The sequence below is a fragment of the Mesorhizobium sp. M0998 genome (genome assembly GCF_040318885.1).
Classification (GTDB): Bacteria; Pseudomonadota; Alphaproteobacteria; order Rhizobiales; family Rhizobiaceae; genus Mesorhizobium.
In genome coordinates, this window is the sequence record NZ_JAMYND010000005.1 from 1 (window position 1) to 53,340 (window position 53,340).

Here is a 53,340-nt window from a genome sequence, read left to right on the forward strand (position 1 = left end):
ACGGACGGCTCCCTTGTTTGAGATCTCAACGAACTCATTCTGGCACATCCGATGCCGTCGGGCGCCGTCCACCCCATCATGCCGTGATAGTGATGCAGTGCGCCGGCGGTGCAGAACCGAACGCTCATCATCCCGTTCTGGGTAACGGGGCTATCCCGATCGGTGGTAGATCACACTAATCCTGATCCGCCGTGCCCTTCGGCAGAGGTAACGGCATGGATCCTAGGGTACTCCGCGACGTCGCTTCGCGACTGCTACGCCCTAGGATGACGAAGGACGAGCGCTTCAGCGAACCTCCCTACCAGTCGCTGAGCTTGGTGTCGGGGCCGTATTCCTGGCCCTCGATGTCCTTCACCACGGCCTGGCCGCAGCGCATGGTCTTGGCTTCCTGGTCATAGGCATAGGTCGGCGAGCCGAACAGGTGCCAGCCCTTGTTCAACGCCGCCGTCACCTTGTGGCAGAAGCTGGAATCGTCCGGACCGGACAGAAAACGGTAGAGTTTCATTCTTCAATCCTGTCGTCAGTTGCGTTAGTCATGCGCGAACAGCGGCGGCCTTCGCCAGCAGTTTTTCGGCCTGCGCCAGATGCAGCCGCTCGACCATCTTGCCGTTCAGCGCAACTACCGCCTTACCGGTATTTTGGGCGAGCGCGAAGGCATCCTTGACCGCGCGCGCTTCGGCTATTGCTTCGGGCGACGGTGCAAAGGCGCGGTTCGCGGCTTCGATCTGAGCCGGATGGATCAGCGACTTGCCGTCAAAACCCATGGCGGCCGCTTCCGTGCACTCGCGCGCAAACCCGTCCATATCGCGAAAATCATTGAAGACGCCATCGAGCAGGTCGAGGCCGCCGGCACGCGCCGCGAGCACCATCTGCATCAGCCATGGAACGAGATAGCGCCGGTCGGGCGTGGAGAGAATTCCGGTGTCCTTGACCAGGTCATTCGTTCCGGCAGCGAAACAAGCCAGTCGAGAGGCCGGATCGCGGCCGAGCTCAGCGATCGGCCCGATATTGAGCAGCGCCCTGGGCGTCTCGATCATCGCCCATAGCTTGACTTCGTCGGCGATAAAATTGTCGTCGAGCACGTCGCCGGCCTCGAGAATGTCGCGCGGCGTGTCGACCTTGGGCAGCAGGATGGCGTCGGGCGAGCATTTTGCCGCGGCCAGCAGGTCGGCGCCGCCCCACTCGCTCGACAGCGCATTGATGCGCACGACCATCTCGCAGCGCCGGTTGGAACGGCCGGCGAAAATCGCCGCCAGCTTTTCGCGCGCGGAAGGCTTGTCGGCCGGGGCGACGGCGTCCTCGAGATCGATGACGACGGTATCGCAGGCCAGCGATTGGATCTTGGCCAGCGCCTTGTCGTTCGAAGCCGGGACGTAAAGCACCGAGCGGCGCGGGCGGTAGCTTTCGGTGGTCATCTCCGATCTATGCCGTCTGCAGCCGGCCGAGGCAAGCCGTGCATAAAAACTGCACGCAACTTCGGAAAATCTCCTCGTCTCCGCCCCGCTTGCCACCCGACCGGATGCGACAAGGGCGGCATGCAAGAGCAAACGAACTCCCGTTGGTCCCTGCCGTACCGGCTTCGCCGCGAAAGCTGGTGGCTCGTCGATCCGCCCCGGACTTCGGTAAACCTCCTCCCTTTCGTCCGGAAATCCTCGCCCACCGGCCGCATCAAAGCCGCCGAGAAAGCCCGATCATGATAGTATTCCTCCCGGCGGCGCCGAGCTATTGCTACCGCTTCGGCGTTGCCGTCCTGCTCGTCGCACTGGCCGATTTTTTCTTCTATGGCCAACCGGCGGGCATCACGCTTTTCCTGTTCGGCGTTGCGATTGCAGCGGCGAGCATGGCTCTCCATCCTCTCGGCGCCTTCAACGACGGCAGGTTCTGGTTCAAGCCGGTTGCGCTGTTCATGGCGCTGCTGCCGCTTGTGGAAAATGTCAGCGCACTGTCCGTCTCGATCGCGCTGGCGACGACGGCCATCTTCGCGCTTTCACTGGCCGGACGGTTGCGGCTCGGCCTTGCCCGCATTGCCGGCCAACTCTCGCTGTTCCTGCTTGCAACGCCATTTCGGCTCGTCCTTGATTTCTTCCGCTGGCGCATGGCGGCGCGGCGGCTTGGCCGGCGGCGCGTGCGCCTTGCGGCGATCGCCGTCTGGGTCATGCCGCTGGGCCTCGGCGCAGTGTTCCTCGCGCTGTTCGGCGCCGCCAATCCCGTCATCGAATACTGGTTTTCGCTGATTGATCTCTTCGCCCTGCTCAACCTCATGCAGTTGCCGCGTCTTGCCTTCTGGCTATTCGCGCTCGCCGGCGTATGGGCCTTTCTGCGGCCGCGCCTGCCGCGGCTTCTCCGGCATATTCCTCGGTTGGGAACGCCTGCCAGCACACCGACGAGGCCAGCCATAAGTCCCACGATCGAAGACATCGTCTTCGGCAAGGCCGCTATCCTCCGCGCGCTCGTCGTCTTCAACATCCTGTTCGCGGTGCAGAGCGCACTCGACGCCACCTATCTGTGGGGCGGCATCGCGCTTCCCGACGGGCTGACCTATGCCGCCTACGCGCATCGCGGCGCCTATCCGCTGATCGTCACGGCGCTGCTGGCCGCCGGCTTCGTGCTGGCGGCGCTGCGGCCGGGAAGCGCGACCTCCGGCGATCCGCTCATCCGCCGGCTGGTTTATGCCTGGGTGGCGCAGAACATCCTCCTGGTGATCTCGTCGATCCTGCGGCTCGATCTCTATATCGGTATCTATGCGCTGACCTATTGGCGTGTCGCTGCGTTCGTCTGGATGGGGCTGGTGGCGGCGGGCCTTGTCCTGATCATGGCCCGCATCGCGCGCGAAAAGTCCAACGAATGGCTGCTTGCCGCCAATCTTCTGACGCTATCGGCGACGCTCTATGCCTGCTCGTTCATCAACTTTGCCGCGCTGATCGCCAACTACAATGTCGACCATTGCTTCGAAATGACCGGCCAAGGCACCCAGCTCGACGTCTGGTACCTGCGCTCGCTCGGGCCCGGCGCCTTGCCGGCGCTCGATCGCTTCGTCCAGCACCAGAGCAGGACGGTTTCCGCGGAGGATGCCTCCATCCGCGAACTCGCCGGCTGGTATGCACAGGACGAAGCACGCTTCCGCGCCGGCCAGGAGAACTGGCGGGGCTGGAGCTTTCGTGACTGGCGGCTCAACCGCGCCCTCGACAGGCGTGGCCCGTTCGTGGTTCCTCCGATGTCCGAACCCTTCATGCCGGGCCGCTGATTTGATGCCGCACCACATACTGGTCGCCGACGACGACCCGCACATTCGCGAAATCATCTGCTTCGCGCTGGAAAAGGCCGGCATGAAAACGCTGGCGGTGCCGGACGGCGCGGCTGCCTTGCAGGCGATAGAGCGCCATGCGCCCGATCTCGTCGTGCTCGACATCGGCATGCCGGAAATGGACGGGCTGGAAGTGTGCCGGCGGCTGCGCCACACATCCGACCTGCCGGTGCTGTTCCTGTCCGCGCGGGATGAAGAGATCGACCGCGTCCTCGGGCTGGAGATGGGCGGCGATGATTATGTCATCAAGCCGTTCAGCCCGCGCGAGCTGGTCGCCCGCGTCAACGTCATTCTGCGCCGCGCTCGGTCCACGCCGGAACCAGCCGACGACCGGCAATTCTCGCATGGCAGACTGTTGCTGGTGCCGGCAAGCCATACAGCCAGCTTCGACGGCAAGCCGCTGGCGCTGACGTCGATCGAATTCGCGATCCTGAAAGGCTTTTTGGCGCGGCCGGCGTATGTGCTTGGCCGCGACATGGTGATGGCCAACGCCTATGTGGCCAATATCCATGTCGCAGACCGCACCGTCGACAGCCATATCCGCAATATCCGCGCCAAGCTGGCGGCCGTCGGCTGCGTCGATGCGATCGAGACCGTGCACGGCGTCGGTTTTCGGCTGGGTAAATGCGGGAGTTGAGCGCCCAAAAATGGGTTGGCAGCAAATGGCGGCCTCGCCTCGCCACGGTCGTCATCGCCATCCTGATCATGGTGATGGCGCTGCCGCTGGCCGGCCTGTTTTTCTTCCGGCTCTACGAGAACCAGCTGATCAGGCAGACCGAGGCCGAGCTGATCGCCCAAGGCGCCGCCCTTGGCGCGATCTATGCGCAAGAGGTCCGTGAGGCCGGCCTTGCCCCGGAAAAGCTCGGCGCACCCGTGCCTTCACCCAACACCAGCGATCGGGCTTCTCCCTACCAGCCGATGGAACCGCGCCTCGATCTTGCGTCCGACAGGATCCTGCCGACCCGGCCCGCGGCCACCGCGGCCAGCGCCGATCCCGCCTTCGCTGCAATCGGCGCACGCCTGTCGGACATTCTTGCCGAGACGCAGAAGACCACGCTCGCCGGCTTCCGGCTGCTCGATCCCAGAGGCGTGGTCATCGCCGGCCGTGAGGAGGCCGGCCTGTCGCTCGCGGCTGTCGACGAGGTTCGCGCAGCGCTTGCCGGCCGCTACGCCAGCGCGCTCAGGCTGCGGGTTCCCGACCAGCCGTCGCCGCCGCTCTATTCGGTCAGCCGCGGCACCAAGGTTCGCGTCTTCGTCGCCATGCCGGTTGCGGTCTCCGGCAAGGTCGCCGGCGTCGTCTATCTGTCGCGGACGCCGAACAACATCGTCAAGCATCTCTATGGCGAGCGCGGCAAGGTGGCGCTGGCAGCAATCGCCATCCTCGGCGGCGCGCTGCTGATCGGGCTGGTCTTCCTGCGGGCCGTCAGCCGTCCGATCTATGCGCTGATGGAACGCACGAAACGCATCGCCGCCGGCGACCGCGCGGCGATCAGGCCGCTCGATCACCACGGCACGCGCGAAATGGGTGAACTCTCTGCTGCTTTCCTCGACATGGCCGAAAAGCTGCACGCACGCTCCGACGGCATCCAGACCTTTGCCACCCACGTCTCGCACGAGCTCAAATCGCCGCTGACGGCGATCCAGGGGGCCGCCGAACTGCTGCGCGATTCGGGCAGCGCGATGGACGAGGCCGAGCGGCGGCGTTTTTCGGACAATATCGTCACCGATGCCGGCCGGCTCAACCTTCTGGTGCGCCGCCTGCTCGACCTGGCGCGCGCCGAAAATCTCGAACCGAGCGGCGAAAACACGTCGCTCACTGCTGCACTGGCGCTGCTGCCGGCCGACGACAGGCTGGCGCTGCGCCTCGAGGCGGGCGCCCAGATCGGTCTGCGCATATCGGCCGAAAACGCGGCGATCGTGCTGGCCAATCTCATCGACAATTCGGCGCGGCACGGCGCAACGCTGGTTTCGATCACGGCCGCAAGCGCGGACGGCAAGGCCACCATTGTGGTGGACGACGACGGCGCCGGCATTTCGCCCAGCAACCGAGGCCGCATCTTCGAGCCGTTCTTCACCACGCGCCGCGATTCCGGCGGCACCGGCATGGGCCTCGGCATCGTGCTGGCCCTCCTGAAAGCGCATGATGGCACGATCCGGCTGGTTGACTCGGCGAGCGGCACGCGCTTCGAGATCATCCTGCCGGCGGCGTGACTCGGCGATTCAGACCGGAAGGGCGAAAAGGTGCATTACGACATCGTCATCATCGGCGGAGCCATCGTCGGCTCGTCGGTTGCCTATTACCTGCGCAAGGAAGGGTTTTCGGGCTCGATCGCGCTTGTCGAGCGCGACCCGCAATTTTCTCATGCGGCGACCACACTGTCCTGCGCCTCCATCCGCCAGCAGTTTTCGATCCCGGAAAACATCCGTCTGTCGCAATTCACGCTGAAACTGTTCCGGCGGCTCAGGGAAGAGTTTGGCGCGGACGCCGATATCGGCTTTCGCGAAGGCGGTTATCTCATCCTTGCCGGCGAAAACGGGCTGCCTATCCTGCGGGCCAACCACGAAGCGCAGATGGCCGAGGGCGCCGACATCCTGCTCGAGGATGCAGAGGCGCTCGTCCGCCGCTTTCCGTGGCTGTCGGTCGAGGGCATTTCCGCCGGCGCCTATGGCCGCAGCGGCGAAGGCTGGTTCGACGCGCACGCGATGCTGATGCTGTTCCGCAAGGCACTGCGAAGCAAGAACATTGATTTCATCACAGCGTCGGTGACCGGTATCGAGCGGCAGGGGAAGCGCGTCGCCGGTGTGACCCTCGACAATGGCGAGCGGCTCGAGGCCGGCACCGTCGTTAACGCCGCCGGGCCGAATGCCGGCAAGGTGGCAGCAATGGCCGGGCTGGCGCTGCCGGTGGAGCCGCGCAAGCGCAATGTCTTCGTCTTCGAGGCGCGCGAAAAATATGACGACATGCCGCTGCTGGTCGACCCGAGCGGCATCTATGTCCGGCCGGAGGGCTCGGTCTACATCACCGGCGGCGCCGAGCCGGAAGAGGGCGAAGGACCGGCCGACCCCGCCGACTTCGACCCCGACTGGCCGCTGTTCGAAGAGGTGATCTGGCCAGTGCTGGCGACCCGCATTCCGGCCTTCGAGGCGATCAAGCCGACGCGCGCCTGGGTCGGCCATTACGACTACAATACGCTCGACCAGAACGCGGTGATCGGCCCGCACCCGGAGGTCGGCAATTTCCTCTTCGCCAACGGGTTTTCCGGTCACGGCTTGCAGCAGGCTCCGGCGGTCGGCAAGGCGCTGGCCGAACTGATAGTGCATGGCGGCTATCGCACGGTGGATTGCTCGGCGTTCGGGTACAGCCGGATTGCCGACGGGCGGCCGTTTCGGGAATTGAATGTAATTTAACGCTGGCGCGAAGGGATGCTACCGTTGCTTGGTGGATTAAGCCGCCGCCAAGCCGCCCGTACCAAGATACGCCTGAAGCCAGCCCAGCACCCGGGCCCAGCCTTCGGCATGCTTCGTTGCGGCAGCAGCGATGCCGGCGAAGCCGCCATGGCAGATGGTGACGCGTGTGCCGCCGGCGATCGGCTCCAGCAGCCAGGCGACTTTGGTTTCGCGGCGGCCAAGCGTCGGATGGTCCCAGTCGTATCTCCGCGTCTGCACGATCCGGCGCGGCTCTTCGATCTCCAGGAATTCGCCGCTGGCGGGCAGGTGTCTGCCGGCCGCCGTCTCGACGGTGACGCTCCAGCGGCCGCCGACGCGGAGGTCGGCCGCCCATCCGGTCATCCTGTAGGTCTTGGCGGACCCCCACCAGCGCTCGACGTCGCGTGTAACGAGGGCGTCAAATATCCGCTCGGGCGGCGCGCGAACATCGGCGCTCGCCATAACGGTCTCGCCATTGGTCATGCTGTGCACCGCGGAACTGTACATCGCCCTGCCTCCAGAAACGTTTCGCTATCGAAACAACCTCAAGCCTTCGACGCCGGGCGCGACAGGCCTTTGCCGGTTTCGAGCAGGCTCTTCAGGCTGGACAGGATGAGCGGCCAGCCGTTCGCCACATGGCCAAGCAGCTTGTGCGGTCCATCGGCTTCGTGTGTGATGGCGAGCTTCATCATCTCGCCCTCCTGCTCGAGGGCGAAGGTGCAGCGTGTGTAGCCGTCCGCCTTGACCTCGGGCATGAACTCGTTGCGCCATTTGAGCACGATGCGCTTGGGTGGATCGATCTCGAGGACCTCGCCGCTGTCGGTGACGCGGCCGTCGGTGTAAACCATCTTCCACGCCGAACCTTGTTTCCAGTCGCTTAGCATTTGAGCGCCGAGGAAATATTGCCGCTGGAACTCCGGCTCGGTCAGTGCTTGCCAGAGTTTTTCGGGCGAAGTGCGGATGTAGGTGACATAAACGAAAATGTTGCTCATCAGTCTTCCCTTTCGAGGCGTTTCTTCAAATCGCCGAGGGCGCCCAGTCGCCCCCGCTCGAATTTGCCGATCCAGCGTTCGGCGATCTCGTTGATGGGAACGGGATTCAGATAATGTTGCTTCTCGCGTCCCTTGCGGATGGTGGCGACGAGGTTTGCTTCTTCCAGGATCGCCAGATGCTTGGTCACCGCCTGGCGCGTCATGTCCATCTCACCGCACAGCGCGTTCAGCGTCTGTCCGTTCCTGGCATGAAGGCTGTCCAGCAATCGCCGGCGTGTCGGGTCGGCCAAGGCCCGAAAGACATAATCCATGCTCATGACCCTAATATGCAACTATTTGGTTGCATGTCAAGAGGCAGAATCTTGGCCAAGGATGCGCGGGTTGAGGTCGCTGGGAGTGGATTTCATTGCTTGCGGCCGAACCAGAATGCGTTGGGCATGCGCTCCATGCCGATACGCTCATAGAAGCCGACGACGTCGGGCATGGAGATCAGGCTGATGGCAACGGAAGGTCCGAGTTGCCGGCGTGCCTCATCCATCAGACCCTTGCCGATACCCAGCCCTTGCGCCGATGCAGAAACAGCGAGCTCGGAGATATAGCAGACCCAGGAAAAGTCGGTGATGCCGCGAGCGACACCAACCAGCGGCTTGCCCGGTGCATCGATGCGCGCGGTGAGCACTAGGTCGGCACTCGTGAGCATCGCCTTCAAACGGGCATGATCATCGACGGGCCGTGTCTCGCCGAGGCCGGATTCCACCAGAACGCGGTGGAACTCGGCGATGCCGAGGCCCGGTTCGCTGGCGTAAAGGATCGTGGATCGCGTTGTCATGTCGACAAAAGTGCACCATGGGCCGGCGGTTTTGAAGCTGTTTGTACCGATTTTGTGTTTCGATCGACGACGGAAGTCCAAAAACAGCCGTCTTTTATTTGCCCGCGGCATTGTGTAAACCGAGCGCCAGCAATTCCCCGCAACGAGAAGAAGACGGGCAAGAACCATGGAAAAATTCACCAAGCTCACCGGTGTCGCCGCGCCGATGCCGATCGTCAATGTCGACACCGACATGATCATCCCCAAGGATTATCTCAAGACGATCAAGCGCACCGGGCTCGGCACCGGCCTGTTCGCCGAAATGCGTTACAAGGACGACGGCTCGGAAAACCCGGACTTCGTGCTCAACAAGCGGGCCTACCGCAAGGCGCAGATCCTGGTCGCCGGCGACAATTTCGGCTGCGGCTCGAGCCGGGAACATGCGCCGTGGGCGCTGCTCGATTTCGGCATCCGCTGCGTCATCTCGACCTCGTTCGCCGACATTTTCTACAATAATTGCTTCAAGAACGGCATCTTGCCGATCACCGTCAGCCCGGAAGACCTGGAGAAGCTGATGGACGATGCCTCGCGCGGTTCCAACGCGACGCTGTCGGTCGATCTCGAAGCCAAGGAAATCCGCGGGCCGGACGGCGGCGTGGTCAAGTTCGACCTCGACGAATTCAAGCGCCACTGCCTCTTGAACGGCCTCGACGATATCGGCCTGACCATGGAGAAGGCCGGCGCCATCGCTTCGTTCGAGAAGAAGAACGCCGAGCTGCGGCCCTGGGCATAGGCTCTAAAGCCGCGCCGACGGTCAGCCTCTACGCCAAGTGTCCGGGGAGGGATGTGATGACACGCTTGCTTGTTGCCGCTGCCTGCGGACTGCCGCTGATGCTGCTGCCCCCGGCGAGCGTCTATGCCCAGACGCAGACGCCCGCCACGGAAGCGCCAGCGGCAGATCAAGGCGCCAGCGACACAGCCGCCGCCGACGATGACAAGCAGGCGCCGATCCCGTTCGAGGGCGGCCAGCTGACCATCACCCAGGAGGAAGAATACGGGGAACGGGTACTCGCCTTCGACGGCAAGGAACTGGCGCGCAATTACGACGTCTTCTTCGACAAGATCGTCGAGGTCGGCGGCGTCAAGGTGGCGCTGGTCGATGTCGGCGACGGCGGCAACCAGTGCGGCCCAGCCAAGGTGATCGTTTGGAAGCCGGAAGGCGGCACGATCCAGACGGTCACGGTCGAGCAGGATGAATGCGGCGCGCCGCCGGCCGCGATCTCCGACAGCGCCGTCTATTTCGTGCCCTATCTGCTGCCGGGTGATTCCAAGCCGGCGCTGCAATGGTCGCCGACGGCCGGACTGACGACGTCCGGCAATCTGACCTACATGCCGGAGCCGGGCACCGACTGGAAGGACGTCGATCCGTCGAAATACGACAACATCATTGATGCCTTCCACAACGAGGCCGTCTACAAGCAAGCTGAGACGCTGCTTGGCAAGGACATGCCCGACATGGCGACCAGCCTACTGGTCGGCGGCGGCACGGAAAAAACCGCGTCGGGTGCCTTCTTTGCCAGCGGCTGCGTGCCGCATGATTGCGGTGGCAATGACGGCTTCATGGCGGTCGACCCGGTCAAGCACAAGCTGTATTTCGCCCGCCGCGGCGACAAGCCCGAGCCGGACGCGTGGCCGGCGGTGAGTACATGGCCGGCCGACGTCAAGGAAGCGCTGGACAAGGCGCTGGGGTCGCCGAATTAGAAATCGTTTTGCCGCGATCCTTCGCGCGCCCCTCTGTCCTGCCGGACATCTCCCCCACTTGGGGGGAGATCGGCCGTCACCGCCGCTTTCGCCAAACCGCCTACGCTGCAAAAAAGGAGGACACCATGCGAAAACTGATCTCCACCGGTTCGCCCTTCGAGAAGACCGCCGGCTATTCGCGCGCCGTGGTGCAGGGCGACTGGTGTTTCGTGTCCGGAACGACCGGCTACGATTATGCGACCATGTCGATGCCGGAGACCGTGGAGGCACAAACGCGCAATTGCCTGACGACGATCGCCAAGGCGCTCGGGGACGGCGGCTTCGAGACGGCCGATGTGGTGCGGGCGCATTACTATATCACCGATGCGGCTTTCGTGGATGTGGTGTTCCCGATCCTCGGCGAGGCCTTTGGCGAGATCAGGCCGGCGGCAACGATGATCGTGTGCCAGCTCAACAAGCCGGAGATGAAGATCGAGATCGAGGTGACGGCGCTGCGGCGCACAGCCTGATGCCTGTCACGGTTGCGAAAACGACACGGTCAGCACGAGGATCGGCCCATGGTGAAGGTCAGGCGCATCGTTGCAAACATAGACACGCAGGATATCGCGGCGGCAAAACCCTTCTATCAGGATGTGCTCGGCCTCGATCTCAAGATGGATATGGGCTGGATCGCTACCTACGGCTCGCAAGAGACGATGTCCGTGCAGGTCAGTTTCATGGCCGAAGGGGGATCAGGAACGCCGGTGCCGGACATCTCTATCGAAGTCGACGACGTCGATGCCGCGCTTGAAAGCATGAGGACGGCCGGCTTTGCCATCGAATACGGTCCGGCGGACGAACCCTGGGGCGTGCGGCGCTTCTTCGTACGCGACCCGTTCGGCAGGCTGGTCAATATCCTTTCGCATCTCTAGGCATTTTGTCTTGAGCATCGGATTTTCCCAAAACCGGTTTCCACTTTTGGGTCCGATGCTCTGAACCGCAGGCTTGCGCGCCGGCCGCTTGGCGTTTAGCAAGGCCGCGGCTCACGACACAATCAGGACGGTTCCCCATGGCTTCGAAAAATCTTCTCCTGCTTGCCGGCGACGGCATCGGCCCCGAGGCGATGGCCGAGGTGAAGAAGCTGATTTCCGCCATGAACGACAGGCTCGGCAGCGATTTCGTCACCGATGAGGGCCTTGTCGGCGGCTGCGCCTACGACGCGCATGGCGCGGCGATTTCCGATGCCGACATGGCCAAGGCAATGGCGTCGGACGCGGTGCTGTTCGGCGCCGTCGGCGGACCGAAATGGGATGCGGTGCCTTACGAGGTGCGCCCGGAGGCGGGTCTGCTGCGGCTGCGCAAGGACATGGAGCTGTTTGCCAATCTCAGGCCGGCAATCTGCTATCCGGCGCTGGCGGCGTCCTCCTCGCTGAAGCAGGAGGTGGTCGAGGGGCTCGATATCCTGATCGTGCGCGAGCTCACCGGCGGCGTCTATTTCGGCGAGCCTAAGCAGATCATCGACCTCGGCAACGGCCAGAAGCGCGGCATCGACACCCAAATATACGATACGTTCGAGATCGAGCGCATTTCGGGCGTTGCCTTCGAATTGGCGCGCACGCGCAAGAATCACGTCACCTCGATGGAAAAGCGCAATGTGATGAAGTCGGGCGTGCTGTGGAACGAGGTCGTCACCCAGACGCACAAGGCCAAGTATGCCGACGTCAAGCTCGATCACATGTTGGCCGATGCTGGCGGCATGCAGCTGGTGCGCTGGCCGAAGCAGTTCGACGTCATCGTCACCGACAATCTGTTCGGCGACATGCTGTCCGACATCGCCGCCATGCTGACCGGCTCGATCGGCATGCTGCCGTCGGCCTCGCTCGGCGCGCCGGATGCGAAGACAAAAAAGCGCAAGGCGCTCTACGAGCCGGTGCACGGCTCGGCGCCCGACATCGCTGGCAAGGGCATCGCCAATCCGATCGCCATGATCGCCTCCTTCGCCATGTGCATGCGCTATTCCTTCGGCATGGTTGAAGAGGCCGACCGGCTGGAAGGCGCGATCGCCGCCGTGCTCGATCAGGGCTTGCGTACCAGGGATATTCATTCGCCGGGGATGACCGAGGTCGGCACGACCGAGATGGGCGACGCGATCATCGCCAAGTTTCTGGGCTGATCCCGTGTCGGTCGACGTCCGCTGGGCGACGACCCGGGATGCGGCGGCACTCGCCGCCATGCTTTGCGAAATGGCGGCACAGGGCAATTCATGCCGAGCCCTTGCCGGATCGCGCCAGCGTGAGCGTGTCGATCCGTTTCTTCCTGCCTGAGATAAATTCGACGATGCGGTGCGTTTCGTAACTCCGCACAACGAACGAAGGCGCGGTCCAAAGGTCGTCGATCGTGATGTCATGATCGCGGAGGCGCCCCAGTGCCAGCGACACGCTGAAACTGCGGTTCTCGTTCATTCTGCGGAAGCGCATATGTACGATGTTGCGCTTTTCGGCGATCGAAAGCAGCTCGTATAGGTCGAGCGGTTCCCCCTGAGCGCTTCTGAACGCGGTGTGGGAGTTTATGACGCGCGCCTCCACGCGGCCTTTCTGCGAACGTGGGTTATCGGTGCAGCCATGTTTTGGCCAAGGCCAGCCAAGATTGTCGAAGAACACCCGGCCGCCGTGTGGGCATTGATAATAGAACACCTGCTTGCCGCAGACCGGGCAATGCGCGTTTGGGTTGACATATGAAACGACGGTGCCGAACGGTTTGATGGCCGCCGCACCTGGGCCGCTGCTGTAGCCGGAACACCAGCGGCTATCGGTATGAATCGGCGTCGGCCGGCCGCCCCTATACCGAAATTCGATTTGGCCGCCGCACGTGTGGCAAGTCGGCATGACTGCTCCCTGCGCGATCAGGCGCGCAACCTCGATATAGTCGAGTGTGAGACGTTATAGCTGCGGGCGATCTCGGTCAGCAATTCCTCACCTTTGTGCGAAATCCGTGAATTATGCACAAGCCGGCTCGATCTCAATACGATTAACCCGAACTGCTATTTGTTTCGCATACTGATTCAAACGTTTGACATTTGGTTGGCAATTACGTATATTCATCTTGTCGGATGGCTCATGACGAGCACACCGCAAATTGAAGGACGGCTAAAGTGATTAATCTGCTAAGCGAACAGTCTGAATCGGTTCGGTGGCGACTGATGGTGGGCGCGGCAAAGAAGGCGGCCGAGGCGCAGGGTTATTCCCTAGCCCGCGTGCCGGGACGGGGCCTGTCGAACATTTGGAACATCACCAAGGACGGCAAGACGACAGTGGCCGCGATCCGCACTACGCGCGACCGCTACATCGCCTTCCCTCCGTTGAAAGGGGGCACGAAGTGGAAGACGCTTGATGATGTCGAGACTGTCATCGTTGCGACGGTGGACTCGAAGGATGACCCGGAAAACGTCGAGGTCTACATTTTTCCGGCCGATGACGTGCGCAAGCGTTTCAACGCCCACTATGCCGCCCGCTCCAAGGAGGGGCAGACTATCAAGGATAATTTCGGCATGTGGGTAGGGCTCGACCGCGACAATCGCGGTATTGCCGCCAGTGTCGGGACGGGCATTCTCGATCACTACAAGCGTGTCGCGGTCTATGCGATTTCCGATCTACTCGGCGACAATCCTCACGAAGAAGCGGGCAGGGAAGAGGTAGAGCACGCGCCCGAGACGGTCGAACCTAGCTTGTCCACAATCGCCGAAGTGATGGCCTGGGCGAGAGACCGCGTGGCCCAGCTTGCAGGCGTGCAGGTGGAGGCGGTGAAGCTCGATTTGAAGATCGAGTATTGATGCCTGCGTTGACGGCCGGCTTAACCTCCTCTAATAGGATTCTTATCAATCCTATTAGAGGAGTGACGAATGCCAAATCTCGTCAAGGTGAAGCTCGACTACAGCGCCGTAGGGTCGCTTCTCGAAGACCTCCAGGTCGGCCGGCGTGACGACGTTAAATTGAGAATTCGTGCTGGGATTGTCTCGGCTCATGTGAAGCGAGCGGATGGCCGCGTTCAGTCAGCCACGACAATGCTTAACGGACAATTTCGGCAACTGACCGATTTCAATCCGTCAGGATTGACGCCAGCGGCGCGGCGAAGGATTGTCAAGAAACTCCGCAAAGATGGCCATCGTCAAACCGCAATCGCCGATCTGATCGGCGTATCGCAAGCGACCGTCTCACTCGATCTCCGGAAATAGAATGAGCGTTAAGGGTCTCGCCGGCCGCTAACAATGGCGATGATGCCCACAACGGCTGATGTCGCTTCAATGCAAATGGCGGCATCGCGGAAGCCGGCAGTGCGCTGATGTTGTAGTCGCAAGGCAAGGTCTAGCGCCGTGCGCGCATGTTTACGCACTTCCTCGGCCGCGCCGCCCCGCATCTCAACAGCGACATAGGCCTCAATCATGCGCTTATAGTCGGTAGTGCTCACGCGCACATCCGCCTCGGGTTGGATGCTTCGTAGGGTCGAAAACTTCCTGGGCAACTGAAATAAGGGCTTCCCGGCAAAGCAGACCGATCGCTTGGAACTGCTCCTCGGTCTTCGCGCGGGAGAGGCGCTCACGCGCATCTACAATAGTTCGATCGACACGAGCCCAGCCGGTAGGCGGAGTCTCTGCCACCCGGGAAGCGCGAACGCGAGAAATCAGCGGCGCAAATAGATCGGCGACATAGGCGCGCCGGGGTCCATAGCCCGCGATGTCAGCGCTCCATTTTCCATACCATTGCCAAAGGTCGCTGTAGGGCAGCGGGTTCTCAATTTCCCGGTTGCGCAGTTCGTCAGCTACCGTGCGATAATCCTCCTGGAACTCATTATTCACCTCGCCGATGCGAGCGCCACCAGTGGCAACGCTGATCATCACGGCTCGCAGCTTGTCGAGTAAGGCGAGTAGTTCCGGGTCCGTCATGGACGATTCCTCGTGCGCGCGCTAGCGTGGGTCTCCTCCATGCGCGCTGAAATACGCTGCACAACCCCCTTCGTCATTTCTAAAAACAGGTCGAGCTCCTCAGCGTTGAAGTGCCGACGGCACGGGCAGAAGGTGTTCCTTAGGCTGTCGTCTGGCGGGGCACTAGACTAAGGACGACACTAAACCCTGACACCCGCCGGCACGGGACCCCACTTGTTCTCGCGCGGCTGGGTCGGGATCAGCGCAAAGATCAGGATGATCACGGTGCCGAAGGTCGGGATCAGGAAAAGCAGAAAGAGCCATCCCGTCAGGCCGGTATCGTGCAGGCGACGCACGTTCAGCCCGAACCATGGCAGGGCTGTCGCCAGCAGGAAGAGACCGGAAAGGCCGACCGTCACTGCCGGCAATTCACTGTTGTCGAGATTGCCCATGGCGTCGTCGATAAAGACGCCGAGTCCCATGACCACGATCAGCGCGATCGTCCAGAACAGACAATAGCCCCAATACTCCTTGCGGCGGGCACGGCCGGCGAAGTTGAAGTAATTCTCGGTCAGACCCCGCCAGAAATAGTTCCACAGGCCAGCCGATTCGGCCGGACTTTGTTCAGCGGAACGGCCGAAATGTTGCGGCTGACGTGCCGCGGGCGCATTGCCGGCCTGAGTTGGGGCGGCGGTTGCAGTGGAGGCGTCGGCGGGCGCGCTGGCAGGTTGGGAGCGGATCGAAAAAACATCGCGTGCCCGTCCGCCAGCCGGCTGGAATTCGACGGTCGTACCTCCGGCAACCGATGCTTCGCGGCGCAAATCTTCGCGCGCCAAAGTGTAGCGGTTGCCGTCGGCTCCGGTGATGAAGCCGAAACCCTGGTCTTCGTCGTAATGAAGAACTTCGCCGCGCATGTCCTGCCCACCCCCATTTCCCCGCCCCAGACTGTGCAAAGTTCCGGCAGACCGCAAGGGGCGTGCGGAAATGGAGAGTGCTGGCTATTTACCCCGGCCGTTTCTTCGATTTCTTGTGTTTCGCAGGTCCGCCTTCGAACTTCGCCTTGGCCGGTTTCCCGGCCCAGGGCTTCGCCTCGAATGCCGGGCGCTGGTCGGCCGGTGCGCGCTTCTCGAATTTGGGCGTGTTCTGATCGAAGGTGCGCTTGCCGCGGTGCGGCTTCTTGTCGGGTCGTGGTTCCTGGTAGCCGGCCCGCGACAAATCCGGCGTGCCATCCAGCCGCTTGACCGCAATGTTGCCCTGCAGCTTGCGGTCGGGGCCGATCGCAGCGAGGAAACGCTCGGCCCAGTCCGCCGCGATCTGCACGAAGGTTTCCTCCGGCTGCATCTTGATGGCGCCGATCTCGCGCTTGGAAATGCCGCCTGTCCGGCACAGCATCGGGATCAGCCAGCGTGGCTCGGCATTCTGCCGGCGTCCGACCGACAGCGAGAACCAGACGCTGTCGCCGAAATCGTCGCGGCGGCTCGGTGTCTCGTCCCGCCGCGCAAATTTTTCGCCCGACGGCGTGAACGCTGCCACGTCGAGAAGATCCTCCGGCGCCGAGTGGCTGGAGCGGCACATCCGCACGAAGGCGGCGGCAACCTGTTCGGGCCCGTGCTGATCGAGAAGCGCCTCGACGAAGCCGCGCTCCTCATCCTTCATAGGCTCGCTGAAGACCGGATCAGCGAGAATGCGCTCATCGTCGCGCCGTATCACGTCGTCGGCCGACGGCGGGCTCGCCCAGGTTGCCGCAAGGCCGGCACTTTGCAGCAGCCGCTCGGTGCGCCTGCGGGCACTATTGGGCACGATCAGCGCGCTGACGCCCTTGCGTCCCGCACGACCCGTACGTCCGCTTCGGTGCAGGAGCGTTTCCGGGTTGGTCGGCAGGTCGGCATGGATCACCAGCTCGAGATTGGGCAGGTCGATGCCGCGTGCCGCGACGTCGGTGGCGATGCAGACCTTGGCGCGGCCGTCGCGCATCGCCTGCAGCGCGTGGCTGCGCTCGTTCTGGCTAAGCTCGCCGGACAGCGCCACGACGGAAAAGTTGCGATTGTTGAAGCGCGCCGTCAGATGGTTGACGGCGGCGCGGGTGTTGCAGAACACCAATGCATTCTTGGCCTCGTAGTAGCGAAGCACGTTGATGATGGCGTTTTCGCGGTCCGCCTGGGCGACGCTCAGCGCCCGGTATTCGATGTCGAGATGCTGCTTTTCCTCGCCGGAGGCCGAGATGCGCACAGCATCGCGCTGGTAGCCCTTGGCCAGCGTGGCGATGGAGCGCGGCACGGTCGCGGAAAACATCAGCGTGCGGCGATCGGCGGGTGCGGCATCGAGGATGAATTCCAGATCCTCGCGAAAGCCGAGATCGAGCATCTCGTCGGCCTCGTCGAGCACCACTGCCTTGAGCGCCGACATGTCGAGCGAATTGCGGGTGATGTGATCGCGCAGGCGGCCGGGCGTGCCCACGACGATATGGGCGCCGCGCTCCAGCACGCGCCGTTCGGTGCGCATGTCCATGCCGCCGACGCAGGACGCCACCGTGGCGCCGGTCAGTTCGTAGAGCCATTCCAGCTCGCGCGTTACCTGCAGGGCCAACTCCCGCGTCGGCGCCACGGCCAGCGCCAGGGGTGCCGCCGCGTGGGAAAACCGCTCCGCGCCATCGAGAAGGGTCGGCGCCAAAGCCAGACCGAAGGCGACGGTCTTGCCGGAGCCGGTCTGGGCCGAAACCAGCGCATCGGCCTGCCCAAGCTCGAGAACGGCGTTCTGCACCGGCGTCAGCTCGACATAGCCGCGTTTTTCCAGCGCCTTTGCCAGCGCGGGAACAATAGCTTCGAAGTTGGACATCTTGCTCTTTCGAAATTCGGATTCTGAATACCCGGCGACGGGTCAAATGTCGGCAAGCGCCAACAGACGGGCGCCACGAGCCAGACGATGCTCGTTCGTACTTGGTGCCGCCGTCATTGTACAGGGCGGGCGGGTCGGCCTGCTTGCGATTGACTCTAGACGTAAACCGCGTAAAAGCCGGCACCGAACGGGATAGTTTTCGATGCGCGGCCTTTTGATGGCGCTTTCTGCCTTCGACATCCCCGGCCCCAATGCGAACCATTGGGCCGGGCGCGTCGCTGCGTCTCCTCGTTCCAGCAAAATCACGTTCTTGCTCAAAAAAACCGGCAAAACGACCACCAAAACGGTCTGATTCCCTTGGCCTAACCACCCTCTCCCGGGTCCGGCCCGGGGGTTGAAACTCGCATCGGCCGGCGGGTTTTCTCCAGAAACCGAGCGGAGAGGGACAGGAGATTTCGATGAGTTTCAAGGTTGCGATCGTCGGCGCCACGGGCAATGTGGGCCGGGAAATGCTCAACATACTGGAGGAACGCGGCTTTCCGGTGAGCGAGGTGGTGGCGCTGGCCTCGCGGCGCAGCCAGGGCACGGAAGTGTCGTTCGGCGACCGCACGCTGAAGGTCAGGGCGCTCGACCAATATGATTTTTCCGACACCGACATCTGCATCATGTCGGCCGGCGGCAACGTCTCCAAGGAATGGTCGCCGAAGATCGGCAAGCAGGGCTGCGTCGTCATCGACAATTCGTCGGCCTTCCGCTACGACCAGGACGTGCCGCTGATCGTTCCGGAAGTGAACCCGGATGCGATCTCGCTGTTCACGCGCAAGAACATCATTGCCAACCCGAACTGCTCGACGGCGCAGCTGGTCGTGGCGCTGAAGCCGCTGCATGACGCGGCCACCATCAAGCGCGTCGTCGTCGCCACCTACCAGTCGGTCTCCGGCGCCGGCAAGGAAGGCATGGACGAATTGTTCACGCAGACGCGCGCGGTGTTTGTCGCAGACCAGGTCGACGTCAAGAAGTTCACCAAGCGTATCGCCTTCAACGTCATCCCGCATATCGACGTCTTCCTCGACGACGGCTTCACCAAGGAAGAGTGGAAGATGGTGGCCGAGACCAAGAAGATGCTCGACCCGAAGATCAAGCTGACGGCGACCTGCGTGCGCGTGCCGGTGTTCATCGGCCATTCGGAAGCGGTCAACATCGAGTTCGAGAAGCCGATCACCGCCGATGAGGCGCGCGAGATCCTGCGCGAGGCGCCGGGCTGCCAGGTCATCGACAAGCGCGAGGACGGCGGCTACATCACGCCGCTGGAATCGGCCGGCGAGGACGCCACCTTCATCTCGCGCATCCGCGAGGACTCGACCATCGACAACGGCCTGTCGATGTGGATCGTCTCCGACAATCTGCGCAAGGGCGCGGCACTCAATGCGGTGCAGATCGCCGAGCTGCTGGTCGAGCGCGGGCTGATCCAGCCGAAGAAGAAGGCGGCATAGTTCGCTCACGGCCGTATCGCCGCTAGCGCGGCTGGCCTCCGCGGGGGCGCCGGACGACCGGCGGCCCGCAGTCGCGGGCTCGGCCTTCGGCCGCGATTTTTGCTCAGCTTGCTTTTCCGCTCACGGCTGTATCGCTGCTGTCGCGGCTGGCCCTCCGCGGGGGCGCCGGAAGGCCGGCGGACCGCAGTCGCGGGCTCGGCCTTCGGCCGTTGTTTCGCTCACGGCCGTATCACCGCTAGCGCGGCTGGCCTCCGCGGGGGCGCCGGACGACCGGCGGCCTGCGGTCGCAGGCTCGGCCTTCGGCCGTTTTGCGCCCTTCTCGCCGTTCACGGGGGGAAGGTTCCGGCAGGCGTATGAGGGGCAGCGCAGGCGTCTCAAATAGGCAGCAAGGCGCCGGCGTCACAGCCGGTTCTCCTCCGCTAGGTCCAACAGCAACTCCAGCGCCTCCTCCGCCCGGTCGGCGGGCACGAACAGATGATCGTGGTAGAAGGCCGAGACCGGATTGACGCCGATGCCGGCGGTGGCCAGCCGCGCGGTGATGGCGGCGAGGAAGCCGACCGCTTCCAGCGACGAATGGATGTTCAGCGTCAGCATCCGGCAGCGGAACACGGTTTTCAGTCCAGCGGCCTTGGCATGGTCTTCAAGCACGATCAGCGTCGTGCCCTCGCGCTCGCGAAATAGCATCACCGGGTGGAGCCTGTCGGGAGCGGGCGCATCGGGTGGCAACGTGGTGAAGACATGAACGCCGGCAAGCAATTCCGGCGTCATCGCCGCCAGCAACTGTTTCAGGTCGGTCTCTCCGGCCATCGGTTGCTTTTCGTTGTGCGATCAGGCGGCGGCTGCCGTCGAGCGTCGGCAGACACCCCTACGGATTTTCAATAACGCCCTCCATCTCACCTCGCAAGGTGGACTTGACCAGGTTCGTTGCCGGCTGAACTTGTACATCCGAGGTCGCCGTCCCCCGGAGTGAAAAAGAGCTGGAGGCGTGTCGGATCGCCGTCATGGGCCGCGTCCTTGGTTCGACCTGGCGAAGGAGCCAGTGCTCACAACGACCGGAGGGAACATCAATGACCATGTCTCAGGCAGCACCCGTCTCACCGCGTGCCCTGTGGGCCGGCCGCGTGCTCAGCGCCGTCATCGTGCTGTTCATGATCTTCGACGGCGTCATCAAGCTACCGCCGCTCGAAATCGTCACCCAGACCATGGTGCAGCTCGGCTGGCCGGCCGATGCCAATGTCTCGCGCATGCTCGGCATCATTGGACTGGTCTCGACAGCGCTTTACGCGCTGCCGCGCACCTCGGTGCTCGGCGCCATCCTGCTCACCGCCTATCTCGGCGGTGCCGTCGCCACGCATGTGCGTATCGGCAGCCCTTTGTTCTCGCACATACTGTTCGGCGTCTATCTCGGCGCCATCCTCTGGGGTGGCCTGTATCTGCGCGATCCAAGGGTGCGCGCGTTATTCCCGTTCAGCCAATAGCGCGACATCGAAAGCCGCTCGATGGTGGCCAGGCCGCCAGAGCGGGCGCGGTCTGCCGCCGCCTTTCTACTCTTTGGATCAAATTGAGCGCCGCCGGGCGGCAGCCGATCTTCTTCTTTGGATCAAATCGCCTGGTTGCGAGTTAGGGGGTGCAGCGGCGAGGACGGCACCCTGTTGGAGAGGAACGACAATGAAAAAGGTGATGATCTTGATGGCCCTGCTGGTGCCGCTCGGTGCCTGCTCCCGTACTGAGCAAGGCGCGGCAGTTGGTGGCCTGGGCGGTGCGGCGGTCGGCGCTGCTGTGGCCGGCAACCCGACCAAGGGCGCGGTGATCGGCGGTGCGGCCGGCGCTTTGGCCGGTGCGCTGATCGGCCGTGCCAGCGAAAGCGGCCAATGCCGTTATCGCGATCGTAACGGTCGTGTCTACGTTGCGAGTTGTCCGGAAGGCTATTGATCGGGCCGCATCATATGGATGCAATAGCAAAACGGCGGGCAGGGCCCGCCGTTTCGTGGTTGTGGAGATGATTTATTCGGCGCTGGCGGCTTCCGACTCGGCCGGCGCGGCTGCGGCGGCGGCAACGGCCGCGGCGGCATCTTCCTGCGCCTTCTTCAGCAAGGCTGCGCGCTCCTGCGCCTTCTTGCCGGGCTCGGCCTTCTTCGGGTTGGAGCGGGCTTCGCGCTTGGCGATGCCGGCTTCATCGAGGAAGCGCAGCACGCGGTCGGTCGGCTGGGCGCCATGCGACAGCCAATGCTTGACGCGCTCGGCGTCGACCTTGACGCGTTCGCCGTCCTTGGGCAGCAGCGGATTCCACGAGCCGAGCGACTCGATGAAACGGCCGTCGCGCGGCGAACGCGCGTCGGCGACGACGACATGGTAATAGGGACGCTTCTTCGAGCCCGCACGGGCCAATCGGATTTTCAGTGGCATTTCTTTTCTCCTAAAAGCTCTGATCTGGTTGATCGGTTGGTGGCTGGTCCTCAGCCGGTTTTCGTCACGCCGTTGGATGCGGCGATCTGCTCGTGATGGCGGATCACTTCGCGGACGACGAAGTTCAGGAATTTCTCCGCGAAATCCGGGTCGAGATGGGCGTCCTTCGCCAGTTGGCGAAGACGGGCGATCTGCTCCTGCTCGCGCGCCGGGTCGGCAGGCGGCAGGCCATGTTCCGCCTTCAGCACGCCGACTGCCTTGGTGCAGCGGAAGCGCTCGGCCAGCATGTGGATCAGCGCCGCGTCGATATTGTCAATAGAGGCGCGATAATTGGCCAGCGCCGCACGCGCGTCCGCCATGTCCTTCTCTTCGTTCATGGCGCCCTCACTTCTTCTTGCCGAGGCCATTCTTGCCAAGCATTGGCAGCCCGCCACCGCCCGGCAGGCCGGGAAGTTTCATGCCGCCGGGCAGCCCAGGCAGGCCACCGCCACCGGGAAGACCACCGGGCAGGCCCTTCATGCCGCCGAGCCCGGCCGCCTGGGCCTGCTTCTGCAAGGCGTCGATCTGCTTGGGGTCCATCTTGGAGAGGTCCGGCATGCCGCCGCCCATCATGCCGCCTCCGGGACCGCCTGGGCCGCCAGGCATCATGCCGCCGAGCCCCATCTTGGAAGCGAGGCCGCCCATCATGCCGCGCATCAGGCCGCCGCCTTTGCCCTTGCCGCCCATCGCCTTCATCATGTCGGCCATGCCGCGATGCATCTTCAACAGTTTGTTGATTTCGGCCGCGTCGGTACCCGAGCCGGCGGCGATGCGCTTCTTGCGCGAGTGCTTCAGAATATCGGGGTTGGCGCGCTCGGCCTTGGTCATCGACGAGATGATGGCGAGCTGGCGACCGAACATCTTGTCGTCGAGCCCGGCGGCGGCCATCTGGTCCTTCATCTTGCCCATGCCGGGCATCATGCCCATGATGCCACCCATGCCACCCATTTTCGACATTTGCTGAAGCTGGCCGGCGAGGTCGTTCAGGTCGAACTTGCCCGACTGCATCTTCCTGGCCAACGCCGCGGCCTGCTCGGCGTCGATGTTCTCGGCCGCCTTTTCGACGAGGCTGACGATGTCGCCCATGCCGAGGATGCGGTCGGCGATGCGCTTGGGGTGGAATTCCTCCAGCGCGTCCATTTTTTCGCCGGTGCCGATCAGCTTGATCGGCTTGCCGGTGACGGCGCGCATCGAGAGCGCCGCACCACCGCGGCCGTCGCCGTCCATGCGGGTCAGCACGAGGCCGGTGATGCCGACGCGCTCGTCGAAGCTTTTCGCCAGATTGACGGCGTCCTGGCCGGTCAGCGAATCGGCGACCAGCAGGATCTCGTGCGGCGACGACATCTTCTTGATGTCGGCCATCTCGACCATCAACGGCTCGTCGATATGGGTGCGGCCGGCGGTATCGAGGATGACGACGTCATGGCCGCCGAGCTTGGCCGCCTGCACGGCGCGGCGGGCGATATCGACCGGCGTCTGACCGGCGACGATCGGCAATGTGGCGACCTTGACCTGCTCGCCGAGCTGGCGGAGCTGCTCTTGCGCGGCAGGACGCCGCGTGTCGAGCGAGGCCATCAAAACCTTCTTGTTTTGACGGTCGGCGAGGCGCCTGGCGATCTTGGCCGAGGTCGTCGTCTTGCCGGAACCCTGCAAGCCGATCATCATGATGACGACCGGAGCCGGTGCATTGAGGTCGATGGCGACGCCCTCGGCGCCGAGCATCTCGACCAGCTCGTCATGGACGATCTTGACGACCATCTGGCCGGGCTTGATCGACTTGACCACGGCGGCGCCGACGGCCTTCTCGCGCACCTTGTCGGTGAAGGAACGCACCACTTCCAGCGCCACGTCGGCCTCGAGCAACGCACGGCGCACCTCGCGCAGCGCCGCCGAGACATCAGCCTCCGACAAGGCGCCGCGGCCGGTGAGGCCGTTCAGGATCGAACCAAGACGCTCTTGCAGGGACTCAAACATTGGTCAACCCGCCGCGCGACAGCGCCTTGGATTCATTTTGACCCCTGTCGGGCCGAAGGCCCTCCACGCCTCTTGTGCGTTCCTGTAGCGATTCAAACATTCTTTTTCCTTTTCCCTGGCACCCGGATGATGCCCGAGAGGTAATGCGTTCGCGCCAACTGTCCAAGCAAAAGCCGGTCCGGGCAAAGCCCAAAGCCAAAAAGCACCCGGGGGCGCACAGCGCTGCCGGGTGTTGGCCTCCGGGATCGATTTACAGCACTTCACCTCAAAGAGGTTTCGGCGTCCCGGTCGGTTTGCTCGGAGGAATACTCGTCGCGGAATTCGCGGCGTGTAGACAGGAAATCGGCCGCAGAGTCAAGCTTTGGTCAAGCTTTGCGTCAAATAGCTCAGGACGACCAGGCAATGCACATCAGCGCACGCTGCCGGCGCGCGCCATATCCGGCTCGACCTTCAGCGGTGAGCGCGGATGTAAAAGCAGCAGAACGGTCAACAGGCTGCTGACGACGCCGATCGAAGCGATGAGGACGGCGTCTGAAGTCGTCCAGCCCGCGGCTTCGAGCGGCTTGGCGTTGAACAGGGCGAAGGAATTATAGCTTTGCTGGTGCGAAATCAGCAGGAAGCCGGTCAGATTGTTGCCGAGATGGGCGCCAAAGCCGGCACCGAGATTGCCGGTTGCATAGACCAGAAGCGTCAGCAGCAGCGCAAAGGCAGCGATCGAGGCCAGCACGCAGGCATTGATGGCAGCGCTTGAACCTGGGCTCCAGTGCAGGGAGGTGAACAGCAATCCCGGCAGCAGCGCCCAGATGAAAGAGTTCCGGAACCGGCTCGCCAGGCCCCTGAGCAGATAACCGCGAAACAGCATCTCCTCCGACGAGGTCTGCAGAAAGGTCAGGGCGGCGATCGGGATCAGGAACAAAAGCCACGCGGACAGGCCGATCGCGCCGCGCGCGATGTCGGGCTGCAAACCATAAAGCAGGATCTCGGAAAGCAGCGAGGTGATCAGCACCGCGGTCAGTCCTTTCAGGAACCCCGACCAAGAAATGCGCCGGCTGACGCCAATCAGGGCTGTCAGCTTCTCTTGATGGATCCAGCGCATGGCAGCCCAAAGGCCGAGCCAGATTCCGGCAAATGAAGCCAGCGCCGCAAGGATGCCTGCAGGAGAGGCCATGAAATCCTGCACCGCTCCCCCACCTGGCGGGGCGGTGCCAGACGATGCCTGCCAAACGGCAAAGGCATAGGTGCCGCCGAACAGCACGGCGGCAGTGGTTCCGAGCCAGAACAGGATGACGACCACCGCTCCAAGCAGAAGCCGCGGCAAAGTGGTCTTGTTGTTGGCGGTGTGCCGGTACTGTTGGAAGGCGGTTGGGTCGATCGTCACGCGGGCTCGCTGGCTGGTGCTTCGGCTCGCAAGGTCTAGAACATCGGCCCCAATGTGGAAACCGGTATTGCAGCGGCAATACCGGCTTGTGGCAATGTCGGGAGTGCGAGCGGTCGCCATTACAGGGCGACCTCCCTGTTTGTATCGTCAGCGCACGACGTACACGATACGCCGGCTGCCCGGATCGACCAGTGCCGGCTGGCCGTTCAAATAGACGTAACGGTAATCATAGTCCGGAATCTCGCGCAGCTCGACGGTGTCAGGCAACGTCGCGCCCGTCACCACCTCGCCCTCGAGATAGACCGGATCGAGCCGATGCGTACGTACATAGGTACGGATCTCGGCCGGCGGTCTCCGGATAGGCTCGATCGCCTCGCCGGCGACGATTGCTCCGGTATAGCTGTCGGAATACTCGACGCTATCGGCGGGCGGCGTCACGACGGCAATGTCGGCGCTGGCCGGACGCTGTGTCAGGACCACACGGCTGCCGCCGAAATCGGCCGTCACATAGTCGGAATAGACCCAGCCCTGGCCGTTAGCCTCGGCGATGGTGCACCATTTGCTGTTGGCGATGCAGCCGTCGAGCGTCGCCGACTGGCCGGCCGCAAGCACGCCGATCACCGGATACTGCGGGCCGGGGCCGGCGCGTACATTGAGATCAGTGATGGCCGAGACGGCGGTGTCGGCCAAAGCAGAGCCCGACATCGCTATGAGCGCTCCGGCCACCGCCGGAAACAATATGCGTTTCATGGTCTTCTCTCCGTTTCACAGTCCCTTGGCACGGAAAACGAAGCAAAGCCGCATGCGTTCCGGCTAAAAGGCTTCGGCCGGCTCACGATTTGTTCCAGTCGTTTTCGGCAGGTCGGTCAAAAGCTTGTGAACAAAAGCAAGTTTTTGCGCCGCCACGTCCGAGATGACGAAGGGATAGAGATCGGGCAGGCCCATGCAGCGGTTGATCGAGTTGGACGCCTCCGACAGCACCAGCCAGCGGTCGAGTATCCTTTCGAAAGGCTCTGGCCTGGAGGCGGGTTCCGATGGTGCCGGCTGCAACTTGCCGCCGGTATCGGCGCGCGGCAGCTCGTTGGCTTCAACGGTTTCCAGCCGGCCGAGCGGGAAATTCAGGGCATGCACCATCTCCAGTGTGTCGGTGATGTGCATGTGATGCGCCCATGTCTCGGCCCAGTCCTCCCATGGGTGCGACGTCGCATAGGCCGAGATATGGCGCTGCTGCCAGTCGGGCGGCGCGCCATCGGCATAATAGGTCTTCAGCGCCTGTTCGTAGCCGGCGCGCTCGTCGCCGAACAAAGCGCGAAAACCGGCAAGCTTTTGCGAATCGTCGCGGATCAGGCGGTCCCAGTAATAATGGCCGAGTTCATGGCGGAAATGGCCGAGCAGCGTGCGGTAGTTCTCGCCCATCTCGACGCGCCGCCGTTCGCGCTCTGCCGAATCCGCTTCGGCGACGTTGAGCGTGATCCGGCCGTTGTCATGACCGGTCAGGATACGTTCGCCGCCCGGACCGCCGCCGATCGGATCGGCAAGAAAATCGAAAGCGAGACCGATCTCGTCGCCAACGTCCTGCTTGGGTGCGACCGGCAGGCCGAAGGCGAGCAGCGAATAGACGGCACGCTTCTTTGCCGCCTCGACACGGATCCAGCGGCGGCGGTTGCCGTCGACCGACAGATCCGGGATCAGCTGGTTCAGCGCACAGGCGCGGCAGAAGGCGTGGCCGGGCTCCGTCATCCAGTTGCAGGCGCATTCGTCGGCATTGGTGCAATAGAAGACCTCGGCGCCGGACAGCGCGAAGCGCGCATGCTCGGGATCGTAGAGCACGAGGCTGGCGCAGTTCAGGCATTGCGCGTTCTCGAAATAGAGACGGTGGCCGCAATGCGGGCAGTCGAAAAGCTTCATTGGCGTCTCAAATCATTCGAAATGCGGAGGACGATACGAGCAGGAGAACGCCAAACGCCTGTCAGCTGCCGACGTTCCTGCCGGCAGATGCTATTTTGCTGCAAGCTGGGCGACGACCTCCTTGGCCACTGCCTCGCCCGACAATCTGGCGCCGCCGCAGGTCTGCATCAGCGGACCGGCCAAGTGCTCGCCGGCGAAGAAGATCTTTTCCGCCACGGGCTGCATCAGCGTGGCGCGCGCTTGCGAGCGGCCGGGCCGCCGCCGCCGCATAGCACACAACCGCTCAGCGCCCCGCCGATGATCACGACATCAACGTCTTCCACGCTTATTCTGTCCCCGCCACAATAATTACTTGATCGTAGGCAAATTCCCGGGCGTCCGCCAGTGTGGTGGATTTGAGGTTCCTGCTGTATTGAGTGCATCGGCGTGGCGCCAGGGCAGTGACAAGCAGGTGTTTCGCAGGCAAGTTCGCAATTGGGAACGTGATTCAGGCAACCAGGAGAGCAGCATGGCATTTCTTGCCAAGGGGAAGATGTTTGTAGTGGCCACGGTGGTGGCGGTGCTTGCGCTGGCGACGGGCGCGCAGGCGGCGGCCAGCTGTGGCAAGAGCGGCGCCGGCTTCGAGGCATGGAAACCGGAGTTCGCCGCGGAGGCGAAGGCCGACGGTGTCGGCTCGAAGGGTCTGGCCGCTCTGGCTCGCGCAACCTACGCGACAAAGACGATCTCCGTCGACCGCGCCATCCATAAGGCTTTCAGCGGCTCGGTGGAAGCTTTCATGAAGCGCCGTGGCGCGTCCGCGATCATTGCCAGGGGCCGTGCGCTGAAGAAGGCCAATGCTGCGCTGTTCGACAAGATCGAACGGAATTACGGCGTGTCGCCGGGCGTGTTGCTCGCCATCTGGGGCATGGAGACCGGCTTCGGTTCCGCCATGGGCAACCAGAATACGGTCTCCGCCATTTTAACGCTGGCCTATGACTGTCGCCGTCCGGAGTTCTTCTACCCGCATGCCATTGCGGCCCTGAAGCTGGTTGATCGCGGAGCGTTGAGCGCCTCGTCGGTCGGTGCCGCGCACGGCGAGATTGGCCACACGCAGTTCCTGCCCGGAAATGTTTTGACGTATGGTGTCGGAAACAAAAATCTGCGCGACAAGAGCACTGCGTTGGCTTCCACCGCCAACTTCCTCAAGAGTCATGGTTGGCGGGCCGGCGCGAGCGCGCAGGCGAATATGGGCGCAATTGCCGGCTGGAATTCGGCGAGCGTCTATCAACAGGCCATCGCCCGCATGGCCACGGCGATCGATGCCGACTGACAGGAAACGCAAAAACGACTGGGCTCGGTTTGGAAGCGCGAGGCGAGCATGAAGAGTCTCGCAACTGCGCAGGGCTTGCCTTGCCCTTTCGAACCTAGGACAGGCGATGATCTCGCTCTCGATCTCTGACTTCGATGCGGACCCCGAGAGGGTGACTGCGATCCTAAGCCTCGAACCGACACGCATAGTCCGCAAGGGCGACCCGATGCGTAACGGTTCCCCGCGCAAGAAGAATGGATGGAGCCTCGATGGTCCGCGGCAAAGGCTCCGGAGTGGGGCCGAGCACGAGAATGCGGTCAACTACCTGATCGAGCAGATGCGAGGTCGGGAGGAAGCCTTCGCCCGGCTGCGGCAGGAAGTGCGGCCGAAGCAGATTACGATCTATGGCGGGTTCTATACGTCCTACGACGAGCAGTGCGGCATCTGGCTTGAGCCGTCCGCGATGAGGGTGCTCGCGGATTGCGGTGTTGGCTGGGGCCTCGACCTTTTCGTTGAGGACGAAGCTCACCAACATGGAAGTGAGGTGTGAGCAGCCGTCCTGTCCGCATTGGGTCGTTTGCCGACTGGCTGGTTCCAAACTTGAGCGGGGTCTGATTCATAAGGGCATGAGCCGATACGATCTGACCGACTTCGAATGGCGGGCGATCGAGCCGCTGTTGCCCAACAAGCCGCGAGGCGTGCCGCGCGTAGACGACCGCCGGGTGCTGAACGGCATCTTCTGGGTGCTGCGATCGGGTGCGCCATGGCGCGATCTGCCCGAGCGCTACGGGCCTCGCACCACTGGCTACAACCGCTTCGTTCGATGGCGGATAGCAGGTGTCTGGGATCGGCTGATGGACGCCATTACCGAGGCCCATGACGGCACGGTGCAGATGATCGACACCTCTATTGTTCGCGTCCATCAGCAGGGTGCGACGGCAAAAAGGGGAATCGAGATCATTGTCTCGGTCGTTCCCGAGGCGGGCTGACGACCAAAATCCATGCTCTTGTCGACGCCGAAGGCAGGCCGATCAAGCTGACGCTCACGGCAGGTCAAATGAGTGACATCGCCTACGCAGCGGACTTATCAAGGATTTGCCCGAGGGTGCCATGCTGCTCGCCGACAAGGGCTATGATGCCAACGCGTTGCGCAATGCCGTCACCGAGCAAAAGGCATGGGCCAACATCCCGCCCAAGGCCAACCGCAAGGACCCGATGTGCTTCAGCCCCTTCCTCTACAAGGCCCGCAACCTCGTCGAACGCTTCTTCAACCAGGCCAAGCAGTTCCGTCGCATCGCAACTCGATATGACAAGCTGGCAGAAAACTACCTCGCTGCCCTCAAACTCGTCTCCGTCCGTATCTGGCTACGCGGTAACGAGTCTACGTCCTAGTCTAGAGCTTTGTTTTAACGCAATCCCGGACGGAAAACCGTTTCACGCTTTTCCTGGAATTGCGCTATTCGACCGAAAGTCCGGCCAAGCCCCGGGCGTGGAAACTTCGTCAAACACCGCCATCGGCCCGGTCGCGGTAAGGACGACGGACGCCGTTTCGCGCCCGAATACGCGAAGCGGGGCCGGCAATTCATATTGCTTGAGGAAAGGATTGCCGGAAGAAACGTCGTTCCAGCCGAGCTTTGCGGGCGCATCGGGGCGGTCGGTCAGCCAAAGGGCAAAACCACTATATGTCGGAACGTCAGCCCTGCACTCGACCAGCGCGGGAAGGTCGAGGGAGGGGGGTCATCGTTGGCTTTGGCGACGGCCAAGTTCGCCAGGACAGCCAACGCGGGCAGGAAACCAGCTCCAAGCGTGGCCAAGCGCCTGGGCACATCACGCTCAATAATGCACGTAGCCGCTCAACGGGCATTTCTGGGAAATGGGAATCTGGAAGGGGCCGTCAAAACTTTTGCAGGTACGGAATTTGGAATTCCGCGGCGCCGGGGTAGCCGCTTTTGGCTTGTCCCCGATGACCGTCGGGACTCTGGGACCCTGCGCGTAGCCGCTCAACGGGCATTTCTGGGAAGCGGGAATCTGGAAGGGGCCGTCAAAACTTTTGCAAGTATGGACCTTGGATGTTTGCCCCGCCGGGACTTGCGTGGACTGACCCGCGGTAAAGACGGCCACCGCCGCAAGCAGAAGAAAAAGTCTGTTTTTCACTGTCAAAGCCCTCCGACCCGCACGAGAAGTAAGATCAAATCACGGAAAGGTCAAACAGGAAACGATCTGAAATCGCGGCTTCTATTATATTAGAGACGCCAAATAAAACCCGGTGTCCTCACCGGGTTCCTAACTCATCTAAGCATTGGGCCTGTTGGGAATATCAACCCTTGCGATTGCGCGCCGCCAGTGTCCGCAGCCTCAGCGCGTTGAGGCGGATGAAACCTTCTGCATCCTTCTGGTCGTAGGCGCCGCGGTCGTCCTCGAAGGTGACCAGCGCGTCGGAATAGAGCGTCTTCCTCGACTTGCGGCCGCTGACCATGACGTTGCCCTTGTAGAGCTTCAGCCGCACGGTGCCTTCGACGTCTTCCTGGCTCTTGTCGATCATCGCCTGCAACATCAGCCGCTCGGGCGCGAACCAGAAGCCATTGTAGATGAGCTCGGCATAGCGCGGCATGAACTCGTCCTTGAGATGGGCGGCACCGCGGTCGAGCGTGATCGATTCGATCGCCCGGTGGGCGGCGATCAGGATGGTGCCGCCGGGGGTCTCGTAGACACCGCGCGATTTCATGCCGACGAAACGGTTCTCGACCAGGTCGAGCCGGCCGATGCCATTGTCACGGCCGAGATCGTTCAGCGCCGCCAGCATCGTCGCCGGCGACAGCTTCTTGCCGTTGAGCGCGATCGGATCGCCCTTGAGGAATTCGATCTCGATCTCGGTGACCTTGTCCGGCGCGTCCATCGGCGAGATGGTGCGCTGGTGGACGAATTCCGGCGGTTCCGTCCACGGGTCCTCCAGCACCTTGCCCTCGGAAGACGAATGCAGCAGGTTAGCGTCGACCGAGAAAGGCGCATCGCCCTTCTTGTCCTTCGGCACCGGGATCTGGTGCTGCTCGGCGAAGTTGATGAGATCGGTCCGCGACTTGAACGACCAATCGCGCCACGGCGCGATCACCTTGATGTCGGGGTTGAGCGCATAGGCCGACAGCTCGAAACGCACCTGGTCGTTGCCTTTGCCGGTGGCGCCATGCGCGATCGCATCGGCGCCGGTCTCCCTGGCGATCTCGACAAGATGTTTCGAGATCAGTGGCCGGGCGATCGAGGTGCCGAGCAGATATGTGCCTTCATAGACAGCGTTGGCGCGGAACATCGGAAAGACGAAATCGGATACGAACTCCTCGCGGACATCGACGATGCGGATGTCCTTGATGCCCATCATCTCGGCCTTGCGCCTGGCCGGCTCCAGTTCGCCACCCTGGCCGAGATCGGCGGTGAAGGTCACGACCTCGGCGCCGAGCTCGGTCTGCAGCCATTTCAGGATGATCGAGGTATCAAGGCCGCCGGAATAGGCGAGCACGACTTTCTTGACGGCTTTTGCTTTCGACATGGTGGGCAGTTCCGCGACAGGGGTTCTTCGCGGGCGAGGTATCACGGCGTTTTAGGCAAGCGCAAGGGACGAACGATGCCTGGACCAGATGCTTCATCTCCAAGAGGCTGGCGAGGACACGGCTCTTGCGCTATGGCTGCGCCGTCTTTTGCCGCTACGAGACGAGCCATGTCCTTCATCCCCGACAGTACGACGCTTATCCAGTTCTCCATCGCCACCTTCATCCTGGCGATCACGCCCGGGCCTGACATGACGCTGTTCGTGTCGCGCACGCTGAGCCAGGGCCGTGCCACCGGCTTTGCCTCGATGGCCGGCGCCTTGTGCGGCACGCTGATCCACACCACGCTGGTGGTGGTCGGCGTCTCGGCGCTGATCGTCGCCTCGCCGATGGCGTTCTTCGTGCTGAAGATTTTCGGCGCCGGCTATCTGGTCTTCCTGGCATGGCAGGCGATCACAAAAGGGTCGGCGTTTTCACCGGAGAAGAAGAGCGGGCCGCAGATCTCGCTGTTCCGCAGCTGGGCGGCGGGGCTCGGGGTCAATCTGCTCAACCCGAAGATCATCCTGTTCTTCATGACCTTCCTGCCGCAATTCGTCTCCGCGCATGATCCCGACGCGCCGGGAAAGCTGTTCTTCCTCGGCGCGATGTTCGTCGTGCTGGCGATCCCGGTGACGGCGCCGATGGTGCTGGCGGCGGAAAAATTCTCGGCCGCGATGAAATCCAGCCCGCGTGTGACCCGCGTCGTCGACTATCTGTTTGCCGGAGTTTTTTCGGCCTTCGCGCTCAAGATCCTGACGGCCCAGGCGAAATAGGGCGTCCGATCTGACGCCAGCTTCCGGCCGAGCGCCCGGCGCTCAGCCAGTAGAAAATACCGCCGACCATGCCGCAGCCGATCACCGCCAGCATGACGCTGGTATTGGTAACCTCGAAATTGGCATCGGCCGTCTGGTGGACGAAGCCAAGGAAGACCGCCGCCACCACAGCACCCGCCAGCGCATAGAACAGCCAGTCACGCCGGCCAAGGATCTCGGAGACGAGGATGGCGATGGCGGCCGGCATGAAGGCGAAATAGGCGACGAACAGCGCGACGAAGGGGATTGAAAACCACAGCGACGCCTGCGCCGCCGGTTGCGTCTCGTCCGTTATCAGCCCAAGAGACGCCAGGAACATGATGTTAAGGAAGGCGCTTGCCGCCAGCGAAGCAACGCCGTAGCCGACAAGGATGACGGCGAAGCGGATGAGATAGGCGACGAGGCGGTTCACGCCTCGCCATGCCCCGCGATCATCATGGCTTCCAGCGCCAGCCGGTCGACCTTGCGCATGCGCTCGGAGTCCGACTTGAGCTGGCCGCAGGCGGCGAGGATGTCGCGGCCGCGGGGCGTGCGGATCGGCGAGGCATAGCCGGCATTGTTGATGTAGTCGGCGAATTTCTCGATCGTCTCCCAGTCCGAGCACTGGTAGTTGGTGCCCGGCCACGGATTGAACGGGATCAGATTGATCTTGGCCGGGATGCCCTTGAGCAGCTTGACCAGCGCCTTGGCGTCCTCGATCGAATCGTTGACGTCCTTCAGCATGACATATTCGAAGGTGATCCGCTTGGCGTTGGACAGGCCGGGATAGGCACGGCAGGCAGCGATCAGTTCGTTCAGCGGATACTTCTTGTTGATAGGCACCAAAAGGTCGCGCAGATCGTCGTTGGTGGCGTGCAGCGAGATCGCCAGCATGACGCCGATCTCCTCACCGGTGCGGAAGATCTCGGGCACCACGCCTGAGGTCGAGAGCGTGATGCGCCTCTTCGACAGGGAAAGCCCGTCGCCGTCGGATGCGATAAGCAGGGCCTTCTTCACCGCCTCGAAATTGTAGAGCGGCTCGCCCATGCCCATCATGACGACGTTGGACACTTTCCGCCCCTCGGCCGGCACGATGGCGCCGTCGGGCGTGTCGCGGTCGGGGAAATCGCCAAGCCGGTCCCGGGCGGTCAAGAGCTGGGCGAGGATTTCCTCGGCGGTCAGGTTGCGCACCAGTTTCTGCGTGCCGGTGTGGCAGAAGGAGCAGGTCAGGGTGCAGCCGACTTGCGAAGAGATGCAGAGCGTGCCGCGGCCTTCTTCGGGAATGTAGACGGTCTCGATCTCGACCGGCCGGCCGGCGCCGCGCGGCGGAAAGCGGAACAGCCATTTGCGGGTTCCGTCGGAGGAAATCTGCTCCTCGACGATCTCGGGCCTGGCGACGGTGAAATGCCTGTCGAGCGCGGCGCGCAGATCCTTGGAGATGTTGAACATGCCGGCGAAGTCGGAAACGCCGCGCACATAGATCCAATGCCAGAGCTGTTGGGCGCGCATTTTCGCCTGGCGCTCCGGCACGATGCCGGCGGCGACGAGGGCGGCCCCGAGTTCGGCGCGCGTCAAGCCGATCAGCGACGGTTTTTCAGGCGTCGTGCGGGTGCGCAACGCGTCACGCGCGCCTTCGACGGTAAGATCGAATGAAAGGGTCATTGTTGCGCCAATATAAGCGATTTGCGGCCGAATACAGCATCGTGCCCGAAATGAAGCGCGGCGCATAGCACAGGTTAGCGGCGGAGTCATGCCGGGGTTCTTCCTTCTCCCCTTGTGGGAGAAGGTGGCCGAGCGAAGCTCGGTCGGATGAGGGGTGCTCCAGCTTGGCTATGACGGCACTCCGTCCAACACCCCTCAACCGTCTCGGCGCTGCGCGCCGATCCTACTTCTCCCACAAGGGGAGAAGGGAAGACCGCGCCTAACCGCCTACTTGCACTTGGCGATCGAGGCCAGCGCCGCCGAGATGCCCTTCAGCGAGAAGACGTAGGTGGTGGTGTTGCCGCGGCCGGACTTGGCCGACACCTTCATGTCGGTGCCGGTCTTCATCGCGGCTATCAGCACCGGCTCCTCGGCGGCGTTCTCGACCCAGGCCGACTTGCCGCGCGTGAACATCGAAAAAGACTTCTTGTCGATGGTGACGGTGGCCTTGGAACCTTCCTGGAAGGTATAGCCGGCAATGAATTGCGGCTCGTAGGACACTTGCTGCCCCGGCCGCTGGCTGACGAAGAAGAACATGTCGCCGTGATCGAGCGTCGGCGGCTGCTTGTCGGTTGGCACCGTCAGGACATAGCAGACCTTGCCGCCGCCCGACGCCTGATAACTGTAGGTGCCCCAGGCATTATGCTGGCCGATCTTGGTTGCCGACTGCGCCAGCGCGGGCGCCGTCAAGGCCACCAGGGCCAGGCTGGAAACTATAGCAATCAATCCGCGCATCGCTTTTCCCGTATTCCACTGGTGCGGCGGCAGGCCGGCTCGGCGTCCTGCCCGTCGCTTCATTTTGATTTAATCTGGGTTACCAAACGGTGAATTTCCCCTTAGAAAAGGATGTTCACGCCAGGAAACCGCCGCCGTCTTCGCGCTGCCGCTCGAAAAAGCGGCTGGCGCAATGTCCCTGCCGCGACTTGGAGGCCACGAAAACGGCAAGAGTTTGACTTTTCAAGCAGCTAGGTCTTGCGGCGATTCTCGCTTTTTGAGGTGCGTGACGAATTTCCCTGCAGGCGGTACCATGTCTGCGTTCGCCGCCACGGCGCTCGGCCAGGGTGCCCTCCCTGGCGGCTTACGGGAGATTTGGCCATGGCCATTTCCGAGACAGTTCTGACCCTGGCGGGCGGCACAGTCGTCCTGGCGATCGTGTTCGGCGTTCGTGTCGCCGTCCGCGTGGCGGCCGGTGGCGCGGTGCCCCGGTCGGATGGCGGGGAGGCGGCGGGCGGATCGGGCGCCCCCGACGTGGCCGGGGTCATTGCGCTGCCACCTTTGATCTTCCTCGGCTTCCTGGTGGCGGCAACCGTGCTCGAGGTGCTCGTGCCGCTCCCGGTCATGGCCGGGCAGGCGCTCGCCCGCTATCTGACCGGCGCCGTGCTCGCGGTGTGCGGCTTCGTGTTCATCTTTATGGCAGCGGACCGCTTTCAGGCCGCTGGAACCAACATACCACCGACCTTGCCAACGACGGCGCTGGTCGTCGACGGTATCTATCGTCGGACCAGGAACCCGTTCTATCTGGGAACGACCCTCGTCTATTTGGGCCTCGGCGTCGCGGCCGGAAGTCTTTGGGCTATCGCGCTCGTCATCCCCCTGCTGTGGGTGATCAATACCGGCGTTATCGCGCCGGAAGAGCGCTACCTCGAGCGGAAGTTCGGAGATGTCTATCGCGCCTACAAGGCGCGGGTGCGGCGGTGGATTTGACGGCCGGAAAGTCGGTTCTCACGCGATTTTTGCGCCGCACCGGCTCAGCTCTTGCCGGCGATGGCCTGCCTGGCGGCGAGCCGGTGCGCCGGCGTGATGTGGGCGCTGACGGCGGTAATCGCGGCGGTCAGCACGGCGATGTCGTCGGTGAAGCCTAGCCCAAGGATGAAATCGGGGATGACGTCCGTCGGCAGCACGAAATAGCCGAGCGCAGCAATCAAGGTGCCCTTGGCGCGAAGCGGCGTCTTCTTGTCCATGGCACAGTAATAGGCGGCGACCACCTCTTCCATAAACGGGATATGCCGGGCGGCCTTCTTCGCCGTACGCCAGAACTTTTCGCGCACTTCGCTCTCGTTGCCCGGCTTGCTGCCGAGGCCGAAGAAATCAAAACCGGATTTTTGCGCCATCAACCTCTCCTTGCGGCCGTCGCGTGACTTCACGCGTGACCGCGACGCAAAATGTGGTGAAAGCCGAACCTCGCTGCAAGGTGCAGATAGGCTCAGCCGCCGAAATAGCGGTTCATTTTCCTGGCCAGATCGAAATCCAGCGCGGTCAGGCCGCCGGCGTCGTGCGTGTTGAGGGTCACGTTCACCGTCTTGTAGACGTTCGACCAGTCGGGATGGTGGTCCATCTTCTCCGCGGCCAGGGCAACGCGGGTCATGAAGGCAAAGGCTTCGGAGAAATTCTTGAAGGTGAAGCTGCGGGTGATCGAGCCACCATCCTTGGCCAGCGACCAGCCGTCGAGGCCGGCAAGTTCGGCGCGGATCGCCTCTTTTGCTAGTTTCTCCCTGGCCATGTCCGTCTACCGCATGATCCGCGAAGCGTCGGCGGCGCCGACCAAACGGCTGGCGACGCGGTTGTCGGCACCTGAAAGCGGCCAGGCCTCCTCGACGACGTAAGGCCCGCCGCCAACCGAATCGCGCGACGACATCAGCACGAAGCGGCCGACCCGGAACGGCAGCGTCGAAAAATTGCCGCGTGCCGACAGGTACTGGGCGACGTCGAGCGGGCTCGAATTGCGCAGGCGGGCCAGCGTCACATGCGGCATGAACTTGCGCGGGTCGGCCGGGATGCCGAGCCGCTGGCAGATGCGCTCGATCTCGGCCTGCAATGCGGAAAGATCGGGCGAAGCGGCGACCCCGGCCCACACCGCATGCGGCTTCTTCTGGCCGAAGGCGCCGACGCCGGACAGCGTCAGCGGGAAGGACGGGCGGTGAACACGGTCAAGCGCATTGGCGATGTCGTCGGCGACATGGCCCTCGACATCGCCGATGAAGCGCAGCGTCAGATGATAGTTTTCGACGTCGATCCAGCGGGCTCCCGGCAGGCCGCCCCTGAGCAGGGACAGCGAAAGAGCGGCATCACGCGGTATCTCGAGGGCGGTAAAAAGACGCGGCATGGGAAGCCTCCTGTCCTCGAATCGAACTCTTGCCCCTAGCGAATCATCGATATCCAAACGGGGCAAGGGGTTTGTTGGTCGCAGGCCTGCCTAAAAGCTTCCCCTGCGGAAGGTGTTGCGACGGCGAACCCTCGCCTTCAGGAATTGCCCCGGACCGCTTCAATGGTCTTCTCCACACTGGGCAGGATACCCTCGACGATGCGGTCGACGCCTCGGGCGTTTGGATGAAGGCCGTCCTCGAGTTGCAGGACGGATTGACCGGCGATGCCCTCGAGAAAGAAAGGATAGAGCGGCACGCCATATTTTTCAGCCAGTCGCGGAAAGGTCGCGTCGAAGGCGTTCTGGTAGTCGGCGCCGAGATTGGGCGCCGCGCGCATTCCGGCAAGCAAAACGGCGATCTTGCGCTGCTTCAGCTTTGCCAGCATGGCGTCCAGGTTCTTTTCCGCTATGGCGGGCGAAACGCCGCGCAGCATGTCGTTGGCGCCGAGCTCCAGGATGACCAGTTGCGTGCCGTCCGGCACCGACCAGTCGAGCCGCGACAGACCGCCGCTCGTCGTATCGCCGGAGACGCCGGCGTTGGCGACCGTGACATCGTAGCCCTTGGCGCGCAGCGCCGCCTGCAGCTTCTCGGTGAAGCCCTGACCTGGCCCGAGGCCATAACCCGCCATCAGGCTGTCGCCGAAACCGACAATGGTGAATGGTTCAGCACGCGCCGACGAAATGGCGCCGCAAATGGCGAGGAAAAGGGCGAAGGCTGCGGCAAAGGTGTGTTTGAAAGCCATGCGGCAGGCCCCATATGACCAGGAACATCTGTTGGCGAAGGCAGGTTTTCGTCTTTGTCGAGCATCGGATGCACTAGCCTTCATCCCCCATATAGGACGATTTGATTTTGGAAGAAGCCGTCATTTCGCTGAAGGACGTATCGCTGACGCTCGGCGAAGGTGCATCCTCGGTCCATGTGCTGAAGGGCGTCAGCCTCGATGTGGCGGGCGGCGAAGCGACAGGCATCGTTGGACCTTCAGGTTCGGGAAAGTCGACATTGCTGATGGTTTTGGCCGGACTTGAAAGGGTCGATTCGGGGACGGTCCGAATTGCCGGCGAGCTGCTCAACGGCAAAAGCGAAGATCAGATCGCATCGTTTCGGGGACGAAACATCGGCATCGTATTCCAGTCTTTCCATCTCATCCCCAATATGACGGCGCTGGAAAACGTTGCGGTCCCGCTGGAGCTTGCCGGCCATGTCGATCCGTTCGACGTAGCGGCACGCGAGCTGGCAGCGGTGGGCTTGAGCGATCGCGTCACCCATTACCCCGGCGAATTGTCTGGCGGCGAGCAACAGCGCGTGGCGATCGCCCGGGCGCTGGCGCCGTCGCCGCGCATCCTGATCGCCGACGAGCCGACCGGCAATCTCGACCAGGCAACGGGGCGGCACGTCGCCGACCTGCTGTTTGCCAAGGCGGCCGAACGCGGCATGACGCTAGTGCTGGTCACGCATGACCCGCTACTCGCGGCCCGCTGCTCGCGCCAGGTGTCGATGCGGTCGGGGCTGATCGAAGACGCGCCTAAGCCGGCCACCTGGGCTGGCAAGGTGACCGCATGATGCCGCTGGCGCGCACGCTGAGGCTCGCCTTTCGGTTTTCGCTGCGAGAAATGCGTGGCGGACTGTCCGGCTTCCTGATCTTCCTTGCCTGCATCGCGCTCGGCGTCGCTGCGATCGGCGGCGTCAATTCGGTGGCGCAAGCGATTTCCGCCGGTGTTGCCGACCAGGGCCAGACGCTGCTCGGCGGCGATCTCCGCTTCCAGCTCAACCAGCGCGATCCGACCAGAGCCGAACGCAGCTTCCTCGACCAGCTTGGCACGGTTTCGCACAGTGCCAATATGCGCTCGATGGCGAGGCTCGAGGACAGCTCCGACCAGGCGCTGGTCGAGGCCAAGGCGGTCGACGGCGCCTATCCGCTCTACGGCGCGCTGGAGACCGAGCCGGTGCTGTCGCGAGAGGATCTGTTCGGCGAAAAATCCGGCGTCTTCGGCGCCGCCGCGCCGGACCTCTTGTTCGAGCGGCTGAACCTTGGCATCGGTGACCGGCTAAAGCTCGGCAGCGCGACGTTCGAGCTGCGCGCCAGGCTGGTCAACGAGCCGGATGCGGTGTCGGATGGCTTCGGCTTTGCGCCGCGGCTGATGGTGTCGACCGACGGGCTAGCCGCTTCCGGCCTGATCCAGCCGGGCAGCCTGGTCGAGAACGCCTATAAGGTCCGGCTGCCCGGCGGCACCGGCGAGGCACAGATCAAGGCGATCCAGGAGCAGGCGGCAAAAGAGTTCCCGCAGGCCGGCTGGTCGATCCGCACCCGCAGCAACGCGGCGCCGGCGCTGTCCTCCAACATCGAACGGTTCTCGCAATTCCTGACGCTGGTCGGGTTGACGGCGCTGGTGGTCGGCGGCGTCGGCGTGGCTAATGCCGTGCGTGCCTATCTCGACGGCAAGCGCGGCGTCATCGCCACCTTCAAGAGCCTGGGGGCTTCGGGCGGGTTCGTCTTTGCCGTCTATCTGGTGCAGATCCTGATGATCGCCGCCCTCGGCATCACGCTAGGCCTTGTGCTTGGCGCGCTGATGCCGTTCGCGGCCAGCGCGGCACTCCAATCGGTCATTCCAGTGCCGGCGGAAGGTGGGTTCTATCCCGGCGCCCTCGGCATGGCAGCGCTGTTCGGGCTGCTGGTGACGCTGGCTTTCGCCTTGCTGCCGCTCGGCCGCGCCCGCGACGTGCCGGCAACGGCGCTGTTTCGCGAAATGGGTTTCGAGGGCCGCGGTTTTCCCCGCCCGCTCTATATCGCCGCGGCATTGGGCATCGCGCTGTTGCTCGCGGTACTGGCGATCCTGTTTTCCGGCGACCGCCGTATTGCCTCGATCTTCGTTGGCGCCACGATCTTTTCGTTCCTGGTGCTGCGTGTGGTCGGCTCGCTGGTGCAATGGGCGGCGAAGAAAAGCCCGCGCGTGCGCTCGACCGCGCTCAGGCTCGCCATCGGCAACATCCATCGGCCTGGCGCCTTGACGCCGTCCGTGGTGCTGTCGTTGGGACTCGGGCTGACGCTGCTGGTGACGCTGGCGCTGATCGACGGCAATCTCAGGCGGCAGATCTCGGGCAGCCTGCCGGAGAGGGCACCGAACTTCTTCTTTGTCGATATCCAGAGCAGTGACGTCGATGCCTTCTCCGCGCTGGTCGGCAAAGAGGCACCGCAAGGCAGGCTGATCAAGGTGCCGATGCTGCGCGGCCGGGTGATGGCGCTCAACGGCGTCGATGTCGACAAGGTCAAGGTTCCGGCCGAAGGCGCCTGGGTACTGCGCGGCGATCGCGGCCTGACCTATGACGCAAAGCTGCCGGAGAATGCGACGCTGACCGAGGGCAGCTGGTGGCCGGAGAACTATGCCGGCGAGCCGCTGGTCTCGTTTTCCGCCGAGGAAGGCAAAGAGATCGGGCTGAAGCTCGGCGACACCATCACCGTCAACGTGCTCGGCCGCAACATCACGGCCAAGATCGCCAATTTCCGCCAGGTCGAATGGGAAACCATGGGCATCAATTTCGTCATGGTGTTCTCGCCCAACACATTCGCCGGGGCGCCGCATGGCTGGTTGGCGACGCTGACCGAGACGAATGCGTCGGCAGCCGACGATGCGCATCTTCTCAACGCCGTCACGCGTGCCTTTCCCGCAGTGACGACGGTCAGGGTCAAGGACGCGCTCGAAATCATCAACCGGCTGGTGGCGCAACTCGGCACAGCAATCAGGGCAGCAGCGGGGGTGGCATTGATCGCCTCGGTGCTGGTGCTGGCCGGAGCGCTCGCCGCCGGCAACCGGGCTCGCATTCACGACGCGGTGGTGCTGAAGACCCTGGGTGCGACCAGAAAAACGCTGATCGCCGCGTTTTCGCTGGAATACATGCTGATCGGCCTTGCTACCGCGATCTTCGCGCTGGCGGCGGGCGCTGTGGCGGCATGGTTCGTCGTCGCGCGCATCATGACGCTGCCATCGCACTTCATGCCCGAGGTGGCGGTGGCGACCATCGGCTTTTCGCTGGTGGTCACGGTCGGCATCGGCCTTGCCGGCACGTGGCGGGTGCTGGGCCACAAGGCGGCGCCGGTGCTGCGGAATCTTTGAGCCAGAGCCGGTTTCGATTAAATCTCGGTAATGTTCCGGGCGGGAAGGCCAATAAAACCGTATCTCCGGCACTTCACGGAGCATTACGCTTGGTTACGGTCTTGTCCTTTACGCCAAGAACCATCATATTTCGGCGCAGGCATGCTGGAGCCCCGCCAGCGGCGCCTGGGTTCAAAAGGACCTGACACCGGACGGGGCAGAAGCAATATGAGGATTTCCATGGCTGATCCCGTTCGCAATTATCAGACGCGCGCCGTGCCCGGCGCCGGCGTCGATGCTGCCATCGACCAGGGCCTGCGGGCCTACATGATCAAGGTCTACAATCTGATGGGGCTTGGCCTCCTCATCACCGGTCTTGCCGCGGTCGGCACAATCATGCTGGCCACTACCAGCGATCCCGCCTCGGCGGTCGCGACGTTGCCAAGCGGCGAGATGCTGACCTCGTTCGGCTACGCGATCTTCGGCTCGCCACTGAAATGGCTGGTGATCTTCGCCCCGCTGGCAGCGGTGATGTTCCTGTCGTTCCGCGTCCAGTCGATGAGCGTTTCGGCCGCGCAGACGACATTCTGGGTCTACGCCGGCCTCGTCGGCCTGTCGCTGTCGTCGATCTTCCTGGTCTACACCACCGCCAGCATCTCGCAGACCTTCTTCGCCACCGCCGCCGCCTTTGGCGGGCTGTCGCTCTACGGCTACACGACCAAGCGCGATCTCTCGGCGTTCGGGTCGTTCCTGGTCATGGGCCTGGTCGGCCTGATCATCGCGATGGTGATCAACATCTTCCTGCAGTCGTCGGCGCTTTCCTTCGCCGTTTCGGCGATCGGCGTGCTGATCTTCGCGGGCCTCACCGCCTACGACACGCAGAACATCAAGGAGATGTACTTCGAGGGCGACGAGACTGATGTCGCCGGCCGCAAGGCGATTATGGGCGCATTGAGGCTCTATCTCGACTTCATCAACCTGTTTATGTTTCTGCTGCAGTTCATGGGCGACCGTCGCTAAATACGGTTTTCCTGGACCAGCGAGTTCGAAAAGGGCGGCCCAATGGCCGCCCTTTTCTTTTGTACCGGCTTTTGCTGTGATATAGGGCAGATGAACGACGTGCCTAAATTATGAGCTGCATCACCTTGCGGGCCGCGACGTCGGCCGATCTCGACCGGATCACGGAAATCTATGCCGACGCGGTGACGAATGGCACGGCGAGCTATGAACTCGAACCGCCGAGCCGCGCCGAGATGGGCACGCGCTTCGACACTCTGATGGCGGGCGGCTTTCCCTATCTCGTTGCGGAAAAGGCCGGCGGCGTGCTCGGCTATGCCTATGCCGGGGCGTTCCGGCCGCGCCCGGCCTACCGCTTCGTCGTCGAGGATTCCGTCTATGTCGCGCCCGAGGCCAAAGGGCAAGGCGTCGGGCTGCTCTTGATGCAAGGGCTGATCGAAGCGGCCAAGGCGGCGGGTTTTCGCCAGATCATCGCGGTGATCGGCGACGGCCGGCCCGACAGCGCCTCGGTGCGGTTGCACGAGAAGCTCGGCTTTCGTCATTCCGGCCGCCTGGAAGGCTCAGGCTATAAGCACGGACGCTGGCTGGACACGGTTTTCATGCAGCTGCCGATCAACGGCGGGGCGTCCATCCCGCCTGATCCGCAATCGCTGCCCGAGCGCAAGTTCCGCCTGCAAAAATAAAGGGTTACGCCTCGACCAGCTTCAGTGTTCGGTCGAACACGCCAAGCACCCGGCCGAGTTCCTGGCCGCGCTTGAGGATGCGCCCGCCGGCGGCGATGACGGCGAACGCGCCTTGCCGGCGCGCCAGCTTCGGATCCTTGACGATCTGGAAAAGCGGCACTTCGCTGGTGCGGCGGAAGACGGAAAAAACGGCGCGGTCGGCGAGATGGTCGATGGCATAGTCGCGCCACTCATTGGCGGCAACCATACGGCCGTAGAGCCTGAGGATCTGGTCCAGTTCGCGCCGGTCGAACCGCACCGGCTGGTCGAGGCGTTCGCGTCTTGCCTCATGCAGCGGGATCAATATTGCGGATGCGTCCCCATCCTCCGTCCCGCTGCTGCGATCAGTCATGCCTGGATCCTCGCAATGAATCGTACGCCGACCAAAGTTGGCGCTTTCGTTGCCGAATTGCAAGGCCCGGCCGGGCAACGGCAGCACCGTGCGGTTTCTCCAGCGTCCAGTCACGTTTGCGAAACGCCTGTTGAAATTGGTGATGCTTCGCCACAATCCTGCCTTTTTTTATCCGTGCTCATGCCCCAATGTCCGACGAATTTACCGGCGTTGCCTGAGACGGTTCGGTCCGGCACCGGCTCGTAAACCCCAAGCCCCCCGCCCACGGGTCTGCGTCGGATCGAACCAACCTCGGTTTTTCCTTGGAAAGATCGGGTGCGACGATCCCAAAACCTAAATGACCGGCGTCAGAAGCAAGCTGACGCCGGTTTTTTATTAGCCGTGGCGATGCGATCCATCCAGATAGGCTGTCGTCGGAGGCTTGAGCGCGGTTATCCCTTCTCCCACAACAAGGGGAGAACGGGGGGCGCCCTATCTAAGGCTTGCGGATAAAGGCTGCGCCCAGGATCGGCCCGGGCATGCCGTCCTTGCCGACCGACTGCAGCAGCACGGCGCAGCCGCCCTTCTTGGCGATCTCGCTCATCGGCAGTTCGTAGCGCTGCGCCTTGCCGTGCCACATGCCGGCGGTCTGGATGCTGGAGACGGCGTTCCAGTAGGTCATGCTGCGGCCACTGTTTTCACCCTTGCCGATCTTTATCGTCTGCGGCGGATTGAAATAGACGATGACGACATGCGCGTCGGTTGGGCCGGTCACAGCGTCGCCGGCATCGATCATGACGCGATCGCTGGTCCGGCTGACCTTGATGCCGACGCGCATGCCTTCGCCGACCCTCTCCATGCGGGCCAGCGCGCCGTCGACTTCCTTGCGGCTGGCGCCGTTGACATGGCTGCGGCCGTTTATGACGGCTTGCGGGGTGTAGACGGAACGACTGCCGAAGGCGCGCATATACTCGTATTGCCGCTCGGTATTTTCCTTGCGGCTCAGCGTGTCCTGCCAGCCGAGGTAATCCCAATAATCGACATGATAGGCGAGCGCGACGATGTCCTCCTTGGCGGCGAGCTCGGCGAAGAATTCATCTGCCGGCGGACAGGAGTTGCATCCCTGGCTGGTGAAGAGCTCGACGACGCCTAATGGCTTGTCGGTTGGCTCGGCAAGGGCCCTGCCGGCAAACGCCGAGAGGGCCAGCGCAAGGGCCGCAAGCCGCAATGGTCTTCGAGATGGCATGGCCGTTCCGATCCCGCCGGTGACGCCGGCTTTGTTCTGGTTGTCGAAATATGTGGCAGAAGCGGCAGTCAACGGGAAGTCACGTTGCGGTGAAATTTTGCCGTTGCAACCGCTGGCAAGGGCGCAATAGGTGGACTTGCACTTCACCATGGAAGCGATTCGGGCGGCAATCAGCATGTGGCAATCTCTCCTGGCGCCGGTCGACCTCTATTGCGAACGGACGGGGCCGGAATTCTGGGCCGAACCGCTCAATGCGCTGAGCAATCTGGCTTTTTTTGCCGCCGGGCTATGGGGTGTCTGGCAGGTGCGCAAGCGCGGCACCGGCACCTTCGCCGAAGTGCTGGCCTGGTGGGTGGTGGCGATCGGCGTCGGCTCGTCGCTGTTCCACACCTTTGCCAACCGTGGCACGGTCTGGGCCGACGTGCTGCCGATCGCCGGGTTCACGCTGGCCTACACGCTGTTCAACCTGCGGCGTTTTCTCGGCATGAAATGGGGCAAGGCGATCGCCATTTTCGTCGCCTTCTATGCCGTCGCCGGGCTGGTGACCTTTGCCGTGCCCGACTGGCTGCGCCAGGCGTCGAACGGGACGACCGGCTATCTGCCGCCCTTCCTGGCGCTCGCCTTCTTCGGCGCCATGGTGGCGGCCAGCGGCAACCCTGCCGGCTGGTACAATCTGGCGGGCTCGGCGATCTTCGTCGTGTCGGTCATCTGCCGGATGATCGATCCGCTGGTCTGCGGCGGCTTTCCGCTCGGCACGCATTTCCTGTGGCACATATTCAACGGGCTGATGCTCGGCGTGCTGCTGGCGGCGACAGCGCGGTTCGGAAAGCCGGGAATTAGGGCAGTAGGGCAGTAGGGGAATAAGTCGCTTCTCCTTGCTTCACCCTACTGCCCTACTCCCTTATTGCCCTACTCCCTTAAGCGGCCAGATCGCGCAGCACGTATTGCAGGATGCCGCCATTCTTGAAGTAGTCGAGCTCGTCCAGCGTATCGATGCGGCAGATGATCGGAACCTCTTTGACGCTGCCGTCGCCGTAGGTGATCCTGGCGATCATCTTCTGCCGCGGCTTGATGTTGCCCAGTCCGTCGATCTCGACCAGTTCGTCGCCCTTGAGGTTGAGCGAGGCCCATGAGGTGCCTTCCTCGAAGACGAAGGGGATCACGCCCATGCCGACCAAATTGGAGCGGTGGATGCGCTCGAAGGACTGGGCGATGACCGCGCGGACGCCCAGCAAATTGGTGCCCTTGGCCGCCCAGTCACGCGACGAGCCGTTGCCATATTCGACGCCGGCGAAGATGACCAGCGGCACGCCTTCCTTCTTGTATCGCATGGCGGCGTCGTAGATCGATTCCTCTTCTTTCGACGGGTAATGGATGGTGTAGCCGCCCTCGCGGCCGTTCTCGCCCAGCATGTGGTTGCGGATGCGGATGTTGGCGAAGGTGCCGCGCATCATTACCTCATGATTGCCGCGGCGCGTGCCGTACTGGTTGAAATCGGCGACGCCGACGCCGTGGTCGGTGAGGTACTTGCCGGCCGGCGAGGCCGCCTTGATCGAACCGGCCGGCGAAATGTGGTCGGTGGTGATCTTGTCGCCGAACAGACCGAGCACACGCGCGCCCTTGATATCGCCGATCTTGCCGAAGCCCGACGTCATGCCGGCGAAATAGGGCGGGTTCTGCACATAGGTGGAATTGTCGTCCCAGGCATAGGTCTGGCCTTCCGGCGCCTTGACGTTCTGCCAGTACTCGTCGCCCTTGAAGACGTCTGCATATTTGCGGGCGAACAATTCGCGCGTGACGTTCTTCTCGATGAATTCCTGGATCTCGACCGAACTCGGCCAGATATCCTTGAGATAGACCGGATTGCCGTTGCGATCCTCGCCGAGCGGTTCGGTGGTCAGATCCTTGGTCACGGTCCCGGCCAGCGCGTGGGCGACGACCAGTGGCGGCGAGGCGAGATAGTTCGCTTGCACGTCGGGCGAGACGCGGCCTTCGAAATTGCGGTTGCCGGACAAGACTGCCGCAGCAATCAAGCCCTTATCGTTGATGGTCTTGGAGATCGGCGCCGGCAATGGGCCGGAATTGCCGATGCAGGTGGTGCAGCCGAAGCCGACCAGGTTGAAGCCGATCTGGTCGAGCTCCTTCTGCAGGCCGGATTTCTCGAGATATTCGGCGACGACCTGGCTGCCCGGCGCCAATGAGGTCTTGACCCACGGCTTCTGCTCGAGGCCGAGCCGGTTGGCATTGCGCGCCAACAGCCCGGCGCCGATCAGCACGCTCGGGTTCGATGTGTTGGTGCAGGAGGTGATGGCGGCGATGACCACATCGCCATGGCCAAGATCGTAGCTCGTGCCCTCGACGGCATAGCGCTTGTCGATTTCGGCGGCCTTCCTGTATTCGGACTCCATGGCCTTGGCGAAGCCAGCCGGAATGTCTTCAAGTGCGACCCGGCCTTCCGGCCGCTTCGGGCCGGCCATCGACGGGACGACACTGCCGAGATCGAGCTCCAGCAGGTCGGTGAAGACCGGATCGGCCGAGCCGGCATCGCGCCACAAGCCTTGCGCCTTCGAATAAGCCTCGACCAGGGCGATGCGGCTTTCGTCGCGACCGGACATTGTCAGATAGCGGATGGTTTCGCTGTCGACCGGGAAGAAGCCGCAGGTGGCGCCATATTCCGGCGCCATGTTGCCGATGGTGGCGCGGTCGGCCAGCGTCATGTTGGACAGGCCCGGCCCGAAGAATTCGACGAACTTGCCGACGACGCCCTTCTTGCGCAGCATCTGGGTGACGGTGAGCACCAGGTCGGTGGCGGTGACGCCTTCCCTCAGCCTGCCGGTGAGCCGGAAGCCGATGACTTCAGGCAGCAGCATGGAGACCGGCTGGCCAAGCATCGCGGCCTCCGCCTCGATGCCGCCGACGCCCCAGCCGAGCACGCCGAGGCCGTTGATCATCGTGGTATGTGAATCGGTGCCGACGCAGGTGTCGGGATAGGCGGTGGTCTCGCCGTCTTCGCTGTTGGTCCACACGACCTGGCCGAGATATTCGAGATTGACCTGATGGCAGATGCCGGTGCCGGGCGGCACGACGCGGAAATTGCGGAACGCCTGCTGGCCCCATTTCAGGAACTTGTAGCGTTCCTCGTTGCGCTCATATTCAAGCTCGACATTGCGGGCGAAAGCCAACGGCGTGCCGAATTCGTCGACGATGACCGAGTGGTCGATGACCAGATCGACCGGCACCAGCGGATTGATCTTTTGCGGATCGCCGCCGAGCGAGGCCATGGCGTCGCGCATGGCGGCAAGGTCGACCACGGCTGGAACGCCGGTGAAATCCTGCATCAGCACGCGAGCCGGGCGATAGGCGATCTCGACGCCGGCAGTGCCCCGGTCAGTCAGCCAGCCGGCGACCGCCTGGATGCTCTCCTTGGTAACGGAACGGCCGTCCTCGTTGCGCAGCAGATTCTCCAGCAGCACCTTCATCGAATAGGGCAATTGGGCAATACCGGTGAGGCCGTTCTTTTCGGCCTCGACAAGGTCATAGTAAATGTACTCGGTGCCGCTGGCGGTCAGCGTGCGGCGGCAATTGAAGCTGTCGAGTGATTTGGACACGTGCGATCCCTAACTGTCGGTTGCCGGAAGGGAACGGACGCCAGTGGGCATGCAAATCACGCGCAAAGGTGCGGGTACGGCCATTTCCGCTATCCGTTCCCAAGCGTCCGGGCCGTTCAAGGCGGCACGCGCGCTGGTTCGGCGCAAATTCGGTTCCCGTGCCGACCGCTGGCACGGATGATGCGGATATAGAGAATTTTCTGGAATAGTTCTAGACACGGAATCGCCATTTTTGCTGCGGCGCACCGAAGCCGCGCCTGAACTTTCGGCGAAGGGGGACGGATGCGGCTGATCGCCGAAAATCTGGGCGGCGAACGCGGCGGCGAGACGGTATTTTCCGGCATCGAATTCGCGCTGGGGGATGGCCAGGCGCTGGTCGTCACCGGGCCGAACGGCGCCGGCAAATCGACGCTGCTCAGGATCGTCGCCGGACTGTTGCCGGTGGCGGCAGGCCGTGTGCGGTTCGAAGATGGTGGCGAAGACTTTGCGTCGGCGGCCTCGGCGTGTCACTATCTCGGCCACCTCAACGCGATGAAGACGGCGCTGAGCGTTACGGAAAACCTGTGCTTCTGGCGCGATTTTTCGGGCGCCGGTTCCGCGGGTGTTGGAGAGGCGCTGGAAACCGTCGGGCTGGGCGGCATCGGCCATCTGCCTTTCGGCTATCTCTCGACCGGGCAACGCCGCCGCGCGGCGATTGCAAAACTGCTGGTAAGCCACCGGCCATTGTGGCTGCTCGATGAGCCGACGGCAGGACTGGACAACGCTTCGGAGGAGAGATTCGGCGAATTGATGGGGAAGCACCTCGAGAGTGGGGGGATCGTGGTTGCGGCGACGCATTTGCCGCTTGGGATCGAGGGGGCACAAGGGCTGGTGATGGGCGAGGCCGTTTGATGTTGGTGCTCTACGGCGCCCCCCTCTGTCCTGCCGGACATCTCCCCCACGAGAGGGGAGATTGGCAGCTTCGTCGCTGCGCTCAACTCTCAACGATCGAGATTGGCGAAGGCAGTCGTGACAGCCAATCTCCGCCCTTGAGGGGGAGATGTCCGGCAGGACAGAGGGGGGTGCCCAGGCGAAAGCATCTCACATCATGCTAGCCCTCTTCCTGCGCGACATCCGCCTGAGTATCCGCGCCGGCGGCGGGGCGCTTACCGGCGTGATTTTCTTTCTCGCCGTTATCGCGACCATCCCCTTCGGCGTCGGTCCCGAGCTGAAGCTGCTGGCCCGCATCGGCCCGGCGATCCTGTGGATCGCCGCATTGCTGGCCTGCCTGCTCGGCCTCGACCGGCTGTTCCAGGCCGACCGCGAGGACGGCTCGCTCGATCTTCTGGTGCTTGGCAACGACCGGCACATGCTGGCCTTGACCGTTCTGACGAAATGCCTGGCGCATTGGGCGGGAAGCGTGCTGCCGCTGGTCATCGCCGCTCCCTTGCTCGGCCTGTTCATGAACATGGAGCCCATCGGCATCGGTGCGACGGCGCTGACGCTTCTGGTCGGTACGCCGGCGATCACCTTCATCGGTGCCGCCGGTGCCGCGGTGGCGGTGGCGCTGCCGCGCGGGGGCCTGCTGATCTCGGTGCTGGTGCTGCCGCTAACCATTCCCGTGCTGATCTTCGGCGTATCAGCAAGCTATGGCGCGGTGGCGAACCCCGATCCTTTTCTGCAGCCCTTCCTCATTCTCGCCGCGCTGACCCTGTTCCTTGCCGTGCTCGGGCCGGTGGCGGCGGCGCTGGCGCTTCGGCACGGAACGGATTGATGTGGCCGCTGCGCATAGAGAACCCGATCTTTCTCCAGACAATCTACGGCAACTATCCGGACCTGTCTTCCGTCGAGGTAACCAAGGCCGAAATCAATCGTGAAGGGCCTAGCATGTATCTTTCCTTCATCTCGACCGTCCTCCCCTACCGGCCCCCCGCCAAATGGGCGGCGTTCAATGCCGTGTCTTTCGGGCTTGAGTTCATCGCGGTCGAATCGATTAGCCTTCGCAAGTTCCGGAGCCATGGCTGGAGTGCAATCAGGATGTGGGATGACGCCGGTAGAATCCTGCTTACCTGCGAAGGGGCTGTCAGGCTGTCTCTGACGTGCCAATACATGCGTATCAAAAACATATCAGGTGTTTTGCGTTCGCAGTGACCTTCGGCTTGCGATAACCGCAAATCTGCCGCAGACCCGTTCATTGCGACAAACAGCCGGTGAGGCTATGAATTCCGCCGTGAGAAGCCTTGGATCGGGAAAATGAGCGTTCACGCCCTTTATGTCACCGCCGCCTATGCGATCACGGCCGTGGTGCTGGGTGGGCTGATCGGCTGGATTCTGCTCGACCAGCGCGGCCGCAAGCGAGAGCTTGCCGAGCTGGAGGCATCCGGCGTGCGCCGGCGCTCCGATAAGGCAGTAAAATCATGAGCACGGAAACCCAAACACCGGCGCGCCGCCGCCTGATCGTGCTGCTGCCGCTGGTGGTCTTTCTCGGGCTGGCGGGATTGTTCCTGGCGCAGCTTTTGTCCGGGCGCGACGTGTCGGAAGTGCCGTCAGCGCTGATCGGCCTGCCGGCGCCGCAGACCAACCTGCCGGCGCTCGAAGGCACCAATTTGCCGGGCCTCGATTCAAAACAGTTCGCCGGCAAGGTGACGCTGGTCAACGTCTTCGCGTCCTGGTGCGCGCCGTGCCGCGAAGAGCATCCGGTGCTGCTGGCGCTGTCGCAGGACAGACGCTTCGTCATGGCGGCGCTGAACTACAAGGACCAGCCGGAAAACGCCCGTCGGTTCCTTGGCGATCTCGGCAATCCATTCCAGGCGATCGGCGTCGACCAAGCCGGACGCACGGCGATCGACTGGGGTGTCTACGGCGTGCCGGAAACCTTCGTCATCGGCAAGGATGGCAAGATCGCCTATAAGCATGTCGGGCCGCTGACGCCGGACTCGGCGCGGACGCTGCTGTTACCCGAAATCGAGAAGGCGCTCGCGGCTCCGGGCTGAGACACCTGAAACGCGATGGACGAACGAGACATCCGCGATCATTTTCTGGCACAGGCGAAAGCCTGCGATGGACTTGGCTCGCCTTTCACCGCGAATTTATGCCGTGCGCTCGCTAAGGTTCTCGACGCAAACACCAGGACCGGGCAGGCGGTGCTCGGTTGGCCGGGCGACGCGCGCGCCGACGCCCTCGCATTGCGGCTTTGCGGCGCGCTGCATGGGTTGGTCCTGACGGGTGCCAATGAGCGATTGGCACTGATCTATCCGCCCAACCAGACAAGCGAATCCGAGATCGCGGCGGTGCTGCCGGAGGCAATTGCGCGATCCGACGAGCGGATCGTCGCCGGCCTCGCCGGTGCGCCGCAGACCAATGAAATCGCCCGGTCGGCGATGCTGCTGCCTGGATTTCTGACGGTCGCGCGGGAAACCGGCCTGCCGCTGGACTTGTGCGAGATTGGCGCCAGCGCTGGGCTCAATCTCCTGTTCGACAGCTTTCACTACCGCTACGGCGATGCCGAGTGGGGCGACCGGACCTCCACCGTTCGGTTGGCGCCGGAGGTGCGCGGACTCGCTGTTCCGCTTGGTGGAGCGATCGACGTCCGCCACCGCGCCGGCTGTGACATCGCGCCGGTAGATGTCGCCGACGCAGCCACACGGTTACGGCTTCGGTCTTACGTCTGGGCCGATCAGGCTACGCGGCTGGCCCGGCTCGACGCTGCGCTGTCACTTGCCGAAAAGTTTCGACCGCCACTTGTCAAAGCGGACGCGGCGGATTTTGTCGGGAAGGCGCTGGCCGCGCGGCAGGAGGGTGGCGCTTTTGTGCTCTATCATTCGATCATGTGGCAATACCTGCCGCGGGCGACCAAGGATGCGATCATCGTCGCCCTGGAGCAGGCGGGCAGACAGGCCACGGCCGCTGCGCCTATCGCAAGGCTGAGGATGGAGCCGCGCGATCCCACAAACAATTGGGCGGTACTCAGCCTGACTTTATGGCCGGGCGGCGAGACGCACCGCCTGGCCCATTGCGATTACCACGGCCGCTGGATCGAATGGGTGGGCTAAGCCCGATCCCATTCACTCAGCCGTAGATCTGCTTGTGGACCTGGTAGAGCATTTCTGAGCGGTCGGCGCGCATGTCGGCGAGGTCGCGGCTGCTGAAGCTGTCGATTTCGGCGACGAGGCGGTTGTAATGCCGGCGCTTGGCGATGCTGGCGCGAGCGCGGCTCATGAGGCTGTCGATGATCATAGCGAGTTTCCTTTTGCGCCGCATTTCGCGGCCAGTTGTTCCTCCCTTGATCGATACGGAGCATGACATAGTTATGGTGCGTTGCAAAAATAAGATGTTGCAATGCACCATTGCGCTGGGCGCATAGCCGGTTAACGGGATGTGACCTGCCGTCCGGGCCAGTATTCGCTTCCATAATGCTTCAGACGCATCATCGATCTTGCCATATCGATCGCAGGCTGGCTTGATCGCGCCCTTGCCAAGCGACTGCTACCGGGAGGAACCATGGCCAGCGAATTCTACGAAGTTCTCGATCCGCGCTTTTCGCGGCTTTTCAACGGCAATGCACAGGTGGACAGGCTGTTTACCGGCTGCCGATGGGCGGAAGGACCGGCCTGGTTTGCAGCCGGGC

At 63.1% G+C, this 53,340-nt stretch carries 62 protein-coding genes and 1 pseudogene (1 of these 63 only partly in view); 32 read left to right on the top strand and 31 right to left on the bottom strand.

Annotation, left to right across the window (positions count from 1 at the left end; all coding sequences use genetic code 11):
* Positions 1-298: 298 nt before the first annotated feature.
* Together NKH59_RS06205 and NKH59_RS06210 are read right to left on the bottom strand one after the other, a co-directional pair.
* Positions 299-505 (bottom strand): DUF1737 domain-containing protein, encoded by a 207-nt coding sequence (locus NKH59_RS06205; protein ID WP_352470863.1) that lies wholly within the window; start codon positions 503-505, stop codon positions 299-301.
* 28 nt (positions 506-533) lie between these two features.
* Positions 534-1,415: an HpcH/HpaI aldolase/citrate lyase family protein gene (locus NKH59_RS06210; protein WP_353021319.1), complete on the bottom strand. Its 882-nt coding sequence runs from the start codon at positions 1,413-1,415 to the stop codon at positions 534-536.
* Positions 1,416-1,693: 278 nt separating this feature from the next.
* Between NKH59_RS06210 and NKH59_RS06215 the strand changes: the two genes are divergently transcribed.
* Genes NKH59_RS06215 through NKH59_RS06230 form a run of 4 tightly spaced genes read left to right on the top strand, consistent with a single transcriptional unit; the run spans position 1,694 to position 6,712 of the window.
* Positions 1,694-3,244 (top strand): DUF4153 domain-containing protein, encoded by a 1,551-nt coding sequence (locus tag NKH59_RS06215; RefSeq protein WP_353021321.1) that lies wholly within the window; start codon positions 1,694-1,696, stop codon positions 3,242-3,244.
* Positions 3,245-3,248: 4 nt separating this feature from the next.
* Positions 3,249-3,941 carry a response regulator gene (locus NKH59_RS06220; RefSeq protein WP_353021324.1) on the top strand — a complete coding sequence of 231 codons (693 nt, stop codon included), beginning with the start codon at positions 3,249-3,251 and terminating at the stop codon, positions 3,939-3,941.
* Positions 3,929-5,515, top strand: a complete 1,587-nt coding sequence (locus tag NKH59_RS06225) for an ATP-binding protein (protein WP_353021326.1) — start codon at positions 3,929-3,931, stop codon at positions 5,513-5,515. The genes NKH59_RS06220 and NKH59_RS06225 overlap by 13 nt, the downstream gene beginning before the upstream one ends.
* A gap of 30 nt (positions 5,516-5,545) precedes the next feature.
* Positions 5,546-6,712 carry an NAD(P)/FAD-dependent oxidoreductase gene (locus tag NKH59_RS06230; RefSeq protein ID WP_353021328.1) on the top strand — a complete coding sequence of 389 codons (1,167 nt, stop codon included), beginning with the start codon at positions 5,546-5,548 and terminating at the stop codon, positions 6,710-6,712.
* A gap of 36 nt (positions 6,713-6,748) precedes the next feature.
* Here the strand turns inward: NKH59_RS06230 and NKH59_RS06235 are convergent, their stop codons facing one another.
* The 4 genes from NKH59_RS06235 to NKH59_RS06250 form a co-directional block, all read right to left on the bottom strand.
* Positions 6,749-7,237 (bottom strand): SRPBCC family protein, encoded by a 489-nt coding sequence (locus tag NKH59_RS06235; protein ID WP_353021330.1) that lies wholly within the window; start codon positions 7,235-7,237, stop codon positions 6,749-6,751.
* A 38-nt stretch (positions 7,238-7,275) separates the two neighbouring features.
* Positions 7,276-7,722: an SRPBCC family protein gene (locus NKH59_RS06240; protein ID WP_352541961.1), complete on the bottom strand. Its 447-nt coding sequence runs from the start codon at positions 7,720-7,722 to the stop codon at positions 7,276-7,278.
* On the bottom strand, positions 7,722-8,033 hold the full coding sequence (locus NKH59_RS06245; RefSeq protein ID WP_353021421.1) for an ArsR/SmtB family transcription factor: 312 nt from the start codon (positions 8,031-8,033) through the stop codon (positions 7,722-7,724). Before NKH59_RS06245 ends, NKH59_RS06240 begins: the two co-directional genes overlap by 1 nt.
* A gap of 92 nt (positions 8,034-8,125) precedes the next feature.
* Positions 8,126-8,551: a GNAT family N-acetyltransferase gene (locus NKH59_RS06250; protein ID WP_353021422.1), complete on the bottom strand. Its 426-nt coding sequence runs from the start codon at positions 8,549-8,551 to the stop codon at positions 8,126-8,128.
* 166 nt (positions 8,552-8,717) lie between these two features.
* On the opposite strand from NKH59_RS06250, the gene leuD reads away from it, so the two are divergent.
* From leuD to leuB, 5 genes are all read left to right on the top strand, one after another.
* On the top strand, positions 8,718-9,323 hold the full coding sequence (leuD, locus tag NKH59_RS06255; protein ID WP_353021331.1) for a 3-isopropylmalate dehydratase small subunit: 606 nt from the start codon (positions 8,718-8,720) through the stop codon (positions 9,321-9,323).
* Positions 9,324-9,379: 56 nt separating this feature from the next.
* A complete protein-coding gene (locus NKH59_RS06260) occupies positions 9,380-10,291 on the top strand; it encodes an Ivy family c-type lysozyme inhibitor (protein WP_353021333.1) in 912 nt (303 codons plus the stop codon).
* Positions 10,292-10,416: 125 nt separating this feature from the next.
* Positions 10,417-10,800 carry a RidA family protein gene (locus tag NKH59_RS06265; protein WP_352570052.1) on the top strand — a complete coding sequence of 128 codons (384 nt, stop codon included), beginning with the start codon at positions 10,417-10,419 and terminating at the stop codon, positions 10,798-10,800.
* Positions 10,801-10,851: 51 nt separating this feature from the next.
* A complete protein-coding gene (locus tag NKH59_RS06270; protein ID WP_352570210.1) occupies positions 10,852-11,202 on the top strand; it encodes a VOC family protein in 351 nt (116 codons plus the stop codon).
* A gap of 137 nt (positions 11,203-11,339) precedes the next feature.
* The gene (gene leuB / locus NKH59_RS06275) at positions 11,340-12,443 is read left to right on the top strand and encodes a 3-isopropylmalate dehydrogenase (protein WP_353021334.1); all 1,104 of its coding nucleotides are present in this window, start codon (positions 11,340-11,342) and stop codon (positions 12,441-12,443) included.
* Positions 12,444-12,531: 88 nt separating this feature from the next.
* Here leuB and NKH59_RS06280 read toward each other — a convergent pair whose 3' ends face one another.
* Positions 12,532-12,930 carry a hypothetical protein gene (locus NKH59_RS06280; protein ID WP_352697017.1) on the bottom strand — a complete coding sequence of 133 codons (399 nt, stop codon included), beginning with the start codon at positions 12,928-12,930 and terminating at the stop codon, positions 12,532-12,534.
* Between the two features lie 491 nt (positions 12,931-13,421).
* On the opposite strand from NKH59_RS06280, the gene NKH59_RS06285 reads away from it, so the two are divergent.
* On the top strand, positions 13,422-14,099 hold the full coding sequence (locus tag NKH59_RS06285; protein WP_353021336.1) for a hypothetical protein: 678 nt from the start codon (positions 13,422-13,424) through the stop codon (positions 14,097-14,099).
* Positions 14,100-14,168: 69 nt separating this feature from the next.
* The gene (locus NKH59_RS06290; RefSeq protein WP_352577293.1) at positions 14,169-14,501 is read left to right on the top strand and encodes a hypothetical protein; all 333 of its coding nucleotides are present in this window, start codon (positions 14,169-14,171) and stop codon (positions 14,499-14,501) included.
* An 8-nt stretch (positions 14,502-14,509) separates the two neighbouring features.
* Here the strand turns inward: NKH59_RS06290 and NKH59_RS06295 are convergent, their stop codons facing one another.
* The 4 genes from NKH59_RS06295 to NKH59_RS06310 form a co-directional block, all read right to left on the bottom strand.
* Positions 14,510-14,734: a hypothetical protein gene (locus NKH59_RS06295; RefSeq protein WP_353021339.1), complete on the bottom strand. Its 225-nt coding sequence runs from the start codon at positions 14,732-14,734 to the stop codon at positions 14,510-14,512.
* On the bottom strand, positions 14,715-15,209 hold the full coding sequence (locus NKH59_RS06300) for a hypothetical protein (RefSeq protein ID WP_353021341.1): 495 nt from the start codon (positions 15,207-15,209) through the stop codon (positions 14,715-14,717). Before NKH59_RS06300 ends, NKH59_RS06295 begins: the two co-directional genes overlap by 20 nt.
* Positions 15,210-15,388: 179 nt before the next feature.
* Positions 15,389-16,102, bottom strand: coding sequence for a DUF805 domain-containing protein (locus tag NKH59_RS06305; RefSeq protein WP_353021342.1), 714 nt, complete (start codon positions 16,100-16,102; stop codon positions 15,389-15,391).
* An 88-nt stretch (positions 16,103-16,190) separates the two neighbouring features.
* Positions 16,191-18,023, bottom strand: a complete 1,833-nt coding sequence (locus NKH59_RS06310) for a DEAD/DEAH box helicase (RefSeq protein WP_353021344.1) — start codon at positions 18,021-18,023, stop codon at positions 16,191-16,193.
* 202 nt (positions 18,024-18,225) lie between these two features.
* On the opposite strand from NKH59_RS06310, the gene NKH59_RS06315 reads away from it, so the two are divergent.
* Together NKH59_RS06315 and NKH59_RS06320 are read left to right on the top strand one after the other, a co-directional pair.
* Positions 18,226-18,375: a hypothetical protein gene (locus tag NKH59_RS06315; protein WP_352450216.1), complete on the top strand. Its 150-nt coding sequence runs from the start codon at positions 18,226-18,228 to the stop codon at positions 18,373-18,375.
* 106 nt (positions 18,376-18,481) lie between these two features.
* Positions 18,482-19,516: an aspartate-semialdehyde dehydrogenase gene (locus NKH59_RS06320; protein ID WP_023680535.1), complete on the top strand. Its 1,035-nt coding sequence runs from the start codon at positions 18,482-18,484 to the stop codon at positions 19,514-19,516.
* 399 nt (positions 19,517-19,915) lie between these two features.
* On the opposite strand, the gene NKH59_RS06325 is transcribed toward NKH59_RS06320, so the two are convergent.
* Positions 19,916-20,323 carry an ACT domain-containing protein gene (locus NKH59_RS06325; RefSeq protein WP_352685360.1) on the bottom strand — a complete coding sequence of 136 codons (408 nt, stop codon included), beginning with the start codon at positions 20,321-20,323 and terminating at the stop codon, positions 19,916-19,918.
* A gap of 260 nt (positions 20,324-20,583) precedes the next feature.
* On the opposite strand from NKH59_RS06325, the gene NKH59_RS06330 reads away from it, so the two are divergent.
* Together NKH59_RS06330 and NKH59_RS06335 are read left to right on the top strand one after the other, a co-directional pair.
* Positions 20,584-20,994 carry a DoxX family protein gene (locus tag NKH59_RS06330; protein ID WP_352615511.1) on the top strand — a complete coding sequence of 137 codons (411 nt, stop codon included), beginning with the start codon at positions 20,584-20,586 and terminating at the stop codon, positions 20,992-20,994.
* A gap of 190 nt (positions 20,995-21,184) precedes the next feature.
* The gene (locus NKH59_RS06335) at positions 21,185-21,448 is read left to right on the top strand and encodes a YMGG-like glycine zipper-containing protein (RefSeq protein WP_023680734.1); all 264 of its coding nucleotides are present in this window, start codon (positions 21,185-21,187) and stop codon (positions 21,446-21,448) included.
* Positions 21,449-21,520: 72 nt separating this feature from the next.
* On the opposite strand, the gene rpsP is transcribed toward NKH59_RS06335, so the two are convergent.
* The 7 genes from rpsP to NKH59_RS06370 form a co-directional block, all read right to left on the bottom strand.
* Positions 21,521-21,922, bottom strand: coding sequence for a 30S ribosomal protein S16 (rpsP, locus tag NKH59_RS06340; RefSeq protein WP_352615509.1), 402 nt, complete (start codon positions 21,920-21,922; stop codon positions 21,521-21,523).
* Between the two features lie 50 nt (positions 21,923-21,972).
* Entirely contained in the window at positions 21,973-22,299 is a 327-nt protein-coding gene (locus tag NKH59_RS06345; protein ID WP_254817890.1) for a chorismate mutase, read from the bottom strand.
* A gap of 7 nt (positions 22,300-22,306) precedes the next feature.
* On the bottom strand, positions 22,307-23,935 hold the full coding sequence (gene ffh / locus NKH59_RS06350) for a signal recognition particle protein (RefSeq protein ID WP_353021347.1): 1,629 nt from the start codon (positions 23,933-23,935) through the stop codon (positions 22,307-22,309).
* 409 nt (positions 23,936-24,344) lie between these two features.
* A complete protein-coding gene (locus NKH59_RS06355) occupies positions 24,345-25,313 on the bottom strand; it encodes a CPBP family intramembrane glutamic endopeptidase (RefSeq protein ID WP_353021350.1) in 969 nt (322 codons plus the stop codon).
* 147 nt (positions 25,314-25,460) lie between these two features.
* A complete protein-coding gene (locus NKH59_RS06360) occupies positions 25,461-26,063 on the bottom strand; it encodes a DUF1236 domain-containing protein (protein WP_353021352.1) in 603 nt (200 codons plus the stop codon).
* 63 nt (positions 26,064-26,126) lie between these two features.
* Positions 26,127-27,221 carry a zinc-binding metallopeptidase family protein gene (locus NKH59_RS06365; protein WP_353021354.1) on the bottom strand — a complete coding sequence of 365 codons (1,095 nt, stop codon included), beginning with the start codon at positions 27,219-27,221 and terminating at the stop codon, positions 26,127-26,129.
* A gap of 90 nt (positions 27,222-27,311) precedes the next feature.
* The gene (locus tag NKH59_RS06370; protein WP_352817233.1) at positions 27,312-27,437 is read right to left on the bottom strand and encodes a hypothetical protein; all 126 of its coding nucleotides are present in this window, start codon (positions 27,435-27,437) and stop codon (positions 27,312-27,314) included.
* A gap of 292 nt (positions 27,438-27,729) precedes the next feature.
* Between NKH59_RS06370 and NKH59_RS06375 the strand changes: the two genes are divergently transcribed.
* The 3 genes and pseudogenes from NKH59_RS06375 to NKH59_RS06385 all read left to right on the top strand — a co-directional run bounded on the left by NKH59_RS06375 (position 27,730) and on the right by NKH59_RS06385 (position 29,901).
* Entirely contained in the window at positions 27,730-28,530 is an 801-nt protein-coding gene (locus NKH59_RS06375; RefSeq protein ID WP_352470839.1) for a lytic murein transglycosylase, read from the top strand.
* 106 nt (positions 28,531-28,636) lie between these two features.
* Entirely contained in the window at positions 28,637-29,059 is a 423-nt protein-coding gene (locus tag NKH59_RS06380; RefSeq protein ID WP_352748287.1) for a DUF4279 domain-containing protein, read from the top strand.
* Positions 29,060-29,135: 76 nt separating this feature from the next.
* Positions 29,136-29,901, top strand: a pseudogene (locus NKH59_RS06385) (IS5 family transposase).
* Between the two features lie 925 nt (positions 29,902-30,826).
* Here NKH59_RS06385 and NKH59_RS06390 read toward each other — a convergent pair.
* On the bottom strand, positions 30,827-32,050 hold the full coding sequence (locus NKH59_RS06390; RefSeq protein WP_352770308.1) for an argininosuccinate synthase: 1,224 nt from the start codon (positions 32,048-32,050) through the stop codon (positions 30,827-30,829).
* A 168-nt stretch (positions 32,051-32,218) separates the two neighbouring features.
* Between NKH59_RS06390 and NKH59_RS06395 the strand changes: the two genes are divergently transcribed.
* Positions 32,219-32,860 (top strand): LysE family translocator, encoded by a 642-nt coding sequence (locus NKH59_RS06395; RefSeq protein ID WP_023679833.1) that lies wholly within the window; start codon positions 32,219-32,221, stop codon positions 32,858-32,860.
* On the opposite strand, the gene NKH59_RS06400 is transcribed toward NKH59_RS06395, so the two are convergent.
* From NKH59_RS06400 to NKH59_RS06410, 3 genes are all read right to left on the bottom strand, one after another.
* Complete coding sequence (locus tag NKH59_RS06400; RefSeq protein WP_353021356.1) at positions 32,832-33,311, bottom strand: hypothetical protein; 480 nt, start codon at positions 33,309-33,311, stop codon at positions 32,832-32,834. The two genes, NKH59_RS06395 and NKH59_RS06400, sit on opposite strands and share 29 nt — an antisense overlap.
* Positions 33,308-34,540 carry a dual-specificity RNA methyltransferase RlmN gene (rlmN, locus tag NKH59_RS06405; protein ID WP_352615494.1) on the bottom strand — a complete coding sequence of 411 codons (1,233 nt, stop codon included), beginning with the start codon at positions 34,538-34,540 and terminating at the stop codon, positions 33,308-33,310. The genes NKH59_RS06400 and rlmN overlap by 4 nt, the downstream gene beginning before the upstream one ends.
* A gap of 267 nt (positions 34,541-34,807) precedes the next feature.
* A complete protein-coding gene (locus NKH59_RS06410) occupies positions 34,808-35,314 on the bottom strand; it encodes an invasion associated locus B family protein (protein ID WP_023721899.1) in 507 nt (168 codons plus the stop codon).
* Between the two features lie 360 nt (positions 35,315-35,674).
* Between NKH59_RS06410 and NKH59_RS06415 the strand changes: the two genes are divergently transcribed.
* The gene (locus tag NKH59_RS06415; protein WP_352929121.1) at positions 35,675-36,283 is read left to right on the top strand and encodes a methyltransferase family protein; all 609 of its coding nucleotides are present in this window, start codon (positions 35,675-35,677) and stop codon (positions 36,281-36,283) included.
* 44 nt (positions 36,284-36,327) lie between these two features.
* On the opposite strand, the gene NKH59_RS06420 is transcribed toward NKH59_RS06415, so the two are convergent.
* From NKH59_RS06420 to NKH59_RS06435, 4 genes are all read right to left on the bottom strand, one after another.
* Entirely contained in the window at positions 36,328-36,690 is a 363-nt protein-coding gene (locus NKH59_RS06420) for a YkvA family protein (protein ID WP_352540811.1), read from the bottom strand.
* A gap of 92 nt (positions 36,691-36,782) precedes the next feature.
* Positions 36,783-37,079, bottom strand: a complete 297-nt coding sequence (locus NKH59_RS06425; protein WP_023679826.1) for a 4a-hydroxytetrahydrobiopterin dehydratase — start codon at positions 37,077-37,079, stop codon at positions 36,783-36,785.
* A gap of 6 nt (positions 37,080-37,085) precedes the next feature.
* Positions 37,086-37,682, bottom strand: coding sequence for an RNA 2',3'-cyclic phosphodiesterase (gene thpR, locus NKH59_RS06430; RefSeq protein WP_352450198.1), 597 nt, complete (start codon positions 37,680-37,682; stop codon positions 37,086-37,088).
* 137 nt (positions 37,683-37,819) lie between these two features.
* Complete coding sequence (locus NKH59_RS06435; protein ID WP_352450197.1) at positions 37,820-38,464, bottom strand: arylesterase; 645 nt, start codon at positions 38,462-38,464, stop codon at positions 37,820-37,822.
* Positions 38,465-38,571: 107 nt separating this feature from the next.
* Between NKH59_RS06435 and NKH59_RS06440 the strand changes: the two genes are divergently transcribed.
* The 4 genes from NKH59_RS06440 (at position 38,572) to NKH59_RS06455 (ending at position 43,510) form a co-directional block, all read left to right on the top strand.
* Positions 38,572-39,282 (top strand): ABC transporter ATP-binding protein, encoded by a 711-nt coding sequence (locus NKH59_RS06440; RefSeq protein ID WP_353021357.1) that lies wholly within the window; start codon positions 38,572-38,574, stop codon positions 39,280-39,282.
* Positions 39,282-41,831, top strand: a complete 2,550-nt coding sequence (locus tag NKH59_RS06445) for an ABC transporter permease (protein ID WP_353021423.1) — start codon at positions 39,282-39,284, stop codon at positions 41,829-41,831. The genes NKH59_RS06440 and NKH59_RS06445 overlap by 1 nt, the downstream gene beginning before the upstream one ends.
* Positions 41,832-42,050: 219 nt before the next feature.
* Positions 42,051-42,830, top strand: a complete 780-nt coding sequence (locus tag NKH59_RS06450; protein WP_254817871.1) for a Bax inhibitor-1/YccA family protein — start codon at positions 42,051-42,053, stop codon at positions 42,828-42,830.
* A 110-nt stretch (positions 42,831-42,940) separates the two neighbouring features.
* A complete protein-coding gene (locus tag NKH59_RS06455) occupies positions 42,941-43,510 on the top strand; it encodes a GNAT family N-acetyltransferase (protein WP_352832349.1) in 570 nt (189 codons plus the stop codon).
* A 4-nt stretch (positions 43,511-43,514) separates the two neighbouring features.
* Here the strand turns inward: NKH59_RS06455 and NKH59_RS06460 are convergent, their stop codons facing one another.
* Positions 43,515-43,901, bottom strand: coding sequence for a DUF2794 domain-containing protein (locus tag NKH59_RS06460; protein WP_031212724.1), 387 nt, complete (start codon positions 43,899-43,901; stop codon positions 43,515-43,517).
* Positions 43,902-44,376: 475 nt separating this feature from the next.
* The gene (locus NKH59_RS06465) at positions 44,377-45,126 is read right to left on the bottom strand and encodes a DUF1223 domain-containing protein (protein ID WP_352470828.1); all 750 of its coding nucleotides are present in this window, start codon (positions 45,124-45,126) and stop codon (positions 44,377-44,379) included.
* A gap of 175 nt (positions 45,127-45,301) precedes the next feature.
* Here NKH59_RS06465 and NKH59_RS06470 point away from each other — a divergent pair, with 175 nt between their 5' ends.
* On the top strand, positions 45,302-45,982 hold the full coding sequence (locus NKH59_RS06470; RefSeq protein ID WP_353021359.1) for a ceramidase domain-containing protein: 681 nt from the start codon (positions 45,302-45,304) through the stop codon (positions 45,980-45,982).
* 61 nt (positions 45,983-46,043) lie between these two features.
* Here the strand turns inward: NKH59_RS06470 and acnA are convergent, their stop codons facing one another.
* Entirely contained in the window at positions 46,044-48,734 is a 2,691-nt protein-coding gene (acnA, locus tag NKH59_RS06475; RefSeq protein WP_352920410.1) for an aconitate hydratase AcnA, read from the bottom strand.
* A 282-nt stretch (positions 48,735-49,016) separates the two neighbouring features.
* Between acnA and ccmA the strand changes: the two genes are divergently transcribed.
* The 6 genes from ccmA (at position 49,017) to NKH59_RS06505 (ending at position 52,765) form a co-directional block, all read left to right on the top strand.
* A complete protein-coding gene (gene ccmA, locus NKH59_RS06480) occupies positions 49,017-49,625 on the top strand; it encodes a heme ABC exporter ATP-binding protein CcmA (RefSeq protein WP_352685344.1) in 609 nt (202 codons plus the stop codon).
* Positions 49,626-49,821: 196 nt separating this feature from the next.
* A complete protein-coding gene (gene ccmB, locus NKH59_RS06485) occupies positions 49,822-50,487 on the top strand; it encodes a heme exporter protein CcmB (protein WP_352470824.1) in 666 nt (221 codons plus the stop codon).
* Positions 50,487-50,864, top strand: a complete 378-nt coding sequence (locus NKH59_RS06490; RefSeq protein ID WP_352470823.1) for an Imm50 family immunity protein — start codon at positions 50,487-50,489, stop codon at positions 50,862-50,864. The genes ccmB and NKH59_RS06490 overlap by 1 nt, the downstream gene beginning before the upstream one ends.
* Before the next feature lie 102 nt (positions 50,865-50,966).
* Complete coding sequence (ccmD, locus tag NKH59_RS06495; RefSeq protein WP_352456348.1) at positions 50,967-51,134, top strand: heme exporter protein CcmD; 168 nt, start codon at positions 50,967-50,969, stop codon at positions 51,132-51,134.
* Entirely contained in the window at positions 51,131-51,706 is a 576-nt protein-coding gene (locus tag NKH59_RS06500; protein ID WP_352491647.1) for a DsbE family thiol:disulfide interchange protein, read from the top strand. The genes ccmD and NKH59_RS06500 overlap by 4 nt, the downstream gene beginning before the upstream one ends.
* Positions 51,707-51,721: 15 nt before the next feature.
* A complete protein-coding gene (locus NKH59_RS06505; RefSeq protein WP_352491646.1) occupies positions 51,722-52,765 on the top strand; it encodes a DUF2332 domain-containing protein in 1,044 nt (347 codons plus the stop codon).
* Between the two features lie 16 nt (positions 52,766-52,781).
* Here the strand turns inward: NKH59_RS06505 and NKH59_RS06510 are convergent, their stop codons facing one another.
* Positions 52,782-52,949 (bottom strand): hypothetical protein, encoded by a 168-nt coding sequence (locus tag NKH59_RS06510; protein WP_023721879.1) that lies wholly within the window; start codon positions 52,947-52,949, stop codon positions 52,782-52,784.
* A 264-nt stretch (positions 52,950-53,213) separates the two neighbouring features.
* Between NKH59_RS06510 and NKH59_RS06515 the strand changes: the two genes are divergently transcribed.
* Positions 53,214-53,340 carry the 5' portion of an SMP-30/gluconolactonase/LRE family protein gene (locus tag NKH59_RS06515; protein WP_352767356.1) on the top strand. It continues 791 nt past the right edge of the window, so the window shows 127 of its 918 coding nt (coding positions 1-127); it begins with the start codon at positions 53,214-53,216; its stop codon lies off the right edge, out of view.

What these genes read in the sequence shown, in the direction of transcription:
- NKH59_RS06205 (WP_352470863.1), bottom strand. Translation starts at nt 505, where the DNA reads ATGAAACTCTACCGTTTTCTGTCCGGTCCGGACGATTCCAGCTTCTGC.
- NKH59_RS06210 (WP_353021319.1), bottom strand. Translation starts at nt 1,415, where the DNA reads ATGACCACCGAAAGCTACCGCCCGCGCCGCTCGGTGCTTTACGTCCCG.
- NKH59_RS06215 (WP_353021321.1), top strand. Translation starts at nt 1,694, where the DNA reads ATGATAGTATTCCTCCCGGCGGCGCCGAGCTATTGCTACCGCTTCGGC.
- NKH59_RS06220 (WP_353021324.1), top strand. Translation starts at nt 3,249, where the DNA reads ATGCCGCACCACATACTGGTCGCCGACGACGACCCGCACATTCGCGAA.
- NKH59_RS06225 (WP_353021326.1), top strand. Translation starts at nt 3,929, where the DNA reads ATGCGGGAGTTGAGCGCCCAAAAATGGGTTGGCAGCAAATGGCGGCCT.
- NKH59_RS06235 (WP_353021330.1), bottom strand. Translation starts at nt 7,237, where the DNA reads ATGTACAGTTCCGCGGTGCACAGCATGACCAATGGCGAGACCGTTATG.
- NKH59_RS06240 (WP_352541961.1), bottom strand. Translation starts at nt 7,722, where the DNA reads ATGAGCAACATTTTCGTTTATGTCACCTACATCCGCACTTCGCCCGAA.
- NKH59_RS06245 (WP_353021421.1), bottom strand. Translation starts at nt 8,033, where the DNA reads ATGGATTATGTCTTTCGGGCCTTGGCCGACCCGACACGCCGGCGATTG.
- NKH59_RS06250 (WP_353021422.1), bottom strand. Translation starts at nt 8,551, where the DNA reads ATGACAACGCGATCCACGATCCTTTACGCCAGCGAACCGGGCCTCGGC.
- leuD (WP_353021331.1), top strand. Translation starts at nt 8,718, where the DNA reads ATGGAAAAATTCACCAAGCTCACCGGTGTCGCCGCGCCGATGCCGATC.
- NKH59_RS06260 (WP_353021333.1), top strand. Translation starts at nt 9,380, where the DNA reads ATGACACGCTTGCTTGTTGCCGCTGCCTGCGGACTGCCGCTGATGCTG.
- NKH59_RS06265 (WP_352570052.1), top strand. Translation starts at nt 10,417, where the DNA reads ATGCGAAAACTGATCTCCACCGGTTCGCCCTTCGAGAAGACCGCCGGC.
- leuB (WP_353021334.1), top strand. Translation starts at nt 11,340, where the DNA reads ATGGCTTCGAAAAATCTTCTCCTGCTTGCCGGCGACGGCATCGGCCCC.
- NKH59_RS06290 (WP_352577293.1), top strand. Translation starts at nt 14,169, where the DNA reads ATGCCAAATCTCGTCAAGGTGAAGCTCGACTACAGCGCCGTAGGGTCG.
- NKH59_RS06300 (WP_353021341.1), bottom strand. Translation starts at nt 15,209, where the DNA reads ATGACGGACCCGGAACTACTCGCCTTACTCGACAAGCTGCGAGCCGTG.
- NKH59_RS06305 (WP_353021342.1), bottom strand. Translation starts at nt 16,102, where the DNA reads ATGCGCGGCGAAGTTCTTCATTACGACGAAGACCAGGGTTTCGGCTTC.
- NKH59_RS06310 (WP_353021344.1), bottom strand. Translation starts at nt 18,023, where the DNA reads ATGTCCAACTTCGAAGCTATTGTTCCCGCGCTGGCAAAGGCGCTGGAA.
- NKH59_RS06315 (WP_352450216.1), top strand. Translation starts at nt 18,226, where the DNA reads ATGCGCGGCCTTTTGATGGCGCTTTCTGCCTTCGACATCCCCGGCCCC.
- NKH59_RS06320 (WP_023680535.1), top strand. Translation starts at nt 18,482, where the DNA reads ATGAGTTTCAAGGTTGCGATCGTCGGCGCCACGGGCAATGTGGGCCGG.
- NKH59_RS06325 (WP_352685360.1), bottom strand. Translation starts at nt 20,323, where the DNA reads ATGGCCGGAGAGACCGACCTGAAACAGTTGCTGGCGGCGATGACGCCG.
- NKH59_RS06330 (WP_352615511.1), top strand. Translation starts at nt 20,584, where the DNA reads ATGACCATGTCTCAGGCAGCACCCGTCTCACCGCGTGCCCTGTGGGCC.
- NKH59_RS06335 (WP_023680734.1), top strand. Translation starts at nt 21,185, where the DNA reads ATGAAAAAGGTGATGATCTTGATGGCCCTGCTGGTGCCGCTCGGTGCC.
- rpsP (WP_352615509.1), bottom strand. Translation starts at nt 21,922, where the DNA reads ATGCCACTGAAAATCCGATTGGCCCGTGCGGGCTCGAAGAAGCGTCCC.
- NKH59_RS06345 (WP_254817890.1), bottom strand. Translation starts at nt 22,299, where the DNA reads ATGAACGAAGAGAAGGACATGGCGGACGCGCGTGCGGCGCTGGCCAAT.
- ffh (WP_353021347.1), bottom strand. Translation starts at nt 23,935, where the DNA reads ATGTTTGAGTCCCTGCAAGAGCGTCTTGGTTCGATCCTGAACGGCCTC.
- NKH59_RS06360 (WP_353021352.1), bottom strand. Translation starts at nt 26,063, where the DNA reads ATGAAACGCATATTGTTTCCGGCGGTGGCCGGAGCGCTCATAGCGATG.
- NKH59_RS06365 (WP_353021354.1), bottom strand. Translation starts at nt 27,221, where the DNA reads ATGAAGCTTTTCGACTGCCCGCATTGCGGCCACCGTCTCTATTTCGAG.
- NKH59_RS06375 (WP_352470839.1), top strand. Translation starts at nt 27,730, where the DNA reads ATGGCATTTCTTGCCAAGGGGAAGATGTTTGTAGTGGCCACGGTGGTG.
- NKH59_RS06380 (WP_352748287.1), top strand. Translation starts at nt 28,637, where the DNA reads ATGATCTCGCTCTCGATCTCTGACTTCGATGCGGACCCCGAGAGGGTG.
- NKH59_RS06390 (WP_352770308.1), bottom strand. Translation starts at nt 32,050, where the DNA reads ATGTCGAAAGCAAAAGCCGTCAAGAAAGTCGTGCTCGCCTATTCCGGC.
- NKH59_RS06395 (WP_023679833.1), top strand. Translation starts at nt 32,219, where the DNA reads ATGTCCTTCATCCCCGACAGTACGACGCTTATCCAGTTCTCCATCGCC.
- rlmN (WP_352615494.1), bottom strand. Translation starts at nt 34,540, where the DNA reads ATGACCCTTTCATTCGATCTTACCGTCGAAGGCGCGCGTGACGCGTTG.
- NKH59_RS06410 (WP_023721899.1), bottom strand. Translation starts at nt 35,314, where the DNA reads ATGCGCGGATTGATTGCTATAGTTTCCAGCCTGGCCCTGGTGGCCTTG.
- NKH59_RS06415 (WP_352929121.1), top strand. Translation starts at nt 35,675, where the DNA reads ATGGCCATTTCCGAGACAGTTCTGACCCTGGCGGGCGGCACAGTCGTC.
- NKH59_RS06420 (WP_352540811.1), bottom strand. Translation starts at nt 36,690, where the DNA reads ATGGCGCAAAAATCCGGTTTTGATTTCTTCGGCCTCGGCAGCAAGCCG.
- NKH59_RS06425 (WP_023679826.1), bottom strand. Translation starts at nt 37,079, where the DNA reads ATGGCCAGGGAGAAACTAGCAAAAGAGGCGATCCGCGCCGAACTTGCC.
- thpR (WP_352450198.1), bottom strand. Translation starts at nt 37,682, where the DNA reads ATGCCGCGTCTTTTTACCGCCCTCGAGATACCGCGTGATGCCGCTCTT.
- NKH59_RS06435 (WP_352450197.1), bottom strand. Translation starts at nt 38,464, where the DNA reads ATGGCTTTCAAACACACCTTTGCCGCAGCCTTCGCCCTTTTCCTCGCC.
- NKH59_RS06445 (WP_353021423.1), top strand. Translation starts at nt 39,282, where the DNA reads ATGCCGCTGGCGCGCACGCTGAGGCTCGCCTTTCGGTTTTCGCTGCGA.
- NKH59_RS06450 (WP_254817871.1), top strand. Translation starts at nt 42,051, where the DNA reads ATGGCTGATCCCGTTCGCAATTATCAGACGCGCGCCGTGCCCGGCGCC.
- NKH59_RS06455 (WP_352832349.1), top strand. Translation starts at nt 42,941, where the DNA reads ATGAGCTGCATCACCTTGCGGGCCGCGACGTCGGCCGATCTCGACCGG.
- NKH59_RS06460 (WP_031212724.1), bottom strand. Translation starts at nt 43,901, where the DNA reads ATGACTGATCGCAGCAGCGGGACGGAGGATGGGGACGCATCCGCAATA.
- NKH59_RS06465 (WP_352470828.1), bottom strand. Translation starts at nt 45,126, where the DNA reads ATGCCATCTCGAAGACCATTGCGGCTTGCGGCCCTTGCGCTGGCCCTC.
- NKH59_RS06470 (WP_353021359.1), top strand. Translation starts at nt 45,302, where the DNA reads ATGTGGCAATCTCTCCTGGCGCCGGTCGACCTCTATTGCGAACGGACG.
- ccmA (WP_352685344.1), top strand. Translation starts at nt 49,017, where the DNA reads ATGCGGCTGATCGCCGAAAATCTGGGCGGCGAACGCGGCGGCGAGACG.
- ccmB (WP_352470824.1), top strand. Translation starts at nt 49,822, where the DNA reads ATGCTAGCCCTCTTCCTGCGCGACATCCGCCTGAGTATCCGCGCCGGC.
- NKH59_RS06490 (WP_352470823.1), top strand. Translation starts at nt 50,487, where the DNA reads ATGTGGCCGCTGCGCATAGAGAACCCGATCTTTCTCCAGACAATCTAC.
- ccmD (WP_352456348.1), top strand. Translation starts at nt 50,967, where the DNA reads ATGAGCGTTCACGCCCTTTATGTCACCGCCGCCTATGCGATCACGGCC.
- NKH59_RS06500 (WP_352491647.1), top strand. Translation starts at nt 51,131, where the DNA reads ATGAGCACGGAAACCCAAACACCGGCGCGCCGCCGCCTGATCGTGCTG.
- NKH59_RS06505 (WP_352491646.1), top strand. Translation starts at nt 51,722, where the DNA reads ATGGACGAACGAGACATCCGCGATCATTTTCTGGCACAGGCGAAAGCC.
- NKH59_RS06510 (WP_023721879.1), bottom strand. Translation starts at nt 52,949, where the DNA reads ATGATCATCGACAGCCTCATGAGCCGCGCTCGCGCCAGCATCGCCAAG.